The organism is Auritidibacter sp. NML100628, from assembly GCF_003185985.1.
GTDB lineage: Bacteria > Actinomycetota > Actinomycetes > Actinomycetales > Micrococcaceae > Auritidibacter > Auritidibacter ignavus.
The window spans coordinates 1-57,671 of the sequence record NZ_QHLP01000004.1 but is presented as its reverse complement, the minus strand read 5'-3'; the positions used below and the strand labels follow the sequence as shown (position 1 = coordinate 57,671).

General features: G+C 58.4%; 58 protein-coding genes and 2 tRNA genes (1 of these 60 running past the window's edge). 44 read left to right on the top strand and 16 right to left on the bottom strand.

Annotation, left to right across the window (positions count from 1 at the left end):
* The 4 genes from DCC24_RS04565 to DCC24_RS04550 form a co-directional block, all read right to left on the bottom strand.
* On the bottom strand, positions 1-64 hold the 5' portion of the coding sequence (locus DCC24_RS04565) for a cadmium resistance transporter (RefSeq protein WP_110098746.1). Its footprint begins 539 nt before the window's first position; only the first 64 of its 603 coding nucleotides appear in the window; the start codon lies at positions 62-64; its stop codon lies beyond the left edge, outside the window.
* On the bottom strand, positions 61-423 hold the full coding sequence (locus DCC24_RS04560) for a helix-turn-helix transcriptional regulator (RefSeq protein ID WP_043057154.1): 363 nt from the start codon (positions 421-423) through the stop codon (positions 61-63). Before DCC24_RS04560 ends, DCC24_RS04565 begins: the two co-directional genes overlap by 4 nt.
* A 276-nt stretch (positions 424-699) precedes the next feature.
* Positions 700-933, bottom strand: a complete 234-nt coding sequence (locus DCC24_RS04555; protein ID WP_110098745.1) for an antirestriction protein ArdA — start codon at positions 931-933, stop codon at positions 700-702.
* Between the two features lie 110 nt (positions 934-1,043).
* Positions 1,044-1,313, bottom strand: a complete 270-nt coding sequence (locus tag DCC24_RS04550) for an LLM class flavin-dependent oxidoreductase (RefSeq protein WP_110098744.1) — start codon at positions 1,311-1,313, stop codon at positions 1,044-1,046.
* Between the two features lie 128 nt (positions 1,314-1,441).
* Between DCC24_RS04550 and dusB the strand changes: the two genes are divergently transcribed.
* Positions 1,442-2,677, top strand: a complete 1,236-nt coding sequence (dusB, locus tag DCC24_RS04545; protein WP_110098743.1) for a tRNA dihydrouridine synthase DusB — start codon at positions 1,442-1,444, stop codon at positions 2,675-2,677.
* Entirely contained in the window at positions 2,670-3,980 is a 1,311-nt protein-coding gene (locus DCC24_RS04540; RefSeq protein WP_110098742.1) for a deoxyguanosinetriphosphate triphosphohydrolase, read from the top strand. The genes dusB and DCC24_RS04540 overlap by 8 nt, the downstream gene beginning before the upstream one ends.
* A gap of 46 nt (positions 3,981-4,026) precedes the next feature.
* On the opposite strand, the gene DCC24_RS04535 is transcribed toward DCC24_RS04540, so the two are convergent.
* The gene (locus tag DCC24_RS04535) at positions 4,027-4,791 is read right to left on the bottom strand and encodes an NAD-dependent deacylase (protein ID WP_110098741.1); all 765 of its coding nucleotides are present in this window, start codon (positions 4,789-4,791) and stop codon (positions 4,027-4,029) included.
* An 84-nt stretch (positions 4,792-4,875) separates the two neighbouring features.
* Between DCC24_RS04535 and dnaG the strand changes: the two genes are divergently transcribed.
* The 3 genes from dnaG (at position 4,876) to DCC24_RS04520 (ending at position 8,881) form a co-directional block, all read left to right on the top strand.
* Positions 4,876-6,747: a DNA primase gene (gene dnaG, locus DCC24_RS04530; RefSeq protein WP_110098740.1), complete on the top strand. Its 1,872-nt coding sequence runs from the start codon at positions 4,876-4,878 to the stop codon at positions 6,745-6,747.
* A gap of 82 nt (positions 6,748-6,829) precedes the next feature.
* Positions 6,830-6,901 (top strand) — tRNA-Asn (locus DCC24_RS04525).
* A gap of 516 nt (positions 6,902-7,417) precedes the next feature.
* The gene (locus DCC24_RS04520) at positions 7,418-8,881 is read left to right on the top strand and encodes a benzoate/H(+) symporter BenE family transporter (RefSeq protein ID WP_110098739.1); all 1,464 of its coding nucleotides are present in this window, start codon (positions 7,418-7,420) and stop codon (positions 8,879-8,881) included.
* A gap of 191 nt (positions 8,882-9,072) precedes the next feature.
* Here the strand turns inward: DCC24_RS04520 and DCC24_RS04515 are convergent, their stop codons facing one another.
* The 7 genes from DCC24_RS04515 to DCC24_RS04485 all read right to left on the bottom strand — a co-directional run bounded on the left by DCC24_RS04515 (position 9,073) and on the right by DCC24_RS04485 (position 14,842).
* Positions 9,073-9,426: a hypothetical protein gene (locus tag DCC24_RS04515; protein WP_110098738.1), complete on the bottom strand. Its 354-nt coding sequence runs from the start codon at positions 9,424-9,426 to the stop codon at positions 9,073-9,075.
* Between the two features lie 147 nt (positions 9,427-9,573).
* A complete protein-coding gene (locus DCC24_RS04510; RefSeq protein ID WP_110098737.1) occupies positions 9,574-10,506 on the bottom strand; it encodes an NAD-dependent epimerase/dehydratase family protein in 933 nt (310 codons plus the stop codon).
* A gap of 172 nt (positions 10,507-10,678) precedes the next feature.
* Positions 10,679-11,863, bottom strand: a complete 1,185-nt coding sequence (locus tag DCC24_RS04505; RefSeq protein WP_199446206.1) for a ThiF family adenylyltransferase — start codon at positions 11,861-11,863, stop codon at positions 10,679-10,681.
* Positions 11,864-11,867: 4 nt separating this feature from the next.
* Complete coding sequence (locus tag DCC24_RS04500) at positions 11,868-12,692, bottom strand: thiazole synthase (RefSeq protein WP_110098735.1); 825 nt, start codon at positions 12,690-12,692, stop codon at positions 11,868-11,870.
* A gap of 4 nt (positions 12,693-12,696) precedes the next feature.
* The gene (gene thiS, locus DCC24_RS04495; RefSeq protein ID WP_199446204.1) at positions 12,697-12,933 is read right to left on the bottom strand and encodes a sulfur carrier protein ThiS; all 237 of its coding nucleotides are present in this window, start codon (positions 12,931-12,933) and stop codon (positions 12,697-12,699) included.
* Positions 12,934-12,941: 8 nt separating this feature from the next.
* The gene (thiO, locus tag DCC24_RS04490) at positions 12,942-14,135 is read right to left on the bottom strand and encodes a glycine oxidase ThiO (RefSeq protein WP_110098734.1); all 1,194 of its coding nucleotides are present in this window, start codon (positions 14,133-14,135) and stop codon (positions 12,942-12,944) included.
* Positions 14,132-14,842 carry a thiamine phosphate synthase gene (locus DCC24_RS04485; protein ID WP_199446202.1) on the bottom strand — a complete coding sequence of 237 codons (711 nt, stop codon included), beginning with the start codon at positions 14,840-14,842 and terminating at the stop codon, positions 14,132-14,134. The genes thiO and DCC24_RS04485 overlap by 4 nt, the downstream gene beginning before the upstream one ends.
* A 347-nt stretch (positions 14,843-15,189) precedes the next feature.
* Here DCC24_RS04485 and DCC24_RS04480 point away from each other — a divergent pair, with 347 nt between their 5' ends.
* The 3 genes from DCC24_RS04480 (at position 15,190) to bioB (ending at position 17,917) form a co-directional block, all read left to right on the top strand.
* Positions 15,190-15,807 carry a hypothetical protein gene (locus tag DCC24_RS04480; protein WP_146206280.1) on the top strand — a complete coding sequence of 206 codons (618 nt, stop codon included), beginning with the start codon at positions 15,190-15,192 and terminating at the stop codon, positions 15,805-15,807.
* A gap of 80 nt (positions 15,808-15,887) precedes the next feature.
* The gene (locus DCC24_RS04475; RefSeq protein ID WP_110098732.1) at positions 15,888-16,607 is read left to right on the top strand and encodes a GAP family protein; all 720 of its coding nucleotides are present in this window, start codon (positions 15,888-15,890) and stop codon (positions 16,605-16,607) included.
* Between the two features lie 158 nt (positions 16,608-16,765).
* A complete protein-coding gene (bioB, locus tag DCC24_RS04470; RefSeq protein WP_233491987.1) occupies positions 16,766-17,917 on the top strand; it encodes a biotin synthase BioB in 1,152 nt (383 codons plus the stop codon).
* 1 nt (position 17,918) lies between these two features.
* Here bioB and DCC24_RS04465 read toward each other — a convergent pair whose 3' ends face one another.
* The gene (locus tag DCC24_RS04465; RefSeq protein WP_110098730.1) at positions 17,919-18,434 is read right to left on the bottom strand and encodes a GNAT family N-acetyltransferase; all 516 of its coding nucleotides are present in this window, start codon (positions 18,432-18,434) and stop codon (positions 17,919-17,921) included.
* A 146-nt stretch (positions 18,435-18,580) separates the two neighbouring features.
* Here DCC24_RS04465 and DCC24_RS04460 point away from each other — a divergent pair, with 146 nt between their 5' ends.
* The 6 genes from DCC24_RS04460 to DCC24_RS04435 all read left to right on the top strand — a co-directional run bounded on the left by DCC24_RS04460 (position 18,581) and on the right by DCC24_RS04435 (position 23,691).
* Positions 18,581-19,240 (top strand): hypothetical protein, encoded by a 660-nt coding sequence (locus tag DCC24_RS04460; protein WP_110098729.1) that lies wholly within the window; start codon positions 18,581-18,583, stop codon positions 19,238-19,240.
* A gap of 177 nt (positions 19,241-19,417) precedes the next feature.
* Positions 19,418-20,311, top strand: coding sequence for a phage holin family protein (locus DCC24_RS04455; RefSeq protein WP_110098728.1), 894 nt, complete (start codon positions 19,418-19,420; stop codon positions 20,309-20,311).
* A 42-nt stretch (positions 20,312-20,353) separates the two neighbouring features.
* Positions 20,354-21,061 (top strand): CDP-alcohol phosphatidyltransferase family protein, encoded by a 708-nt coding sequence (locus DCC24_RS04450; RefSeq protein ID WP_110098822.1) that lies wholly within the window; start codon positions 20,354-20,356, stop codon positions 21,059-21,061.
* A 117-nt stretch (positions 21,062-21,178) separates the two neighbouring features.
* On the top strand, positions 21,179-22,390 hold the full coding sequence (locus DCC24_RS04445) for a glycosyltransferase (RefSeq protein ID WP_110098727.1): 1,212 nt from the start codon (positions 21,179-21,181) through the stop codon (positions 22,388-22,390).
* 13 nt (positions 22,391-22,403) lie between these two features.
* Positions 22,404-22,480: transfer RNA gene (locus DCC24_RS04440), tRNA-Ile, on the top strand.
* A gap of 86 nt (positions 22,481-22,566) precedes the next feature.
* Complete coding sequence (locus DCC24_RS04435; protein ID WP_233491977.1) at positions 22,567-23,691, top strand: glycosyltransferase family 1 protein; 1,125 nt, start codon at positions 22,567-22,569, stop codon at positions 23,689-23,691.
* A gap of 1 nt (position 23,692) precedes the next feature.
* On the opposite strand, the gene DCC24_RS04430 is transcribed toward DCC24_RS04435, so the two are convergent.
* Entirely contained in the window at positions 23,693-24,361 is a 669-nt protein-coding gene (locus DCC24_RS04430; protein WP_146206279.1) for a M23 family metallopeptidase, read from the bottom strand.
* A 161-nt stretch (positions 24,362-24,522) separates the two neighbouring features.
* Here DCC24_RS04430 and DCC24_RS12160 point away from each other — a divergent pair, with 161 nt between their 5' ends.
* The 9 genes from DCC24_RS12160 to DCC24_RS04390 all read left to right on the top strand — a co-directional run bounded on the left by DCC24_RS12160 (position 24,523) and on the right by DCC24_RS04390 (position 32,693).
* On the top strand, positions 24,523-24,981 hold the full coding sequence (locus DCC24_RS12160) for a hypothetical protein (protein ID WP_199446200.1): 459 nt from the start codon (positions 24,523-24,525) through the stop codon (positions 24,979-24,981).
* Between the two features lie 6 nt (positions 24,982-24,987).
* Positions 24,988-26,511 carry a cell wall metabolism sensor histidine kinase WalK gene (locus DCC24_RS04425; RefSeq protein ID WP_110098725.1) on the top strand — a complete coding sequence of 508 codons (1,524 nt, stop codon included), beginning with the start codon at positions 24,988-24,990 and terminating at the stop codon, positions 26,509-26,511.
* Positions 26,508-27,272, top strand: a complete 765-nt coding sequence (locus DCC24_RS04420; protein WP_110098724.1) for a response regulator transcription factor — start codon at positions 26,508-26,510, stop codon at positions 27,270-27,272. The genes DCC24_RS04425 and DCC24_RS04420 overlap by 4 nt, the downstream gene beginning before the upstream one ends.
* A 276-nt stretch (positions 27,273-27,548) precedes the next feature.
* A complete protein-coding gene (gene rpsB / locus DCC24_RS04415) occupies positions 27,549-28,430 on the top strand; it encodes a 30S ribosomal protein S2 (RefSeq protein ID WP_110098723.1) in 882 nt (293 codons plus the stop codon).
* 60 nt (positions 28,431-28,490) lie between these two features.
* On the top strand, positions 28,491-29,327 hold the full coding sequence (tsf, locus tag DCC24_RS04410) for a translation elongation factor Ts (RefSeq protein ID WP_110098722.1): 837 nt from the start codon (positions 28,491-28,493) through the stop codon (positions 29,325-29,327).
* 122 nt (positions 29,328-29,449) lie between these two features.
* Positions 29,450-30,232 (top strand): UMP kinase, encoded by a 783-nt coding sequence (gene pyrH / locus DCC24_RS04405; RefSeq protein ID WP_110098721.1) that lies wholly within the window; start codon positions 29,450-29,452, stop codon positions 30,230-30,232.
* 156 nt (positions 30,233-30,388) lie between these two features.
* Complete coding sequence (frr, locus tag DCC24_RS04400) at positions 30,389-30,910, top strand: ribosome recycling factor (protein ID WP_369859927.1); 522 nt, start codon at positions 30,389-30,391, stop codon at positions 30,908-30,910.
* A gap of 20 nt (positions 30,911-30,930) precedes the next feature.
* A complete protein-coding gene (locus DCC24_RS04395) occupies positions 30,931-32,064 on the top strand; it encodes a phosphatidate cytidylyltransferase (RefSeq protein ID WP_110098719.1) in 1,134 nt (377 codons plus the stop codon).
* Between the two features lie 50 nt (positions 32,065-32,114).
* The gene (locus tag DCC24_RS04390; RefSeq protein WP_136088822.1) at positions 32,115-32,693 is read left to right on the top strand and encodes a DivIVA domain-containing protein; all 579 of its coding nucleotides are present in this window, start codon (positions 32,115-32,117) and stop codon (positions 32,691-32,693) included.
* 65 nt (positions 32,694-32,758) lie between these two features.
* Here DCC24_RS04390 and DCC24_RS04385 read toward each other — a convergent pair whose 3' ends face one another.
* Positions 32,759-33,229, bottom strand: coding sequence for a GNAT family N-acetyltransferase (locus DCC24_RS04385; protein ID WP_110098717.1), 471 nt, complete (start codon positions 33,227-33,229; stop codon positions 32,759-32,761).
* A 429-nt stretch (positions 33,230-33,658) separates the two neighbouring features.
* Between DCC24_RS04385 and DCC24_RS04380 the strand changes: the two genes are divergently transcribed.
* The 5 genes from DCC24_RS04380 (at position 33,659) to DCC24_RS04360 (ending at position 39,902) form a co-directional block, all read left to right on the top strand.
* On the top strand, positions 33,659-34,999 hold the full coding sequence (locus tag DCC24_RS04380; protein WP_110098716.1) for an RIP metalloprotease: 1,341 nt from the start codon (positions 33,659-33,661) through the stop codon (positions 34,997-34,999).
* 52 nt (positions 35,000-35,051) lie between these two features.
* Positions 35,052-35,972 (top strand): DUF4081 domain-containing GNAT family N-acetyltransferase, encoded by a 921-nt coding sequence (locus DCC24_RS04375; RefSeq protein ID WP_110098715.1) that lies wholly within the window; start codon positions 35,052-35,054, stop codon positions 35,970-35,972.
* Between the two features lie 115 nt (positions 35,973-36,087).
* Positions 36,088-37,101 carry a hypothetical protein gene (locus tag DCC24_RS04370; protein ID WP_146206278.1) on the top strand — a complete coding sequence of 338 codons (1,014 nt, stop codon included), beginning with the start codon at positions 36,088-36,090 and terminating at the stop codon, positions 37,099-37,101.
* Entirely contained in the window at positions 37,091-37,990 is a 900-nt protein-coding gene (locus DCC24_RS04365; RefSeq protein ID WP_110098713.1) for a hypothetical protein, read from the top strand. Before DCC24_RS04370 ends, DCC24_RS04365 begins: the two co-directional genes overlap by 11 nt.
* A 70-nt stretch (positions 37,991-38,060) precedes the next feature.
* Positions 38,061-39,902 carry a proline--tRNA ligase gene (locus DCC24_RS04360; RefSeq protein WP_110098712.1) on the top strand — a complete coding sequence of 614 codons (1,842 nt, stop codon included), beginning with the start codon at positions 38,061-38,063 and terminating at the stop codon, positions 39,900-39,902.
* Between the two features lie 59 nt (positions 39,903-39,961).
* Here DCC24_RS04360 and DCC24_RS04355 read toward each other — a convergent pair whose 3' ends face one another.
* Complete coding sequence (locus DCC24_RS04355; RefSeq protein WP_110098711.1) at positions 39,962-40,666, bottom strand: hypothetical protein; 705 nt, start codon at positions 40,664-40,666, stop codon at positions 39,962-39,964.
* Between the two features lie 142 nt (positions 40,667-40,808).
* On the opposite strand from DCC24_RS04355, the gene rimP reads away from it, so the two are divergent.
* The 16 genes from rimP (at position 40,809) to DCC24_RS04275 (ending at position 57,549) form a co-directional block, all read left to right on the top strand.
* Positions 40,809-41,384 (top strand): ribosome maturation factor RimP, encoded by a 576-nt coding sequence (gene rimP, locus DCC24_RS04350; protein WP_110098710.1) that lies wholly within the window; start codon positions 40,809-40,811, stop codon positions 41,382-41,384.
* A 74-nt stretch (positions 41,385-41,458) separates the two neighbouring features.
* Positions 41,459-42,454 (top strand): transcription termination factor NusA, encoded by a 996-nt coding sequence (nusA, locus tag DCC24_RS04345; RefSeq protein ID WP_110098709.1) that lies wholly within the window; start codon positions 41,459-41,461, stop codon positions 42,452-42,454.
* Between the two features lie 74 nt (positions 42,455-42,528).
* Positions 42,529-42,843 (top strand): YlxR family protein, encoded by a 315-nt coding sequence (locus DCC24_RS04340; protein WP_110098708.1) that lies wholly within the window; start codon positions 42,529-42,531, stop codon positions 42,841-42,843.
* Between the two features lie 181 nt (positions 42,844-43,024).
* Positions 43,025-45,811 (top strand): translation initiation factor IF-2, encoded by a 2,787-nt coding sequence (gene infB / locus DCC24_RS04335; protein WP_110098707.1) that lies wholly within the window; start codon positions 43,025-43,027, stop codon positions 45,809-45,811.
* 105 nt (positions 45,812-45,916) lie between these two features.
* Complete coding sequence (gene rbfA, locus DCC24_RS04330; protein ID WP_110098706.1) at positions 45,917-46,354, top strand: 30S ribosome-binding factor RbfA; 438 nt, start codon at positions 45,917-45,919, stop codon at positions 46,352-46,354.
* A gap of 6 nt (positions 46,355-46,360) precedes the next feature.
* Positions 46,361-47,323, top strand: coding sequence for a tRNA pseudouridine(55) synthase TruB (truB, locus tag DCC24_RS04325; RefSeq protein ID WP_199446198.1), 963 nt, complete (start codon positions 46,361-46,363; stop codon positions 47,321-47,323).
* Positions 47,323-47,688, top strand: a complete 366-nt coding sequence (locus DCC24_RS04320; protein ID WP_110098705.1) for a hypothetical protein — start codon at positions 47,323-47,325, stop codon at positions 47,686-47,688. The genes truB and DCC24_RS04320 overlap by 1 nt, the downstream gene beginning before the upstream one ends.
* Positions 47,689-47,693: 5 nt before the next feature.
* Complete coding sequence (locus DCC24_RS04315) at positions 47,694-48,206, top strand: hypothetical protein (RefSeq protein ID WP_369859887.1); 513 nt, start codon at positions 47,694-47,696, stop codon at positions 48,204-48,206.
* Between the two features lie 17 nt (positions 48,207-48,223).
* Positions 48,224-49,201, top strand: coding sequence for a bifunctional riboflavin kinase/FAD synthetase (locus DCC24_RS04310; RefSeq protein ID WP_110098704.1), 978 nt, complete (start codon positions 48,224-48,226; stop codon positions 49,199-49,201).
* Positions 49,194-50,042, top strand: coding sequence for a class I SAM-dependent methyltransferase (locus DCC24_RS04305; RefSeq protein WP_158524595.1), 849 nt, complete (start codon positions 49,194-49,196; stop codon positions 50,040-50,042). Before DCC24_RS04310 ends, DCC24_RS04305 begins: the two co-directional genes overlap by 8 nt.
* A gap of 58 nt (positions 50,043-50,100) precedes the next feature.
* Positions 50,101-51,393: an AI-2E family transporter gene (locus DCC24_RS04300; RefSeq protein ID WP_110098702.1), complete on the top strand. Its 1,293-nt coding sequence runs from the start codon at positions 50,101-50,103 to the stop codon at positions 51,391-51,393.
* A 114-nt stretch (positions 51,394-51,507) separates the two neighbouring features.
* On the top strand, positions 51,508-52,728 hold the full coding sequence (locus tag DCC24_RS04295; RefSeq protein WP_110098701.1) for an MFS transporter: 1,221 nt from the start codon (positions 51,508-51,510) through the stop codon (positions 52,726-52,728).
* Between the two features lie 119 nt (positions 52,729-52,847).
* Entirely contained in the window at positions 52,848-53,117 is a 270-nt protein-coding gene (gene rpsO / locus DCC24_RS04290) for a 30S ribosomal protein S15 (RefSeq protein WP_110098700.1), read from the top strand.
* A gap of 262 nt (positions 53,118-53,379) precedes the next feature.
* On the top strand, positions 53,380-55,599 hold the full coding sequence (locus tag DCC24_RS04285; RefSeq protein ID WP_110098699.1) for a polyribonucleotide nucleotidyltransferase: 2,220 nt from the start codon (positions 53,380-53,382) through the stop codon (positions 55,597-55,599).
* 383 nt (positions 55,600-55,982) lie between these two features.
* Positions 55,983-56,333, top strand: coding sequence for a hypothetical protein (locus DCC24_RS04280; protein ID WP_110098698.1), 351 nt, complete (start codon positions 55,983-55,985; stop codon positions 56,331-56,333).
* Between the two features lie 10 nt (positions 56,334-56,343).
* Positions 56,344-57,549 carry a pitrilysin family protein gene (locus DCC24_RS04275; protein ID WP_110098697.1) on the top strand — a complete coding sequence of 402 codons (1,206 nt, stop codon included), beginning with the start codon at positions 56,344-56,346 and terminating at the stop codon, positions 57,547-57,549.
* The last annotated feature ends 122 nt before the right edge of the window (positions 57,550-57,671 follow it).

The window sequence follows — 57,671 nt, the reverse complement described above, 5'->3', positions numbered from 1 at the left end:
TGATGTCGTCGATATTGGTGGCGATGAACAGCCCAACTGCTTGCGCAATGGAGGACAGGATCACGCACTCACCTCCGCAACGTCACTACAGTCCCCCACAGTGCAGGCCGGGTCGATGCACGGTGCGGCCTCATCGACGGCCAGGGTCGTGTCCACCAGCGCCGTCAGTGCCCGAGTCAGGTGTGGGTCGGCGATCTCATAGCGCGTCTGGCGTCCCTGGTGGTGCGCCACCACAATCCCACAGTCCCGCAGACAGGCCAGATGGTTTGACACGTTCGACCGCGTCAGCTCAAGGTTCTGGGCGAGTACCGCCGGATACTCTGGCCCACGCAACAGGGTCAACAGGATGCGGGACCGCGTGGGGTCAGCCATGGCTCGACCCAAGCGGTTCATCACATCAATACGTGCATCATTCGTCAGCATGCGCTGAACTATACAGCAGTGACTGAATAGTTCTTCTGGGTTTTACGAGAAGTGGAGTAGATCGATGCTCACCCTAAAGAATTTCCACCACGACAACAGTTGAGTACTGTCAAAGAGGGTATAGACGCGTTTACGTGACAGTGCAGTAAACGCGCCTATAGCTCAGAGGTTGCGGAAGACGAGGACGCCGCCGTCCTCGGCGACGTAGCTGCCGGACCGCACCCAGCCGAAGAGGGCTTCCTGCTGGTGCTCGGGCACCGAGGTGAGGATGCGGCCCTACTGGGCCGCGGTCATGGGGTCCATCTCGCCGGTGACAGGGATGCCCTCGTGGTCCATCACCCAGAGTTCCTCGTGGTCGGTCGCGTGACCGTGCAGCTGGGCAGGGGTGACCTCGTCGCAGTCCTCGGCGTCGTACCACTGCCCGACGAGACCACCTTCGTTATGGCACGCGAGACAGCCAAGCCCTGCGCGGGGCTCGGTGTGGCGGATGATCCGGGCGCTGGTCGTCATGGGGTCCTCCTCGTCCGCGAGCAGGCTGATCGCCTACTCCTCAGGAGGTCTCCCGGCCACGCCTGGCGTGGCGTGTCAGCGGCCGCTGTGCCGCCTCGACGACACAACCGTCATGAAGCTAAGTGCTCGTAGCGCAAGTCGATCACGCCGGTCCCGAGTTCAATGGTCGAGGTCCGCGCCGCCATCGCAGCCAGCGTGGGGAACGGCGCTGAAAACATCGACTGAAAATGATGCGAGCGAATCCAGGCGGCATCCAGCCCAACCTGCTCGCCAGCGACAGTCATCTCAATCTGGTCGTGCAGGGCTTGGCGCGCGCCACCAGTCCCGTTTTGTCCTTGGGACCAGTGTCCAAAGTTCAGAAACCCGAGTTTCTTCTTCATGCTCGGTTCAACAATTGATCATCGGGCTTCATTCCAGGTGATTATTCCAAGTGATGTTGCTTGCTTTACGCACTGTGGACCGCCTGCGGTGGTCCCTGCCGGCCAGGATCTGGGATAATTGAGCAATCATGACAACTACTGTGACTTCTTCTGTGCGAGAACAGCGCATCGCGACTGGTACCGCAGATCACGGCCGTCCGCACCACACCACGGAGAAAACCACCCTGGCGTTGCCCCCATTGCAGATCGGACCGTTGACCATTCCGGTCCCGGTGGTGTTGGCACCGATGGCCGGGATCACCAATACCGCGTTTCGTCGTCTGTGCCGCGAGTACGGTGGCGGGCTCTACGTCAACGAAATGGTGACCGCCCGTGCCTTGGTAGAACGCAAACCGGAGTCGATGCGGATTATCTCCCACGACCCCGATGAGGTACCGCGGTCCGTGCAACTGTACTCCGTGGACCCGGTCACCACTCGCGCTGCTGTGCGCATGCTGGTCGAAGAAGATCACACCGACCATATCGATTTGAACTTTGGCTGCCCCGTCCCGAAGGTCACCCGCAACGGCGGGGGATCGGCGCTACCGTGGAAGATCGATCTGTTCACCTCCATCGTCAAGGGCGCCGTGGACGAAGCCGGCGATATTCCGGTCACGATCAAAATGCGTCGCGGGATCGACGAGGAGCACCTCACCGCCCTGGAAGCGGCCCGTCGGGCTGTGGATCTGGGGGTCTCGGCGATTGCACTCCACGGGCGCACCATGCGCCAGCACTACTCCGGTCAGGCCAACTGGGACTCCATTGCCGAACTGAAAGCAACCGTCAGCGAGGTTCCGGTGCTGGGCAATGGTGATATCTGGTCTGCCGAAGATGCCATCGCGATGGTCGAATACACCGGTGTCGACGGGGTGGTCGTCGGTCGCGGGTGCCAGGGCCGCCCCTGGTTGTTTGGGGATTTGCAGAATGCCTTCACCGGATCTGAAGAGCGGTTCCGGCCCGGACTGGGCACCGTTGCCGATGCGCTCTACCGCCACGGCGAACTACTGGTCGACACCTACGCAGATGAGCTCAAGGCAATGCGCGATATCCGCAAACACGTCTCCTGGTATTTCAAGGGCTACCCGGTCGGCGGAGAAATTCGACGCTCGATGGTTACCGTGGAGACCCTGGACCAGTTGCGTGAGCTCCTGGACACCCTGGACCGGTCGATCCCGTACCCCGGTGCGGACGCTGAGGGGCCCCGCGGTCGAGCCGGTGGCCCGAAGAAACCCCACCTGCCCGACGGTTGGCTGGACTCGCAAGAACTCAATACCGAACAGCAGGCGATGATCCACGCTGCAGAATTGGATATCTCCGGTGGTTAGACAGCAACCCCTCTTCGGCCCCGAAGACCGTCCACCCTATGCCGGCCAAGCGGTACAGACACCCGGGTATACCGATTGGGACCGACAACGCTGGTTAGCTGAACCGCCGAAGTCCTCCTACCGCTCCGACTATGAGCGTGACCGGGCTCGCGTGGTGCACTCGGCGGCACTGCGTCGGCTGTCGGCCAAAACCCAGGTGCTCTCACCCGGAGATGATGATTTCACTCGCACCCGGTTGACGCACTCACTGGAGGTTTCACAAGTGGGACGCGAGCTGGGCCGCTCGTTGGGATGTGACCCTGATGTGGTCGATACCGCCTGCCTGTCACATGATCTCGGACACCCACCGTTCGGACACAACGGCGAAAAAGCCCTGGACACACTGTCTCAGCACATCGGCGGATTCGAGGGCAACGCCCAAACCCTACGGTTGCTGGCCCGATTGGAGCCCAAAAAATCCTTCGCAGACGGTACCTCTGCCGGGCTGAACCTCACCCGGGCCAGCCTGGATGCCGCTTGCAAATACCCCTGGACCCGTCAACCCGGTGTGCGGAAATTTGGGGTCTATGAAGACGATCTGCCAGTGTTCACCTGGTTCCGCCAAGGTCTGACCGGCACCAGGAAATCCATGGAAGCCCAAGTCATGGATCTCGCCGATGATATTTCCTACTCGGTGCACGACATCGAAGACGGGGTGGTCTCCGGGCACTTCCAACTGCATTGGCTCAAAGACCCCGAACAGCGCGCCCGTGCGGTGTCCACAATCCAGGCCTGGTACCTGCCCGACACCGATGAAGCCACCATCGAGGCTGGGCTCGACCGGCTGGAACACGCACCAGAATGGGTCGGTCGGATCGACGGGTCCCGCCAAGCCCGCTCACAGCTCAAGGACATGACCTCCCAACTCATTGGGCGATTCTGCACCTCAGCGTTCAACGCCACCCGTGAGGTCTACGGCAATGACCACCTCACCCGACACAACGCCAACGTGGTGGTTCCCGAAGACACCGAGGTCGAAATCGCGGTCATGAAAGGAATCGCGGCCACCTACGTGATGGAGTCCGAAGAACGGCAACCGTTTTACGCCCGGCAACGCGAGATCCTGAGTGAATTGGTCGAGCTCTTGGCTGAGAACGACGACCGCTATTTGGAGCCGATCTATGCCCGCGACTGGCAGCGGGCCGACGACGCCGGCAAATTCCGAGCTGTCATCGATCAGGTGGCATCACTGAGCGACTACGCGGCGCTACAGTGGCACGGCAATCTGGTGGCGGGTAACGCCGAACCCACTCGCATTAACTAGTGGTTTCTTTAAACTACTCGGCTCCGCAGCATGGTCTAAGCATGGTCTAGTCGCGGGCCGGAACCAGCTGTGGCATGACCTCAGCTGCTGGCGCTCGCAGAATAATATCGGCCATTTCCGACAGCTCGGTTGGGGCCGGGTTGATTTCGATCAGCGTCGCCCGTGAGGCCGCCAACGGCAAAGATGCTGCTGGTTGCACCACCGAGGATGTTCCCACAGAGATGACGGCGTCGGCCTGTTGCATGGCGGTCAGAGCGTCCGTGAAATCTTGCTGGGGGAGCACCTCGCCGAACATCACAACGTCGGGGCGTAAATACCCGGTACAGATCTCACACTCGAGAGGCTGGGCGAGTCGCTCGGGATCAGTTGGTGCCTGGGTGATTTGCTGTTGGGCCAGGATCTGCTCCAAAGAAAACGGCGAGGGACGCTGACAGTCATGGCACCGGAATGTGGCGATTTGGCCGTGTAAGTGCGACAGAACCGTGGCACCCCCGCGTTCGTGGAGGTCATCAACGTTTTGGGTGATGACCCGAACATCGTGGAGCCGGCGTTGCATTTCGGCCACGGCTTCGTGGGCGGGATTCGGAGTAGCCTGGCGCATGGTCACTGCCTGATGCATCATCCACGTCCATACCAGCTCCGGGTTGTAGTACATGGCCTCAACGGTGGCTAATTCTTGGGGGTCCCACTTCTCCCACAGGCCTTCCAATGGCTCACGGTAGGTGGACAGGCCGGATTCCTTGGAGATACCGGCACCGGAGAAAACGACAATGTGCTCGGCATCGGCCAGGACTTCACGTGTTTTTTCCATGACTAATTCTTGCACCTCTCCATGCTATCCACAGATGCTCAGCCGGTGGAGAACGCTGTCGGTCGTTGCTCCTAGACTGGTGCTATGGCAGGACTGATTAAGCGCGACACCATCGATGCGGTACGGCAAGCCACGGACTTGAAAGCCGTGGTGGAAGACTATGTCACGCTCAAGTCCGCCGGTGTGGGATCCTTCAAAGGCTTGTGCCCTTTCCATGACGAGCGGACTCCGTCATTCCACGTGCGGCCATCGGTGGGCACCTACCATTGTTTCGGATGTGAAGCCTCCGGGGATGTCTTTAGTTTCCTCATGGAGTTGGAACACACCTCATTTACCGAAACGGTGGAAGCGTTAGCGGCTAAAGCTGGCATCGAAGTCGCCTATCAGGACGGTCAGGGTCCAGACCGCCGCGAGGTTGGACAGCGCCAGCGTCTGTTGGAAGCCCACAAGATTGCCGACGAGTTCTATCAGAAAACCCTGCAAACATCCCAGGCAACATTGGGACAGCAATTCCTCCAATCCCGGGAATTCACGGCTGAGGATGCCCAACGTTTCGGGGTTGGCTACGCCCCGGCCGGGTGGTCGAATCTGCTCGACCACTTGCACCGCCACGGATTTACCGACCAGGAATTGAAAGCCACCGGGCTGTTCTCAGAAGGACGTCGCGGTCTGTATGACCGGTTCAGAGATCGGCTGACCTGGCCGATCCGGGATCTGACCGGCGCCACCATTGGATTCGGGGCGAGGAAAATGTCAGACGAAGACCCCGGACCGAAATATCTGAATACTCCGGAGACTGCGTTGTATAAGAAGTCCCAAGTTCTCTACGGGCTGGATATCGCCAAACGCCAGATCTCTCAGCACCGTCAGCTCGTAGTGGTGGAGGGCTACACCGATGTGATGGCAGCTCACCTTGCCGGCGTGGACACCGCTGTCGCCACTTGTGGAACCGCATTCGGGTCGGGCCATACCAAAATTGTGCGCCGGCTGATCAGCGATGACCGCAGTGGCGCCGAAGTGATCTTCACGTTTGACGGCGATGAAGCCGGTCAGAAAGCAGCGTTGCGGGCCTTTGAAGAAGACCAACAGTTTCAAGCTCGCACTTTCGTGGCCGTAGAACCCTCGGGTATGGATCCTTGTGACCTGCGTGTTAACAAAGGAGACCACGCTCTGCGGGAGCTCATTGACTCGAAGCGGCCATTATTCGAATTTGCCCTCAACACGACGCTGAAGCGGTTTGATCTTCAGAGCGTGGAGGGCCGTTCCCAAGCATTGCGAGCCACAGCCCCCATTCTGGCTGGCATTAAAGATCCCATCATGAAAAAGGAGTATGCTCGAGATCTTGCCGGAAAACTGGGGCTGGAACTCACCGATGTCGACCAAGCGGTTCGTACCGAAGAACGTCGCCTCCAACAACACCAAAAAGAACACTCGGCCAGAGTATCCCAGTCGGGGCAACAACGGCAGGTAGGTGAGAACCTCCCGGTGGCAAGTCACCCCGATCTTAGGGATCCTGTGGCCAGAATGGAAAAAGGCGCGCTAGAGGTCTTGCTCCAGTACCCGGAGGTGCTCTCCCAAGAGCAGTGGGAAGCGTTCTACTCCTCTGTCTTCAGAGTGCCGGTCTTCGCAGCGATCCAGGCGGCCATCATTACCACAGGTTCAACGACCGAGAGTTTGAACGGGTGGGTTGAAAAAGTCTCTGAGGAAGTGCCCGCTGCCTTGCGTCCCATGGTCGCTGAGCTGGCCGTGACAGCCTTACCTGCAACGAATGAACATGATGTCGTTCTCTACTGTCGCGACATCATGAACAGTCTGTTTGAATTACAGATCACCCGTCGCAAAGCTGACCTGCTAGCCCAGCTAAATCGAGTGGGCGACAACGACGACGAGTTCCTGAAAATCAATCAGGAACTGATGCAACTCGAACAGCGTCGCCGGGCCATCAGAGGCCACTAAGACCCCCAGCCTCACAGATCAGCCGATGTCACCTCGATTTCACACTTCGGATTTCTTCTGCTAAAGTGATTATCCGTCGCTTTCCTCCATAGCTCAACGGCAGAGCATTCGACTGTTAATCGAAGGGTTGCTGGTTCGAATCCAGCTGGGGGAGCTGTGAAGAAACGTCCCCGTTCGGAACTCCCGGGCGGGGACGTTTTGCGTTAAAGGTTCCCTCCCCCAGTAACTGGGCACAACCAATGCCAGAAGCAACTACCAGCATCCTGCAACCGTCTGAGACGGTATCTGGTGGGTTGAGACTGAACAAGGTGGGCTCGTGCGCCATAGCTGTTTTTATCTCGAGTTTTCAGGGGGCGGGCGAGGTATTCGGCCACCCACGATGGCGTGCCTTCTCACGAGGTCGTTATCGGGGTGCGGACGCCTCTGGCCCGAGGCCAAGCCAGGTCGATTTGAGTAGTACCTCACAGTGCTGACAATAACCATCCGTAGCACGGTAGCAGGAACTAGAATCAGACGTCATCGAGGTCCGTGGAATCGTGTGGTTCAGTGCCCCTGATTCTTCAGGACCTCGAAGTCTCTCAGGATACAAATACACCCACTGCGAAACCCGATCTCGCCTCACACCCATTCCGAAGAGCGGCGTTTCGTCATGGCATAGAGGAGTTATATAATGACGCGTCGATATGCGAAACCGTGGAAGGCGGGGCCGTTTGACGTTCGGCTGCCCTTCTTGCACTACCGATTTGAATGGCGAGACTACACGCAGGGTCTCGTAATGTGTGCGGTTGACCTCTCCGCCATTCCGTTGATGACCGAGCTGCTCGAAATGCCGTTTGAGGCTGCGCTTGCGATCGTGATTCTCAACGGCTTGCTCTACCTCACCCATCACATGCTGGGTGACCCGGTCGTCCCTGGCTGGATCACCCCAGCGATTCCACTGTTGGCGCTATATCTTGAATCATTCCCAGTGGAACAGCGGGTCCATGCGCTGGTTTCGTTCCAGCTGGTGTTGGGGGTGCTGTCGCTGACGCTGGGTGTCACGGGGCTCGCCTCAAAGGTGGTGCGATTCGTGCCGAACGCACTGCGCGCCGGCATCGTCGTCGGTGCTGGACTGGCAGCCGTGCAGGGAGTCTTCTCCGCGGGCGGGCAATTTGAGGACTTCCCTTGGACGATCACCATCTGCGTCGGTATCGCATTTTTCTTGTTGTACTCAAAACACTTCCAGATGTGGCAACGTAAATCTGGGGTCCTGGCTTTCATCGGTAGCCTCGGCATTCTGCCCGCCATGCTCCTGGCTGTGGTTATCGCTCCGCTGTTTAACGAAGTACCTTGGCCTGACGTCGAGTGGGGTTTCAGCACCCCTGATTTCCACACGCTAATCACTGAATACACGGTGTTTGGTCTGGGTGTGCCACCGATCGGGATGTTCCTGACCGCAATTCCCACGGTGCTGGCTGCCTACATCGTCGTTTTCGGCGATGTCCTGCAGGCACGCGCTGTGCTGGACGAAGCAAACGTGGTGCGCACCGATGAGAACGTTCGCTATAACCCCAACCGTGGGCACCTGATTTTCGGTGGTCGAAACGTTTTGATGAGTATCTTCGGGCCCGACACCGCGATGTGTGGTCCGCTTTGGGCTGCCATGCACGTGACAACTTCGGAGCGGTACAAGAAGGGCCCGAAGGCGATGCAATCGATTTTCAGCGGGGCGGGTTCGTTCCGGTTGGGAACGAATACGGGTCTTTGGCTCTTGCCGATCGTGACGTTGATGGAGCCGGTGCTCGGGGTCGCACTGGCACTGACCCTGCTGGTGCAGGGCTTTGTGTCAATTCGAGTTGGTATTACCGAGGCACGCTCGAAAACCGACCTTGGTATCGCTGGAGTGACCGCAGCAATTCTTGCCACCATGGGAGCAAGCTGGGGCTTTGTGGCAGGTATCATTCTGTGCCTGCTCATCTACACGAAGGACTTCTTCAAGGGAGAAGATGACGGTCTCTTTGCGGAGCCTTCGCCCCATGATGCCTCGGACGAGTTTGCTGCTGAACAGCAGCAGGCCAGCACTGAGGCAGGGGAACCTGGTCAGACTGAGACTAAGCGGGCATCGGAGGATGGTTCGGGACCAGACGGCCGTTAAATGAACACGGAGAAAGCGCCCGCCCGTGAGTGGTGGGCGCTTTCTCGCGCGTCGAACCTGCGTCTGCTTCAGCCGGAGGCCAATACAACGACAATGAAACGTCCTCGTCCGGAGCACTGGAACGAGGACGTTTCAGGTCGAAATTTTCTGGTGCTTGCTTCGTGGCGATCTCGGACGTGGACTGGGCAGTGTCATCGGTCTCTCATCAGGGCCCCGATAAGTCCGGAACGGCACGCTGTGATCAAGATCCATCCGGCTGAGTAGAGGACAGCATGGCCCCATGCCGGATATTCAGCACCGGTTGAATAGATGATGGTGAATCCTGCCAAGAAAAACAATCCCAGTTGAAGCAGAGTCAACAGCGTCGAGATAGGGCGAGTCCCCAACAGTGCAAAGAGCGTGATGGCCCCCAAAATGACCAACGCGATGAACGGTCCCATGGTGATCACTTCCTTGTGGTAGCGGTCGGTATCGGTAATGAACCGTTGGTCCTTCCATTCGTACGGAAAACCACGGACAACATAAAGTTGTGGGCGACATCTCACCCTGAAATTTTGAGATCGGTGTCGATCATCGCGACATTCGTATCACAATGGGGCCGGTCCGGACGGCATCATGCCTCGGGCCCCTCCTGACTACCGAGGCGAGGCCCGACGAGAACCAGACAGGGCGGGTGCTTCAGGGACGCCGCGTCAGTCTTGTTGCGACTGTCGCTCGTCCACCATATCGCTCAAGGTTTCTTCCAGTGGACGAGGCTCGAACCCCAGCTCACGGCGGGCCTTGGCATTTTTGAAACGGTTTCCTGAGCTCAGGGTATAGAGAGAATACTTAGTAAATAGCGGGGGCCGTCCGAAGAGACGCGCGACACCTTCGACCGGCACCGCTGCTGCCCGAGCCACCCACAACGGCAATGTCAGGGGGTCACGTCGATCGACCAAGTTGGTGACAATCCGTCCGAGTTGACGCAGGCTCACGTAGCCACCGGTTGCCAGATAGGGTCCCGAACCGGTGCGACAGGCTTTGACCACGCAAACGGCCACGTCACGCACGTCGACCATGTCATAGCCACCTTTGACCACCACTCCCAGTTCTCCATCCACCAGGCGCTGCACCAGTGTCGTCAGGTTTGTTGCCCCGGGATCGTTCGGGCCTAACAGCCCTGAAGGATGAATGATGACCCGATCGACGTCATCAGCTTCCATGACAAGGGCCGCTGCCTCAGCCTTGGTTTTGGCATACCCCCCGAAGACGGTGTCGGGGTCGAACGACTCCGGTTCTTCCATCACGACGCCGGTCGGAGCCTCGGTGAGGGCATGAACAGACGACACATACACCAGACGAGCCTGGTGACGACGCGCCGCTTCCAGGATATTGGCGGTGCCTTCGACGTTGACGGCTCGTACCTGCGGTTTCACCTGGTCTTCAATAGTCACCATCGCTGCGCAGTGGACGATGACATCGCAGGGCCCGATGGTTTGCTCCACGTCCTGGGCATCGGTGATATCGCAATCGTTGGCATCCGCTAGCGCGGTGACTTTTTCCCCGGCTGCTTCCAGCTGGGAAACGACGTGGCTACCGAGGAAACCCCCGGCGCCGGTAACAGTAACGTGGAGAGGCTGATTCATAAGTTGAAGCTTACCCGATACTCGCTCTGACTACGATTTTTCCCGTCACATATCGGCATTTATCGTGCCAAACATACCGTCGAGTAGTCAGGTAGTTCGAGATAATGCTTGGGGATAGATAGCTCGTGAGGTGATACCACCGGCGCTGATGTCTCGTGTGCCGGGCGGCGATTCAGCCCGAGACTCCTCCGGGAAGGTTGGTCAGTGTGACCCCGTGTGCTTGTGCGAGTGATGAGTAGGCCTCAACAAACCGCTGACTGCGTTTGCCAGAAGCGCAGTACGCGACGATGTCTGCTTCGCCGTGACGGGAGAATAGATCTCGGACCTGCGGGGCATCTTGTTCAAGTGTGCCGTCTGGCAAAGTTAACTCCGACATTGCCAGGTGGCTGGAGCGACTGTGTGGTCCTAGCGCTGCGAGATTGTCCAGCAAGGTTTCGTGGTATTCGCGCACGTCCAGCGCGACAGCGTCTCCTTGCGAAATGCGGTCCAGCAGTCGCCGGCGTTCAGAGGGGGCCCGGGTGTGGGCATCGCCGTCCGGGCACGCAGTTTTTGATCTGCAGGTGCTTGGGGTTGTACCAAGCTGTGCTGGTGTGACTGGCTTGCGCTGCGGATCTGCCATCACGTTAAAGGTGCTGGTGGTGGCGTTCAATGCGTCATAGGACAGTACGGAGCCGAGCAGTGGGTGACCGATGCCGGTGAGCACCTTAATGACCTCGGTTGCGGCTAAAGAACCCATGACTGCTGTGGTTGCTCCTAAAACACCGGCAGAAGCACAATCCGGTATGGCGTCTCCACTTGGTTGGTTTGGAAAGAGATCCCTCAGACCTACTTTTCCCGTCTGAAAGACGGAAAGCTGTCCGCTGTATCGTAGTACTGTCGCCCAGACAAGCGGGGTGCCGGTGATCTCGGCTGCATCGGCGACCAAGTACTTGGTGGCAAAAGTATCGGAACCATCCAGTACGACATCGACGTGCGCCAAAGCATCGAGAATATTCTCCGCAGTGAGACGCTCACGATGTTCTTCTACTCTGATGTCCGGTTGCAAACGACGGAGCTGTTCGGCAGCGACGGTGACTTTTGGTCGGCCCGTGTCGGCTGTGCTGAACAATATCTGCCGGTGCAAGTTGGTGATATCGACGGTGTCGTCGTCATACAGCACGATGGTGCCGACCCCGACTGCTGCCAGCGATTGCATAGCGGGGCTACCGAGTCCGCCAGCACCTACAACGAGCACCTTAGCGTCATGAAGGCGTTGTTGCTCGGCGGGCCCGAAATCGGGAAGATTCAGGTGGCGAGCGGTGCGTCGTTGCTCCTGAACTGGCAGACTACGAAAAGGCTGGGGACTGTGCTCGGTCATCACACTAGAGCACCTCTTGTGCCCAGTTCTCATCCCACCGGGCAAGGCCTTCGAAGGTCGAACTAGCCAGAGCGCCTTCGGCATGGTTGCGGAGGGGGATCCGGCCGGCCTCCCGGGCCAGGCGGCCGGATTCCACCGCACGTTTCATAGCTTGTGCCATCGTCACCGGATCTTGGGAACGATTGATAGCGCTGGCTAAGAGCACACCGCTACAGCCAAGTTCCATGGCCAGCGTTGCATCTGAGGCGGTGCCTACACCTGCATCCAGAATGATCGGAACCTGGGCCCGGGCACAGATCAGCTCAATATTATGGGGGTTAAGAACTCCCAGCCCTGTTCCAATGGGAGACCCGAGCGGCATTACCGCAGTGGCTCCGGCGTCCTCGAGTCGTTTGGCCGCCACGGGGTCATCACTGGTGTAGGCCAGAACCTCAAACCCATCAGCCACGAGCATCTCGCAGGTGTCGACCAGCTCGACAACATCCGGTAGCAACGTGCGATCATCGGCAATCACTTCGAGCTTTACCCAGTTCGTCCCTAAAGCCTCACGTGCCAGCTGAGCGGTAAGGATTGCGTCTTTAGCCGTGCGACATCCGGCAGTATTGGGCAACACCGCAATACCGAGTCGTTCCAATAACGCAAAGACGCTCTCGCCGCGGTTGCTTGACGGAGTATCGGCGCTGTGTGACGTGCGATAACGACGCATAGCAACTGTGGTCAGCTCTGTGCCACTGGCGACCAAGGATTTTTCTAACAGCTCGTGGCTCGTCGCACCGCCGGTCCCCATGATCAACCGGGAGTTAAAAGACCGTCCTGCAATCTCCAACATGTGCTTAACCACCTTGCACGGCAACGAGTAGGTCGATGTCGTCACCATCGCTGACTTGCTGTGATTCCCATTGGCTCCGCGGGACAACAGTGCGATTAAGTGCGACCGCGATGCCTTGTGCATCCGCTGTAGCTGCGGCAGTTGCCCCGGATGAAGACGTTTCGTGGTGCACAATATCCGCGATGCTCAGCGGAGTAGTGCTGGTGCGTTGTTCCTCGTTGACCGTATACAACACGGGCATACTCTCCTTTACAGGTACCGTTCCAAGGCACAGGCACTGATGTCGATGCCTACCTTATCCGTTGCGTCGTTCCGTCCAAATTGTGAAGTGTCTTGGGTTAACCCTAGGGCCACGTTGGCCTGTCCGGCGAGCGCAGAGAGTAAAACCCCGTGGCGGAAATAGCCGGTCGAAATGACCACGTTGGACCCGATCTTGCCCAGCAGCGGGAGATCGTCCGGGGTGGCCGGTCGAGCCCCAGCGAGGGCCTCGATAAATTCGCACTCCTCCAGCCCCGGTACGATACGAATCGCATCCCGCAACAGCGTATACACCCCATCGACGCCGGCACGGGTGCGCTGATCTTCTCGGCTGGTGGCGCCCACGGCAATGGTGTGATCGGTGCGCGGAATGACGTAAATAGGGCGGTCCTCGACGAAACCGCGAATGACGCGATCAACTGGGGCCGGCTGGTCGTTTGGAACCGCCAAACGCACTAGGTCGCCCCAAACCGGGCGCAACGGCAAGACGGGCACACCGGCGATATGCTGGGCGCCTAGGCCATTGCAGACATAGACGCTCCCACTGACCTCGACGACATCATTGGTGGCCAGGCGCACCGCGGTACAGCGCGCCGAGTCAAAGGTCAGTGCCGTTGCCCGTTGCTTTATCAGTCGCACCCCGGCTTGTTGGAGTACCTGAAGCGATGCCACACAAAACAATCGTGGATTGACCTGGTGATCTCCCGGGATTTCCACTGCCCCCGCCAACTGCGGGGAAAGTCCCGGCTCTAAGGTCCGGGCCTGACGTGTGGTGATGCGGCGGACGTCCATGCCGTGGTGGGTCTGATGCGCGTGGAGCTCAGATACGTGGGTCGCATCGGCCCGATCAGCGGCGACAACTAGCGTGGATTCGGACCGATATCCTGTCGGCAGTGTGGTGCGTTCCCGGATCCAGTCCACCACCTGTGGCCAGAGTTCAGCCGAACGCACCATGAGCGGATACAGCATTTCTTGTCCATATTGGACCTCCGCCACCGGGGCGAGCATGCCTCCAGCCACGCGGGAGGCACCACTGATGGGGTGGGCGTCGACGAGCGCGATGTCTTGAGCGGGAACCCCGTGGCGTAACAACTCGATTGCGGTTGTCAGCCCAATAATGCCGGCACCAATGATCAGGTGCCCAACGGGGGAGACAAGGCGGGTAGCGGAGGCGTTCGTGGTCATCGGGTGATCCCCCGGGTTGCAAAGGCCTGGTTGACTTCCTGAGCAACGGCCGTGGGGTCTTCAGCTTGCATGAAGCCTCGTACAATAGCGACACCGGCGACCCCCGTGGCGGCCAAATCGCCCGCATCCTCGGCGCGCACGCTACCGATGGCTACCACCGGAACTCGGCAGGCCTCGACGAGGGCGGGATACCCCTCTAGTCCTAAGGGCTCGCGTCCGGAGTCCTTGGTAGGTGTTGGGCGAAACGGTCCAGCGCCCACATAGTCAATGACATCGGCATACTCGTTGGCTTGTTCAACCAGTGGCAATGTGCCGGTGGTTAGTCCGATGATGGCTTGAGGCCCCAAGACCCGCCGGGCGAGTCTGGGGTCCAAATCATCTTGGCCTAGGTGTACTCCGTGAACAAGGTGGTCTGGCATCAGCGCGACTGCGACATCGACGCGATCATCGATGACCACCTTGGTCTGCGGGTTGACCTCTTCGACCGCAACTGCAATGTTGACCGAAAGCCGGGTTAGGGCACGGACGCTAATCGGCTTACTCCGAACCTGTACGATGCCCGCGCCACCGGCAACCGCGCGCCGAGCAATATCCACGATCGCTTCTATTTCAGCTTCATCTGGCTCGGGAGTGGGGTGGGGCACGGTTCGTCCGGTCACGAAGTAGCACTCCAGGAAGCTCTCGTTCGGGTGTTTGCTTTGATCCAACCGCTCGTTCCTTCAGATCGATCCGGATGTCGCTGCCCCACACGACTGTGGTCTCAGACACTTTAGCGACTACCGCAACGGATCAGCGCGGAGCAAGGGACGGACTGGCTGATGACGATACGGTGTCACCTCGAGGTAATACTCTACGCTGAGCCCGGCACACGAGAACACTCTGTGATGAATCCGGCTCTAACCGAAGAAGAGATGCGAGGGGTTGACAGCAAACGATCCCTGTGGCGTTATGTCAACCAAGAAGTTATTCGGATATGTCATGTTTTTGAGATGACAGAGAACTCGGAGAGGAAGTGATGATGATGAACCAACCCAGGATCGAACCAGAACCGAGGATGAACCAACCCAGGATCGAACCAGAACTGCTGTGGGAGGAACGGTTCGGGGATCCGCTCGTGATGCAACGCAAACACGATCGGTGGCAGGCCCAGCAGGACGCGTGGGACGAGGATCCCAACGTGTGGCAGAACCCGTTGGAGGAGACCCCGTATCTGCAGTCTCTGGTGGAGATGTACGACGAGGAGACAGTGGACGGGGAGTTTCCGTCGGTGCTGGATCGGGCACTGGAACTTCCGAGGTTTCAGGACGTGACCGAGGAATTCAAGAACTATCTGAAGGCGATCGTGATCAGCCACAAAGTGCAGTTGCGTCGGGAACGAGTGCGACCGTTCAAGCTGGAAGAGATGGAGAGACAGAGCTTGAAGTGGCAGAAGGAGACGATGATGCAGTTGGACGTGTTGATGCGTCGGGCGTTCGACTGGATGAAGTCTCAGGGGATGGACCCGATGCCGGGCCACGAGACGATGCCAGTAGTGATGAACGAGCAGATGTATCAGAGAGCACTACAGCGTCAGAAGGAACACCAACAGGCCTCACCGAGTAACAGAGCAGGCCACACAGAGTCAGAGAGCAGAAGAACACTGCCGAAGAAACCTGGGGCGGATGGTAGCTAATGAAGTCGGTATCGCGTGAGTCCTGTACGCGGAGCTCGTTCTGAACTGTTCCGCTGACCTGATTGGTATATTCGCCCTTGATGTTGCTCCTCGTGATTGGTGGCCTCGCGCTCTTAGACTCCACGGCTTTCGGGACACTGCTCATTCCGGTGTGGTTGACGATGGCACCGGGACAATTCCGCTTTGGTCGTATTGCGACCTACCTAGCTGTCGTGGCGCTGAGTTACTACGCGATTGGTCTGGCCCTCCTATTAGGTGCTGACGCTCTGTTTGCTCGGTACCGGTCAGTATTTGAATCGGAGGGGTTCTCTTGGATTCTGGTGTTCATCGGGGCCCTGGCTGTCATGATTGGGGTGTTTCTGATGTGGCGTGATCGCCGAAGAAACCGCGTCCGGAAGGCGCCGAAGCGAGGCCCAGGCGTCTTGCGGAGAATCAGAGACCACATCATGCAGTCCGAGAGTTCGGGGTTGAAATCGGCGTCCTTAATGACAAGCCTCGCTCTGACAGCAGTGGTGTTGGAGGTGGCCACCATGCTTCCCTATCTGGCGGCGATCGGCATCTTGGTCGCTCAGGAGCTGAGTCTGTGGCAATCGGCTAGTCTGCTGGCCCTGTATTGTGTGGTGATGATTATGCCAGCCTTACTGCTGGCGCTGGGGCGGTGTTTTTTCCCGAAGACAGTCTCCGGGCCCCTGACGACGCTCGACGAGTTACTTTCTGAACAGGCGACATCCTCCAGCGCGGGATTTACCGCAATTTTCGGTGTCGTTATCGCAGGAATTGGTATCTTTGAGCTGCTTTAGCGCCAGATTTCGCCACAGGTGAGCGGTGGAGGCAAGCGTGCCGTTTGTGTGAGGAGGTTGACATTTCCTGAACAGTGTTCAAGGATTGAACAGTGTTCAACTACGGATTACTCGCAGACCGCGTTGAAAACGGTGAAGTCATTTCCGCTGACGACGCGATGGAAATTTTGACCAGTCCAGATACTGACTTGATGGAGCTCGTCAGCGCTACGAGTCGCTTGCGCAGAAAGTACTTTGGCAACCAGGTCAAGGTTAACTACCTAGTGAACCTGAAGTCTGGTCTGTGCCCTGAAGACTGTGGTTATTGCTCACAGCGCTTGGGGTCAGATACCGAGATTCTCAAGTACTCCTGGCTTGATGCTGATGAAGCACGGCGACAAGCTGAATTCGGGCTCGCCGGTGGAGCCTCGCGCGTGTGCTTGGTGGCCTCCGGACGCGGGCCTTCGAATCGGGACATTAATAAGGTCTCTGGGATGGTAGAGGACATCAAATCGGCCAATCCCGGTGTTGAGGTGTGTGCCTGCTTGGGCTTCCTCAAAGACGGGCAGGCGGAACGATTGAAAGAAGCAGGAGTAGATGCCTATAACCACAACCTCAATACCGCTGAGTCACATTACGGCAATATCTGCACCACTCATACCTTTGCTGACCGCGTTGATACTGTCGGTAAGGCCCGAAATGCTGGATTGTCACCGTGCTCGGGTCTGATTGTGGGTATGGGCGAAACCAATGAGCAGATCATTGAAACCATTGAGTCGCTCCGGGACGTCGACTCAGACTCGATTCCGGTCAACTTCCTGATCCCTTTTGAGGGCACCCCTCTTGCGGGGACCAATTATCTCACCCCACAGCAATGCATGCGCATCCTGTGCGCGGTGCGGTTTATGTGTCCTGACCGCGAACTGCGGATCGCGGGTGGTCGAGAAATGCACTTGCGCTCGCTACAGCCACTATCGCTCCATGTGGCTAACTCATTATTCTTGGGAGACTATCTCACCTCAGAGGGGCAACCGGCTGAAGAAGATCTTGACATGATCGTCGATGGCGGATTCTCTATCGTGGGCACTGAAGATGCACAACAATTACGTGACGAGCTCAAAGCACACCGTGCTGCGCATCTGGCTGCTGTATCAACCGATCCCCAGCCGGCTCAGAAGGTCAACGAATCTGTGGCTACGGCGGCGTCGGAGTCCTTGCCTTGCGGTAAACCGCGTCCCACGGTCACAGGCCACGAGACAGACCCCGACGGTGTGTTGATTCCGTCGATCCGGTTGCGGGGAGCTGGGACTGACTACGCGCCGAATGCCTAATTTACGCCTCTGGCCGGTTGGAATCCTGCGAAGTTCCGTACGATTGGAGTGCGGGGCCATCGAGCCGGAAGACGTGCCAGCCATCCATGGGGTAGGCCCCGAGGTGGCGGTAGAAATCAATGGAGGGTTGGTTCCAGTCCAGCACTGACCACTCGACCCGGCGGTAACCGCGCGCTACGGCAATACTGGCCAGATGCTGTAGTAGCGCCTTGCCGTATCCCTGGCCACGGTGTTGTGCACGCACGTAGAGGTCCTCGAGATAGATTCCGTGCGTCCCCTCCCACGTGGAATAGTTCAAAAACCATAATGCGAATCCAGCTAGCCGGCCGTCGCTGGGACCGGGCGCGTCAACGACGTGGGCGAAAATGGCAGGGTGCGGGCCGAAAAGATGGACTTGCAACTGCTCGGCAGTATTGCGGACGGCATCAGGCTCTTTCTCGTACACGGCAAGGGCCTGGATCATCTGAAGGATTTCGGCGGTATCTTGCGGACGCGCGGGGCGAATCGTTGGGCTCATGAGTGTCAGTTTAGGCCTCATACGCATCAATTCTCATAGCCTTCTCACAAACTCTCGATACGTTCAGACTCATCAGCCGGGGGAATAGCATCCTCGGGTCAAAACAGAATCACGACGAGATGTAATCCCGCAAGGAGGAGATTCTGATGATGACAACTACCACTACCCGCCATGTCACCACTGTTCTGGGGCTTAGCGTTCTGGGACTGGCCACGCTGACAGGTTGCTCGACCGAAGAACAAGGTACCGACACTTCAGCAAATGCCCCCGCTGAGCAGAGCGCAGACTCTGGGACCGAGGCGAACAACCAGAATGCTGGTGCCGACGCTGATGGCCAGGTGGAAGAAAACGACCAGTCAGACAGCGATGATCAGGATGATGACGCTAGTAGTGCCAACGACTCAAACGGTACCGCGGAAAGCGAGGACGCGGTCTTCGGCGTGATTGATGCGGCACTGAATGAATATAGTGATGGGGTGGTCATTGCAGTGGATCGCGAGGACTCTGGTGCAAGCTATGAAGTTGACGTAGTTTCTTCGGGTGCTCTTTATGAGTTGGTGATCACTCCAGAAGGTCAGGTCACCGAGACCGAGCAAGACGACGGCGATGACGACGATACGCAGAAAGCCGAACAAGCCACGGTCACCGCGGCTGAAGCAGCTCAGCAAGTCCTTCAGGGACGCGATGATGAAGCGATCGTCGACGAGCTGGAATTGGATGAGGACGATGACCAATTGCGGTGGGACGTTGACCTCGACGACACCAATGGCCAGGATCTTGCTGAAGAGACGGTGCCCGCTAACTAATCTGGTCATTGTGTGAATTCCCCCAGGCATTCAAGCCCAAGGTGTGAAATACTGAGAGAAACACGCTGAGTAGACGTTTGGTGCACCGACGAGGGCCCGATGGTTCTCGTCGGTGCACCGGTCATGATAGTTTGTTGCTGGTACTGAACACCTCCCGTGGAGAGTAGGAATTTTCGAATGGCTCAGAAGAGTGCCCCGACCGTCTCAGATCAGACTCGGTCCAGCTCGCTGATGGATCTGGCCACAACTGGCTCGCGCCTGGTGCCGAAACAGTTAAAGGACAACCTCCAACTACTAAAATCTCATGCCACTTCCAAAGGTGTGACCATCGGGGTAGGGGCCGGATTTGCGGTTGTCGGCCTCTTGTTCCTGTTTATCACCATCGTGGCCTTGATCGTGGCAATGATCGGAGGCTTTGCTACTCAAACCAATATCTGGGTTGCGGCACTCTGGACCGCTCTGGGAGCCTTCGTTCTGACTCTGATCCTGATCGGTATTGGCGCTTGGCGAATCATGGCTGCGATGCCTCTTGTTCCCGCTGACCTGATTCGCGGGGTCAAGCACGACATTGGATACCTCACGGAAGGTAACGCATTCGACCCAGTGGAGTTCGATCGCCTCGAGGCCGAAAAGGCCGAGCAGAAGAAGATCGATAAAGAGCGCGAGAAAGAACTCATCAAGCAGGCGCAGAAGGAACAAAAAGCCGCGATCAAGCGCGGTGAGGCACCGGAGGGCATTCCTGATATCAAGCCCAGCGATGACGAAATCCGCCACCGCATGGACTTGCGTCGCCGTCACCTCGGTGACATTCGCTCCGGCCTGAATGAGAAGACTGACGTCAAAGCCCAGCTGGCGACCTTCACCGACCACGCCCTGGGGCGCGTCGATTCGGCTACCCGTGCAGAACAGTTGCGTCCGGTTTCTTCCTACTCGACCGCGGCAGCAGCAGGCGAGAAAGTCAACGACGCAGGTGAATTCGTCAAAGACCGCTGGGCTCCATTGACTCTGCTGGGTGCTTCGGTGACTACTTTCGCTGTCTTAGTCCGTCGTCTGAACAAAAAGAAGGACTAACCCTGTGGCTCTTACCACCCGATGGAGCTCAGGACCGTCCTGATGCGACTGATTGGTGCAGGTACCCGCGACGATATTGACTATGTTGTCACCGACCGGTGGCTGACCATACCCAATATCATCACCTTTGTCCGGTTTTTGCTGGTGCCGGTCTTTGTCTGGTTGCTGGTCATTGATGAGTATGTCTGGGCATTCATCACTTTGGTGGTGTTGTTCTCCACCGACTGGATTGACGGATATTTAGCACGGCGACTGAACCAAGTTTCCACGGTTGGAAAGTGGCTGGATCCGGTGGCCGACCGCATCGGGATTATCATCGTCGTGGTGTCGGTGGCACTGTCTGGTTTCGCTCCGTGGTGGTTAGCACTCAGCCTGATTGTGCCAGACCTGTTGCTGGCTATCCTGATGGCGTTCTTATTTCTGGGTAGCCCAGAACTTGAGGTCACAGTGCTGGGCAAGGTTCGCACCGCGTTGCTGATGATTGGTATCCCGGCCCTGGTCCTGGCCCAGGGAGTCGCTGAGTCTAACTGGTTGAACCTGATTGCTTACGTCTTTTTGATCCCTGGTAGTGCCGGTCACGTGCTGGCCGCGGTTGACTACGCCTGGCGAGGTATTCAAAAGTACAACTCGTTACGCTCCCAGAACATTAATCCGCGCCACCGTCGAAGCTGGTCCATGGCTTATACTCACGAGCCGAGTGAAGACCTCAGCCACGGACTGCACGAACGAGGTAGCTCGGCATCCGACTAAACAAGGCGATTCGGTTGAGAACCGCCTTGTTGTCTGCTTCCATGACAGTCGTGCAACGAGTTGATATGTTAGCTAGCAAATATTCCCGTTGCCTATCCCGCATACCAAAGGAAGCTTGTGCCCGTACCTGAATCCGGCCCGCTGACCCTCCTGATCGCTGCCGATACCTATCCGCCAGACGTCAACGGGGCCGCAACCGTATGTTTCCGTCTTGCCACTGAACTGCATCGGCGCGGTCATCATGTCCACGTGGTCTCGGCCCGCAACGAGGCGGGGCCTGACACGGTCCAGTACCGCGACGAGGCAACCGTGCACCGTCTGAAGTCGTGTCCGGCGCCGACCCACGAAACCTATCGGCTGGTTTCGCGATCGCATGCGGGACAGGCGATTGGGGCGCTTTTGGATGAGATCAAACCTGATGTTGTACATGCGCAGTGCCACTACATGATCGGTGAGGCAGCGATCTTACAAGCTGAGAAGCGGCGGATTCGTACCGTGTGCACCAATCACTTTATGCCGGAGAATTTGGACCCCTTCCTTCCGTTTCCGCAGTGGTTCCGTAATATTGTGTCGAAGAATTCCTGGCGCGATATGGGACGACTAATGGGTAAAGCCGTCGCCGTGACAACACCGACCCCGCTGTCAGCTCAAACGATGCGCGAGCGAGCGGGCCTAGATTTGGTGCTACCGGTTTCTAACGGCATTAATGCGGCAAAATATCAGCTTGCCGAGGGCGAAGAAATCCCCAAAAACCCATACCCGACGGTGTTGTTTGTCGGCCGGCTGGCCGTGGAGAAGAATATTGATGTGCTCCTGCGTGCGCTGAGCCATACTGGACCGGAGATTCATGCAGAAATCGTCGGTGACGGTGAGCAGCGGTACCGGTTGTGGGATCTGGCTGAGTCCCTGGGGGTCGATGATCGGGTCCGGTTTTTGGGTCATCTTAGTGATGAGGAACTGCGAGTCGCTTATTTGCGGGCCGATGCGTTCTGCCAACCAGGAACAGCTGAATTGCAGTCTTTGGTCTCTCTGGAGGCGATGAGCGCACAGAAGCCGGTGATCCTGGCCAACGCGTTGGCGCTCCCACATTTGGTCAATGAAGGAGAGAATGGGTATCTGTTCACTCCTGGCGACGCTGGAGACTTAGCGGATAAGTTGCAACGGGTTTTACTGGCAGCTCCGGCCGAACGCCAGAAGATGGGCGAGCGCTCGTATCAGATCGCATTGCGGCACTCTGAGTCCGCTAGCGTTGATGTGTTGGAAGCACTGTACCGTGGCGCCACCCTTGAAGAAGCAACTCAGTTGCTCCCCGAAGCTACGCTACGATAGATTCTTGAGCCTTGGGGCGTTAGCTCAGTTGGTCAGAGCAGAGGACTCATAATCCTTTTGTCGTGGGTTCAAGTCCCACACGCCCCACCAATTGCCATCTCACCAGGCAACCAATCTGATCAGGTGTGAGCCAGGTACCTTTTCGTGGGGAGAACGTCATCGAGGGAAGGAAGCCCATGACCACAACGTTGAGGCTGGTGATGGACGCTCGATACACCCGCACCGATTTCCACGACGGGATTTCTCGGTACGGGTCCTCCCTGATCGAAGCGGTGGCCGCCCAGCATCCTGTTTCCATGCTCATCAGCGATACCGCACAGCTCAAGCTCCTGCCCAATAATGTCCCGTGGGAGCTCATGCCCGCACCGACGTCTCCGGCCGAACCATTCATTGCTCGACGGATCAACGCATTAGAACCCGATGTGGTGTTTTCCCCTATGCAGACCATGGGGTCGTGGGGGAGGAACTACGGGCTGATTCTCACCCTGCACGACCTGATTTATTATCAACACCGCACCCCGCCACATGATTTGCCCGCCCCGGTGCGTGGACTGTGGCGACTCTATCACCTGGCCTACTGGCCGCAACGGCTGGTGCTGAACAGAGCGGATGCCGTGGCGACGGTGTCGCGTACCACGCAACGGCTCATGCGCAAACACCGGCTAACCACTCGTCCCATCACCGTGATCTCCAATGCGGCCCATGAGGTTTCCCAGCCCCGTGATCCACACCAGCAACCGGATAAATCATTGGTCTATATGGGCTCGTTCATGGACTACAAAAATGTCAACGAGCTCGTCCGGGCCATGGCAGAACTCCCTGAGTATCAGCTACATCTATTGTCAAAAATTTCACCACAACGGGAAGAAGAATTGGCTACTGTCGCTGCTGAGGCCGGGGTTGGGTCCGAACAGGTGATCCTGCATCACGGTACATCCGAAGAGGAATATCACCGGCTCTTGCGCACTGCCACCGCCCTCGTGACATTGTCTCGTACCGAGGGTTTCGGCTTGCCGCTGGCCGAAGCAATGGAAGAAGGAACCCCGGTGATTGTTTCCGATATCGAGATATTCCGGGATATCGCTAGGGAGGGACCGCACGCCCACTTTATCGATCTGCAGGACTCGGACTGGCTCTCTGACTTTGCACGGGCCGCTATCACGCTCAACCAGCCCGAACACTTCGCGCGGGCCTCGGTTGCAGCGCGAGAGCAATCTCAGTGCTACCGCTGGGAGGATTCGGCCCGTCGACTCATCGATCTGGCTTACCGCGTTCATGACCAGCGTCGCCGCGGTGCGTGACTCAGTGTTCCGGCGCGACCGGCGGATCATGGTCGAGTGGCCATAACACCGACGGCCGTTGCCATCCCAGCAACAATGACGGATCGATATAGCGATCTCGAAGCGTCGAGCCAATGCGCCATCCATCGGGAACTCGCACCCCCCAGTGCACGCACGAAACATCACAGTGGTCCACGCCCGGTTCAATCTCCCCGATGACATCCCCGGTCTGCACCGTTTCTCCGACCTCGAGCTCGGTCACCACCGGTTCGAACGATGACAACAGACCATTGGGGTGCTCAACTGTCACGACATGTCGGTCCACCACTTTCTGAGCCACCGTCACCCTCCCGTGAGCGGGAGCGACCACGGTGCCCGATGGAGCAACGAGATCTATCCCACGGTGGCCAGCGGACCACGGGGCAGTCGGTGGATCAAAACCGGTGACAATGTCCTGCGGACTCGCACCGGGGACCGGTGGGTCCCATTGAGTGTCTGCTGGCACCACAGTCAGAGGCGATCTCGACACAGGGGAGTAGTGGGGAGTGGCGAGCACCGTCGCAGCCGGAAACAACCCCATCAGCCAGATCACCGCGAGTAGCCCAAGGAGTCGTCTGCCGATTTCGCGACGCCCGGGAGCACGTTGGTCTCGCCGTGGAACTTCGGAACAAAAACGTTGTGTCGTCGTCATATCCGTAGCATCGTCCGCCACCAGTACTTGGATCCAGCAAGAAAGGGAACTGTGGATGAGGAAAGTCTTGTTCCCCGGGAGAGCGTAGATATGTCATGATGAGGACACGGTGAGCGCACATTCTCATTGAGGTCTCACGAAAAAACGACAGAATAGGCATCATGTCAACAGGTGGAAGGACAGCCCTGCTATGGGGTGGGTCGGCGGTAGCGCTGGTCGCCGTGATCATCGGTTTGGGCATGCTCTGGGTCAACCTCTCTGGTGGCTCGGATGAGGTGGAACTCAGTCCTCCAATTTCCGTGAATCAGACCCCCACCTCCTCTCAACACCGCCCATCCCAAGCCGTCGCCGACGAATCATCTGGACCCGTGCCCGCGACCTCATCTAAGATCACCGGTTCTTCTCAGAACCCCTCGTCCGAAGCTCAGCCAACAGAAACGCCCGGCAATACCGAAGTAAACGAAGTGAGCCCGAAGAACGTTGGCCCACCGGCACCTTCGCCCTACCAGCCAGACGATGATGATGACGACGATGAAGACGGGGATGATGAGGACGATGATGACGACGATGAGGACGATGATGAAGACGGGGATGATGAGGACGATGATGACGACGACTAGGCCAGCGTGAACAAAGAGCAGCAAGCACCAGCTTGGAAACGGCTCTCGGTCCGCACCCGAGTGGTGCTGTTTTTGATCGCCATGACCCTACTAGCGCTGAGCCTGACGGGGGCATTGTCCTATCTCTTGCAGCGTGGCGCCTATCTTCAGCGCATGGACGACGGGCTGACCCGAACCGTTCACGAAGTGCGTATCTTGGCCGAACAGGGTGTAGACCCTGAAACGGGAGAGCCCTTTAACGAGTCAGACCAGCTGATCTATGTAGCCATGGCTCGGCACATGCCCGAAGCCCATGAAGGCATGCTGGGCCTGAACCGGAACGGGGTGGTCTGGGCCGCTCATGAATCTGTGCCCACCCGCCTGGAACACGACCCAGAACTCGTGTCCTTGCTCGAACGTCGCGTTCAGTCAGCAGAATTCACCGCGGTAACGTTGGAAACCGTGCGGACCGAGCTGACTACGTACCGGGTGGTCTCCATTCCGGTGTCTTTTTCTGAAGACCCCGAGCCGTCAGTATTGGTGGTTGCACAAGACCAGCGAGCAAGCCTGCAGGAAGTCAACCGCACTTTTATGACTTTCGGCATTACCGCTGGCGTGGTGGTCGTATTGATCGCTGTTGCCGGTTGGGTGCTGATTGGCAGACTTCTTGCACCACTCCGGCAACTTCAAGCCACCGCGGCCAAGATCTCGTCCGACGAGGACCTTGACCGCCGAGCGCCGGTGACTGGTGACGATGACGTTGCCCGTCTCTCTCAAGACGTCAATGCCATGCTCGATCGTCTCCAAGACAGTTTCTCGTCCCAACGACAGCTACTCGACGATGTGGGCCACGAAATTCGTACCCCGATGACCATCATTCAGGGAAATTTGGAACTGATGAAAAGTGACAATCCCGACGACGTGGAGAGAGTACGCGACATTTCTCTGCACGAGCTTGAACGAGCCACCCGGCTCACTGAAGACCTGATGACGCTAGCTACCTCAAACCGCCCAGATTTCGTGCAACCGATACCCGTAGACGTAGCCACGCTGACTCATGATGTCGCCCGAAAATCCGAACAGCTGGGCACGCGTACCTGGAGCGTAGCCGAAACCGCCGACGTGATCTATCCCTTAGATGAACACCGCATCACTCAAGCATGGTTACAACTCGCCGAGAATGCCGTCAAACACTCTGAACCCGATAGTGAAATCACGCTGGGCTCGCGCCTGGTCGAGCGCTTAGACAGTGGCGAGGTTCTCGACCGTAGCCTCGATCTCTGGATTACTGACTATGGTGCGGGGATCGCCGTCGACGATCTGAGCACGATCTTCGAACGTTTCGGTCGAGCCCGTAACGCTTCCGGCACCGAAGGGCCCGGGCTCGGACTGACCATTGTTCAAGAGATAGTTCGTGCACACCGTGGCGTGGTCTCTGTCCGGTCTCAGCTCGATGTCGGATCGACTTTTACGATGTCATTGCCCTATCCCTCCGGCTCAGGCAAAACCTTGTTCACCACCAGTTCCTCGCGTCAGGAGAGCACCGAATGACAGTAGCCCGTATTCTCGTGATTGAAGATGAGCCACGTATTTCGGATTTTGTATTCAACGGTCTGTCGGCTGAGGGATTTGACCCGGTAGTCGCCGCCACCGGCGCCAAGGGTCTCGCGTTGGTGCGCACCGAAGAGTGGGATTTGATCATCCTCGATCTGGGACTGCCCGATATGGATGGCTTCGAGGTTCTTGAACAAATTCGACTCAGATTTTCGGATCTTCCTGTCATTATTCTCACAGCACGAACCTCTGGGGCAGCGACCGTCCAGGGACTGACGTCCGGGGCCGACGATTATGTTCCCAAACCGTTCCGTTTCCCCGAACTGGTGGCTCGCATCCGATTGCGACTTCGAGACCGGGAGAATCGTGAGCAAGCAGCGGGCGCCCCGCACGATCAGCCAACCGCCTCGCCCCATGCCGGCAACACCGTCCACGACGCACAAGATCACGACGTGGTCAGTCACGCCGAAGTCGTTATCGATTCCACCCGACATTTGGTCACCGTGGACGGCAAGCCGGTTGATCTCTCACCGCGCGAGTTCGCCCTGGCAGAATTATTCTTCCGCAATCCCGGGCAGGCGCTCACCAGAGATGTGTTACTGAGTAGAGTCTGGGGCGAGGGCTTTACGGGTAGCTCCAACGTGGTCGACGTCTACGTTCGGTACTTACGCAATAAACTCGGTGCGGACCGCTTCGAAACGGTGCGGGGAATCGGCTATCGGCTCGTGGATGAAAAACACTGGCATGGTCGCTCCTGACGCGGTTAGGGCCACGGGAAAATACGGTATGCTGATACAAGCAGTAGTATCCGGGCCGGCAAAGCAGCCTGCGATGGTACTGACTTCGCGCACGATGTGAGTGTCTAGTCAGACAACATAACCCCTTCGGTCCCCATCACGGGGTGCTGGTGTTGTGTCGGGAAACCGCCGTCGTGCCAGGAGCGCCGACCAACCGGTTGTGGTGCTAAGTAACCGATAGACAAGAAAAATGTCAGCCTCGGCGCAGGCCGCGAAGGCTGACGGTAAAGGAGCGACATGCCCGTCGTTACGATGCGTGAAATGCTGGACTCTGGTGTTCACTTTGGACACCAAACTCGCCGTTGGAACCCGAAGATGAAGCGTTTCATCTTCACCGAGCGCAACGGCATCTACATCATTGATCTGCAGCAATCGCTGTCCTACATCGACCGCGCCTACGACTTCGTTAAAGAAACCGTGGCACACGGCGGTTCCATCCTGTTTGTAGGAACCAAGAAGCAGGCCCAGGAGGCCATTGCTGAGCAGGCAACCCGGGTCGGGATGCCCTACGTCAACCACCGCTGGCTTGGCGGTATGCTGACGAACTTCCAGACCGTTTCTAAGCGTGTCAATCGCATGAAGGAACTGGAAGAAATCGACTACGAAGATGTTGCCGGGTCCGGCCACACCAAGAAGGAACTGTTGCTGCTACAGCGCGAAATGCAGAAGTTGCAGGCTAACCTTGGTGGTATCCGCAACATGAGTCGAACCCCGTCTGCGGTCTGGATCGTTGACACTAAGAAAGAACACCTGGCTGTGGACGAGGCCAAGAAACTTGGCATTCCCGTGGTCGCAATCCTCGACACCAACTGCGATCCGGACGAAGTCACCTACCCGATTCCGGGTAACGACGACGCGATCCGCTCAGTGGCATTGCTGACCCGCGTGGTTGCAGACGCTGTGGCCGATGGTCTGCTGGCACGCAATCAGGGCAAGCAGGGAGAGGCCGGCGGTGAAGAGCCGATGGCTGAGTGGGAACGTGACCTGCTCCTCGGTGAACAGACTGAGACCAAACAGAAGGCACAGGCCGAGCAACCCGCCGAGACCGCAACGCAGCCGGCCACGACTGAGGATCAGGCTACCGCGCCAGCACCTCAGTCTCAGACTGACTCCGAGTGAGATTGACCTTTCGACCTACTCACCACCAATAACTCAGAAACCTAAGGATGGGATTACTGAATGGCCAACTACACTGCCGCTGATATCAAGGACCTGCGCGAACGTACCGGTGCAGGCATGATGGATGTCAAGAAGGCCCTGGATGAAGCCGAAGGCGACGCCCAGAAAGCCATGGAAATCATTCGGATCAAGGGTTTGAAGGGCGCGACCAAGCGTGAAGGTCGTTCCGCTGCTGAAGGTCTGATCGTCGCTACTGTCAACGACGGCGACGGCGTGATGGTCGAGATCAACTGCGAGACCGACTTTGTGGCCAAGAACCAGAAGTTCATCGATCTGGCTAACAACGTCCTCGAGGTCGCCGTTTCCAGTGGCGCCGATGACGCTGAGGCATTGCTGGCCGCTGAGTACGATGGTAAGACCCTGGGCGAATACGTCACCGAGGAGGCTGCCACCCTGGGTGAAAAGGTCGCGGTTCGTCGTGTCGCCCGGGTTTCCGGTGCGTACGTTGACGCATACTTGCACAAGACCAGTAAAGACCTGCCAGCCCAGGTCGGTGTGCTCATGGCTGTCTCCACCGATGACGAGAAGGCTCAGGAAGCAGCTCACGACGTTGCAGTTCACATTGCAGCTCTGTCTCCGACTTACCTGACCCGTGACGAAGTTCCGGCCGAAACCGTTGAGAATGAGCGTCGCGTGGCTGAGGACACCGCTCGTGCTGAGAACAAGCCGGAAAAGGCCATGGAGCAGATCGTCAATGGTCGATTGAACGGCTATTACAAGGATGTCGTGCTGGTGGATCAGCCATTCGCTAAGGATTCCAAGACCACTGTGGGTAAGGTACTGGAAGAAGCCGGCACCGAAGCCGTGCAGTTCGCACGCTTCCGCGTCGGCGCCTAAGCATGAACAGCAGAAGGGGTGAACACTTATAACGAAGTGTTCACCCCTTCTGACTGCCCCAAACTTTTTCATTAATATCGCTGACTTCGTTCAGATCCGGTGAACCATTGCAGGAGGAGACCATGACCGAACCCACCCCGGCTATTAATATTCCCGGAGGCCTCCAAGATGGGCCGAGATCTGCAGAGTCTGACCCTTCGACCCGGAGGCGTCGGGTGCTCTTGAAACTCTCCGGTGAAGTCTTCGGCGGTGGCTCCGTGGGGGTTGATCCCACAACGGTTCGGTTCGTGGCCGAACAAATTGCGGCGGCCTCTGACCAGGTCCAGATTGCCATCGTTGTCGGCGGCGGTAATTTCTTCCGTGGAGCCGAACTATCCGAGAACGGCATGGAACGCCGGCGTGCCGACTACATGGGTATGCTCGGCACCGTGATGAATGCCCTGGCCTTACAGGATTTCTTGTTGCAAACTGGCGTGGATTGCCGGGTTCAGTCTGCGATTCACATGTCACAGGTTGCTGAACCGTACATTCCTCAGCGCGCGGTGCGACACATGGAAAAAGGCCGTGTGGTAATTTTCGGCGCCGGTACCGGTCTGCCGTACTTTTCCACCGACACTGTTGCGGCCCAACGGGCCCTAGAAGTCGGTGCTGACGAGGTGCTCATGGCCAAGTCCGGTGTGGATGGTGTCTACACTGCCGATCCCAAGACGAATCCCGATGCTCAGCTCTTTGACCACCTCAGCTACGACGAAGCCATCATGAGAAATATCCGAGTGATGGATCTCACCGCAATGACGATGTGCAAAGATAATAATTTGCCAATGATGGTTTTTGGCATGGAGCAAAAGGGTAACGTCACCAAGGCACTGCTTGGTGAACGCATCGGTACTACGGTGGAGTCATAACCGCCCCGCCGTATCAACACGACGGTGACTGCACCTAAGCTGTCCTAAGATGGTAATCAGGCGATTAAGTTCGCCCAACCGGAGCCGGTTGGGCAAGTTCATAGTGTTGAAGGAGATTCCGTGACCAGCGAAGTACTCAATGACGCCAAGGCCGCGATGGAACGAACCCTGGAGGCCACCTCCGAGGACTTTGCCTCGGTTCGCACTGGTCGAGCCACACCTGGTCTTTTTGCCAAGGTTCTGGTCGACTACTACGGTACTCCCACCCCCTTGCAACAACTTGCCTCCTTCACCGCACAGGATGCCCGTACCCTGCTGATTGCACCTTATGACGTCTCCGCCCTGCGTGAGATCGAAAAAGCCCTGTCTGACTCCGAGGTGGGAGCTAATCCCTCCAATGACGGCAAAGTGATCCGGATTGTCATGCCGGAGTTGACCGCTGAGCGTCGAGCCGAATATGTGAAGCTGGTTAAATCAAAGGCCGAAGATCACAAGGTCTCGATACGTAACTCCCGTCGGAAAGCCAAAGAAACCCTCGAGAAGATGGTTGACGACGGCGAAATCGGCGAAGACGAAGGCAAACGTGGTGAGAAAGAACTTGATGACCTGACCCGTAAGTACGTGGACCAGGTTGAAGAGATGGCCAAGAACAAAGAACAGGACCTCATGGAGGTCTAAGCACCTCTAACGTGCACCACATGAGCCAACAAGACCCCACAGGCAACACCGGATCCTCACCAGGTGAGGACCCGGTTATTACCGAGCTTGAGGGCTTCGAGAATTTGGTCCGGGACCCGGAAACCGGCCGGATCATTCCCCAAACCCGGAAGGAACGCAAGGCTCTGGAAGTCGCCCAAGCCGAAATCGAGCACCAACGGGCTCTTCCCGAGACGGTTGGTGCTGAACGCGGTGAGTCCGATGACACAGACCCCGAGACAGCCGAGCCAGCCTCCGGCGTTGACAACGATCCCATGGTGGCACCTACCACCGTCTCGGAACGTCCAGCCGAGCTAGAAGAACCCAAACAATCGACGGCTGGTCGTAACCTTCCGGCAGCGATTGCCGTCGGTGCGGTTCTGCTCGTCGCAGCCATCATCGGGATCTTCTGGGTTCCCGTGGTGGTGATGGTGCTCATCTCACTCCTGTTGCTGGTGGGTACCTGGGAAATGTCCCGGTTGTATCGCCCCTACAAGATTGAGGTACCTTTGGTACCGCTCTGGGTCGGTGCCCTTGCGATGCCCATTTCGGCGTATTTTGGTGGCATCGATGCTATGGTGTTCGCCTTGTTCGGGACGATGATCCTTGCGGTGTTTTGGACTGTCGTCAGTGATCCCTACCGGCCCCTAGCCGCGGCAATGACCACCGGATTCATCGTGCTTTGGGTCCCCTTTATGCTCTCGTTCGGGGTCGTGTTGATGCAGGAGCCCGAGGGCAACTATATGGTCGCATTGTTCCTATTGGCCGTCGTTGCCAATGACACCTTCGGGTACATCGTCGGAGCCTTGTTTGGCAAACACCCGATGGCGCCACAGATCTCACCGAAAAAATCCTGGGAAGGTTTCGCGGGTTCTTTGGTCGGAGCCGTCCTGGTTTCGATTGGGGCTGGCTGGTTCATGCTTGACTTGGAAGTCTGGCGGTCGGTGATTGTCGGCCTCGTCATGGTCGTGGTAGCCACTACTGGCGATTTTGCGGCCTCGATGGTCAAACGCGACCTCGGTGTCAAAGACATGGGCAACACGTTGCCCGGGCACGGGGGAGTGATGGACCGGTTGGACTCCCTCGTTTTTGGTGCTCCAGTGGCGTTCGCGCTGTTCGTCGTTCTTTTGCCCTAGGCTACGAGTAGATGACCGAGCAACTCACATCCGTCAGGAAGGATACAACCATGGGCCGACGGGCTGCACGAACCGAGCACGAGAGTTCTCCTTTTACTCGGGTGGAGAAAAAAGCCTATGGTTACCAGCCGAACCAGGTTGATGAATTTATCGCGCGGGCGCGTTCTGCTTATGACGGGAATGAATTCATGGCGGCCAACGACGTGCGTGATGTCTCCTTCGCCGCGGTCAAAGGCGGGTATGCCCCCCATCAGGTCGACAAGGTCTTGGACCGTCTCGAGGACGCATTCCGACGGGCCGAACGAGATGAATTTATTGAGAGCCATGGCCTGGAAGCGTGGAACAGCTACCTTGATGACTCCATCCGGGAACTGATGGGTCGCCTTCAGCGCCCAGCCGGGGAACGTTTCCGTCGCCCCAAGAAATCAAAGGCCATCAGCTACCGTGTTGAAGATGTCGACGCGGTATGTGAGACCCTTTTTGCTCACTTTACCGATCGCGATACGGTCACTGCCCAACAGCTTCGAGCCACGACCTTCCGCGCCGCTAAAGGTAAGAAGGGTTACGAAGAGGCCGAGGTTGATGCCTTTGTGCAAGCTGGAATCGAATTGCTGATCAACCTCAGCTAGAAGGTTGATCAAGGCATGACCCAGTCCCAGCTGATCGCCAGGCAACCACCAGGCGCAAGGACTGGTTAGGGTTGGTTGAGCTCTAGCACGTCCTCGGTGATAATCTCAGCGCGAGCATTTGAGAAGGACTGCTCTTCACCAATCTTTTCGAAACCACGTCGGGTGAGTACCTTCTGTGACCCGGCGTTGTCAGCCGGAACCATGGCGCGGATGGGGCGCTGTTGGAAATCCTCCAGGAACTGGTCCACCGCCGCAGTGGTAATGCCCTGGTCCCAGAACTCCCGGGCTGTCCAGAACGACAGCTCCGGAATCTCGTCGATGTTCAAACAGATCAACGCACCGGCCACCTGACCGTTCTCCTCGATGGTGCGAACGATGGTGTTCTCATCGTGAAGCAAGCTATTCCAGTGGAAATCGAAGACACCACGATCCTGGGGATTGCGAGGCGCAAAGGCGGCCATCAGATTGGCCAAGGTATCCTGCTGGTGGACAAAGAACTCATCGAGGTCCTCGGTCCGTACCTCACGAAGAATCATGCAACTGCCTCCTGGTCTCTGGTAGTCCCACCACTCTACATTCTTCCACCGTGGGATGTGCCGATCCTGCAAACCGCACAGCACCCACGTTGGGCGCGAGCTCTTGGGCCAATGCGGTACAACTGTCTTCTGGTAGCACAGCCGGGCACGCATCAGATGGTGTTCGCTTGCCTCGTCTGAGGAACTCAACGTGGTCGGCCCGGCCGGGTGGACGGCGATGTTCCGCTAGGGGGTGTGTGGTCGCGGAGTTGGCGGCTGTGCTAGCTGATGACATTGTGCCTCTAGCACTGCCTCGACGAGGATTCAACCGTTCATCCGAGCCCACTTCACAGGTTTGACCGGCATAATAGGCCGGTGAACTATCCCTTGGATAGCGCGTGCAGACAACCTTGCGAGAAACAACCCAATGAGAAATGAGAGGAGTACCCCGTGGAGATTTTGGCTTTCACCCTCGGTGTTTTGGCCATTGCCGTGGGGATTATCCTCTCTATTGCGTTGCACGAGATCGGGCACCTGGTTCCGGCCAAACTCTTCGGAGTACGTGTCACCCAGTACATGGTGGGTTTTGGAAAGACACTGTTCTCCATCCGCCGTGGCGAGACTGAATATGGGGTCAAAGCCATTCCCCTGGGTGGCTATGTGGCCATGATCGGGATGTACCCGCCCCAAGCCCCGGGCGAGAAGCCGAAAACCTCGTCGACCGGCGTCTTCCAACAAATGTCCCAACAGGCCCGGGAGATCTCTGCGGCTGAGATTCGCCCCGGAGATGAGAACCGGTTGTTCGTCCAGCTACCGGTATGGAAACGGATCATCATCATGTTGGGCGGTCCGGCGATGAATTTGTTGATTGCGGTGGTTCTGACCGGGATTTTAATCACTAGCTTCGGGGTGAACACCGCCACCACCACGGTTTCTGAGGTCTACCGGTGTGTGCAGGCAGTACAAGTCGCGGCCACCCAGGACGAGATCGCCGAATGCGACGACAATGACCCAGATGGGCCGGCCTACGCCGCCGGACTACAACCCGGTGACACGATTACCTCCTTCAACGGGGTCGCGGTGGAATCCTGGGACGAACTCACCGGCTTGATCCGACAACGAGCCGGAGACCCCACGCCCATGACCTACGAGCGCGAGGGACAACAACATGACACCGAGATTACCCCGGTGCTGACCGAACGCCCGGTGGTCGACGACCTGGGACGCACCGAAACCGACGAATCCGGCGACCTTGTCACGCACCAGGTCGGATTCGTGGGAATGGGATCGCAGGTAGAACGAGTGCAACAACCGGTCACCCAGACCTTCCCGGTCATTGGACAGCAATTGGAAGCCACCTTCCGCGTGATCGTAGTCTTGCCGGTTCGGCTATGGGATACCGCCCAAGTGCTGATTACCGACGGGGAACGTGACCCCAACGGTCCGATGTCGGTGGTGGGAGTCGGTCGCATTGCCGGCGAGGCGGCAGCCATGGACGAGATACCCCTGCAGGACCGGGTGGCCATGCTGGTCTCGCTGATCGCCGGGGTCAATATTGCCCTCATGGCCTTCAACCTGATTCCGCTCTTGCCCTTGGACGGTGGCCATGTGGTGGGTGCGCTTTGGGATGGTGGGCGCAAACTCTGGGCCAAGCTCCGGGGTAGACCACGCCCGCCTACCTTCGACATTTCACGACTATTGCCCCTGACTTACGTCGTTGCGGTGGCCCTGTTAGGCATGGGCGTACTGTTGATAGTGGCCGATATCTTCAAACCGGTGACGCTCAACTAGCGCCTGCCTGAACCACCTTGAGCCGTTCGTATCAGTCGAAGGGATACCAGAGATGAGATTTGCCCGGCAGATGCGTTGGCTATTGGACACCGAAGACCAGCTGTCTCGGACCACCGGCGATATGGTTCGGATCCTTTCCGACGACGACACCGAGGCCTTATCCCGACTGGTTGCCAGCGACCCGGTGGCTCACTGCTATGTCCAATCGTTGCTCGACGGCGGCCGTGGTGCTGGGCCTGGACGTGACCTGCATCGCGGGCTATTTCTGGGTATCGATGACGAACGCGATCCGAATGAGCTCCGGTGTGCGGTGTGGGTTGGGTCCAATATCGTCCCGGTCGCGGTCAATGAATTTTATGGAGAAATCCTGGGCATGGCCATCCGGTGCTTGGGCCGACGCTATGGGTCGATCTTCGGGCCGCGGGACGCGGTGCACGGAATCTGGTCTAGCCTGTCGTATGGGCTACAACAACCCCGCGCCATTCGAACGTCACAACCGCTGATGACCACCCGGAGCCTCTCTGCGGTACCGGTCGACCCCGACGTGCGGGTCGCCCAAGCTGGTGACTTCAACACGGTCTTTCCCGCTGCCGTGGAGATGTTCACAGAAGAGCTCGGATACTCACCGATGAAGGACAGCCCCAACTCCTACCGAGCCCGGGTCCGACAGTTGATCGAATCCGGATGGTGCCTGGTGAAGACCCCCGGTCGCCGAATCGGTGGAGAGGTTCTGTTCAAAGCAGACCTGGGGGTGGTCACCAACGACTGCATTCAAATTCAAGGTGTGTGGATCCCCGAGCATTTGCGGGGTCGCGGTGAGGCCAGCAGTCTGATGTCAGCGGTGGTCGCTCACAGCCTGACCCTAGCCCCGGTCGTCTCGCTCTACGTCAACGATTTCAATGTGGCGGCGCTGAAGACCTACCGTAACGTGGGGTTCGAGGTTACCGGAGAGTTCGCCACGGTGTTGTTCTGATCGTTTCGGCGCCCTGCACTGTTCTCCATACCGGACAAACTCGGCTACAGTGAGAGGAGTATGTGCTTCGACCTGAGAACTCCAGAACAGGTCAAAAACAGCGTGCAAACAGCTCGTGACAGAACGTGAAGAGGAAGGCAGTGGTGTGGCCCTAGGCAGAGCGGGACACCTAGCGTTATGGGCGGTGTGTGCGCTAGCGCTGGCCGGTTGCGCCGACGGTGACGACGAGGCTGAACGTGCGCAGGCCACACCGTCTGACACTGCCAGTGCCAGTCAGTCACCGTCTGCTGAATCCGATTCAGACGCGTCGCTGCAGGTCATTCGTCACGCCCTGGGAGATCAGGCGGTGACGCTCGACGGGGACCAGGCTCGGCAGGCGCTGATTGAGGAAGAACGCGCCTTGGAAGAATACGAGATTTCGTCTGCTTCTTGCCAGACCACCTTTGACGAACAGCTGTTGGCCAACACCACCGCTACCTTAGGCGTGGTTACCGAACAAGACGCTGAGACCCTCTCCACGTCGGCGTCCATCATCGAATTTGAATCCGAGGCTGAGGCCGAAGATTATCTGACAGCTCGTCGCCAGGCTGCCAAGGAGTGTCCCACCTATCTCGTGGACCTCGACGAGGACATCGAAGCGGAGGTCACGACCGCGGTCAGCGATTTCTCCAACCCCGAGCTCGCCGGCGAGCAGGTCGAGGACGAACCCACCGAGGACCAAACCGCCACCGGTGGAGACGGAAATGAATCGGTAGCACCGTCGCCCACCGCCGATCCCGCCCAGGTGGGTGAGGAACTTCAACAGCTGGCCACTGAATTCGATGAAACCCTGTTGATCAACAGCACGACCGTGATTGATCTTGACGAAGCCCAAGACCAGGCAGATACTGCCGACGCCGTCGAAACGCCTCCCACACCGGCCGAGGAAATGCCCAGCGCCGCCCCGCAACTACAACCTCGGTTGGAAGCACAAACCACGACCACCACAGCCCTGGGACAAGAAAATCATCACGTACTGGTGGTCACGGTCGATCATCCTGTGGAACAGTCTCGTCTGGTGGAGATCTTGACTAAGATCGTAGATCAGCTGCCCGAAATCGCGACGGAGCAGGAGAACCATGCACCATAGCTCGGAACACAGGCCCCGGTTACAGCGCGCTACCTGGATTCTTGCGCTGACGATGGTTGGCATCTTGACGTTGTCCGGGTGCCGAGACGACTTTCAGCCCGAAGATGGTCCGTCGCCGACAGACACCGCTGAGGTTGCGATCACCGAGGACCAGATCGCCGAAACCCTGAACGAGGTGCTGGGACCCGGCGCCGAGGTGGTCGATGGGGAAGCCGCCATTGATTACGTGAATGTGCTGGGCACCACAGGTGAGTGCGTCAGCGGGGGAAGCGATGAAAGCCCCGTCCCTAAGCCTGACTTGCCCTCAGCCGAGGACGTCGTGGCGGTGACCGGGACACACGTCGATGCCTCCGAGCCCGGTAATTTTGACTTTCGGCAACTCGCGGTCATCGAGTTCGACGATGCCGATGAAGCCAAGCGGTACACCGACCAGGTCCGAGAATTCGCCAGCTCGTGCCAGAGAGCCCTTTTTGAGCCCCAAGGGAGCCCGGCCTTAGAACGCGAGATCACCTTCGAAGAACTCACCCATCACACTGACCAGGCGTTTGCGGTGTATCTGGAAGATTATGGCCAGGGTGAGTCCGCTGCGGGGGAGTCTGTCACCGATGAGGCATCCGAGGACGAGTCTGAATCTGCCACGGACGATGAAAACACCCCGGAACCCGAGCACACACTCAGCCCTGCGGGCCAGAGCTCGGAAGATTCCCCAGCAGCGGGCCCGCTCAGCGGTGACGATCAGGAAGTCCTCGGTCACGTGGGTACCGCTACGGTCTGGGTCCAGGACGGTAGCCGTCTCACCGTTGCTCTCAGCGTGCCACCGCGCGCCTACGCTGAGGAACTGAGTGCTATTGACCAGCTGGCCGAGGAACTCAAGGCCCCCGCTGACTAGACTCCGCTGGGGTAGACTTTCCCCAGATCTCAGAATGTCCTGACGCTCTCACCGTGATTGGAGCCGTGCTGTGCCCTTGCGCATGTCCCACTTGTTCTTGCGTACCTTGCGTGACGACCCGGCTGATGCCGAAGTCGCCAGCCACAAGCTACTCGTCCGGGCCGGTTTTATCCGCCGGGCTGCACCTGGTGGTTACACCTGGTTGCCGTTGGGTGTGCGCGTCAAGACTAAAGTCGAACAGATCATTCGCGACGAAATGAATGCCATTGGCGCTCAGGAAGTCTTCTTCCCAGCTTTGCTACCCAAAGAGCCGTATGAAGCGACCGGTCGCTGGGACGACTACGGCGACAATATCTTCCGGGTCAAAGACCGCAAGGACGCCGACTACCTGTTGGCTCCCACCCACGAAGAGCTGTTCACTCTGCTGGTTAAGGATCACTACGCCTCATATAAGGATCTGCCGGTCTACCTGTACCAGATCCAAACCAAATATCGCGACGAAGCTCGCCCGCGAGCTGGTCTCCTGCGGGTGCGGGAATTCGTGATGAAAGATTCCTACTCCTTCACCATTGATGACGCTGGGCTCGATGAGGCCTATGAAGCCCACCGCGGTGCCTACTTTCGGATCTTCCAGCGACTCGGTCTGCCCGTCGTAGCAGTTCAAGCCACCGCCGGTGCCATGGGCGGTTCTCGGTCTGAGGAATTCCTGCACCCTTCCCCCATCGGTGAGGACACTTTTGTGGAATCCGACGGGGGCTACCGGGCCAACGTGGAAGCGGTAACTACCGTGGCTCCTGAGCCTGAAGACTACTCGGATGTACCGGCAGCTGAGGTGAAAGAGACCCCGGAGTCGACCACCATCGAGGCTCTGGTCGAGGTCGCTAATCATCTGGTGCCACGCGAGTCCGGTGCCTGGGACGCCTCCGATACACTGAAATGTGTGGTATTGGTTGCCATCGATGGTGATCAACGTCTACCCTTCGTCGTCGCTGTTCCTGGCGACCGCGATGTCGACGTCAAGCGTTTGGAATCCACGATTGCCGAGGCTCTTCCGCTCACTGGTGAACCTCAACTGGAACCGGCCACTGCAGATGATTTGGCAAAGAACCCCCATCTGGTGCCCGGATACATCGGCCCCGCCACCGTGGCAGGCGAGACCGTGACCCAGCTGTTGGGTGCAGAGGCACCCTCCGGGGTGCCGTTCTTCGTCGACCCCCGCATTGTCCCCGGGACCCGCTGGATTACTGGCGCTAATCAGACGCAGCACCACGTCTTCGACCTGGTCGCAGGACGCGACTTCACCTGGGACGCGGTCGTGGAAGCCACTGTGGTTCAAGATGGAGACGAGGCCCCGGATGGATCCGGACCATTACACACTCGTCGCGGTATGGAAATGGGCCACATTTTCCAGCTGGGTCGTAAATACACTGAAGCCCTGGACCTGAAAGTGCTGGACGAGAACGGCAAACAAGTTGTGGTCACGATGGGCTCTTATGGCATCGGTGTCACCCGCGCGGTGGCAGCGATCGCCGAAGCACACCACGATGACCGTGGCCTGATCTGGCCACTGAATGTTGCCCCCGCCCACGTCTATGTGGTGGCCACCGGCAAGGACCAAGACATCTTCGATACCGCCGAAAAACTCGTCGCCGACCTCGAAGCCTCAGGCATCGAGGTACTCTACGACGATCGCAAGAAAGTTTCGGCCGGCGTGAAATTCTCCGACTCTGAGTTGGTCGGTGTACCACTCATCCTGGTGGTCGGACGCGGTCTTGCCCAAGGCATGGTTGAGTTCAAAGACCGTCGTGACGACACTCGTCAGGACCTGCCGGTTGATCAAGCGGTTTCTGCTGTCGTCGACATCGTCGCGCAGGGGCTCTTGACGCGGTCGGACAACCAGAACAAGCAGTAAAGAGATCACTCTCTCGCCTTCGAGAGTAACTACCGGTCGGTCCTGTGCCCCTGTGCCCCCTAGGCGGTGAGTTCGGCCAGCTCCGATAGCTTCTGTTCGAACACCATTGATTCCCAGAGCCCGGCCTCAGCAAGTTGTTCCTGAGCCGGGGTGCTGGCCTTCTCCCAGGCGCGCGCCCACTGCGCTTTGAGGCTTTCCGCCGGCTCGTGCAGGACTGTCATCGTCGGCGAGGAGTCTTCCCGTAGCTGTTGGTCAACTACCTCTGGGTGTTCTGGGTAAGCCACGCATTCAGTTGGTAGACCGGCGGTCATCGCCATACTGGAAGATTCGGCAGTTAAATCAAGATCAATCACCGCGTTAGTCCAGTCTTGTTGCTCATCCTCCGTAGAGGCGCTCTCAGGTGCCTCGACGCGGGCGGAGAGAAATTCTGTCAGACGAGCGAGTGCTCGGTGCTCTCGGCCGAGGTCTTGAACTTGCTCGACCCAATCACCGTCGCATTCTTCACCGGTCACGGTGGAAGCGGTGTCCCACAGAGCACGATAGTCCTCCGGTTCTTCGCCTTGCTCGGCGAGACGCTGGTACTTCTCCACGATTTCGGTGGCATCCCGCGGTGGCGCAAACAGCGGGAAAGAGAATGGCCCGGGCGCGAAGAGGCTACGAATGCCCCACCATCCCAGAATCAGGATCACCAAGGTGGCTGCCACGGTGAGGGGGATTACCACGTAACGCCAACGAGACGATTGTGTCGATGCGGAGGATTTCACAGCTCAGATTCTTCCACGTTTACCACTCAACTGTGCGTATTGCTGTCCCAGAGGGCTAAGGTTTAAGATTGCGCACGATATTGAGCACGCCACAGACGACACCACAGATAACAGCCGACAACCTTTCGGAGGTCCATCCCTGATGGCATCACGGTTCTTTGCTCGCACGCATGCTGAGTCCTCGGAAGACGTTTCAGAAAAAACGGTCGAGATGCGAAGCCCACTTGAACAGCTGATCGCCACGGCGCTGACCGATCAACAGGTCTGGGTGGAAGATGTGGAGGTCACCGGGACCCCGGGGTCCAAAGTTCTCACTGTCGTGATTGATGCTCGGACCGGCACCGAGGGTCTTAGCCTGGATGAGATCGCTACCTCCTCGCAAGTAGTCTCAGACGCTTTGGACGCCTATACCGGCCCGTTGCCGGAGATCGGTGACGACGCCTACCAGCTGGAAGTTTCCACTCCCGGGGTGGGGCGACCGCTGGTGCGTCCTCACCACTGGCAGCGCAATCTCGGTCGCACGGTGGAAGCCGAGTTAACAGGCCAGCCGGGTCGGCAACGCGCGCGTATTGATGATGTGGACGACACCGGAGTCGAACTGACTTTGATCATTCCGGGCGCCAAGAAAGGTATGCCGGAGAAGGTGGGGGAGCGTGCTCACTACTCATTCGACGACATTACCGACGCTCAGGTCCAGGTAAAGTTAAAACAGGCCTAGGCATGCTGGTGGTCTGTGGGACGTCGCATCCCAGGCACGAGATAAGTGAATGATCGAGAAGACCGGAGGCAGAGATGGACATCGATATAAGCGCACTGCGGATGTTGGAGAAGGAACGCGATATTCCGCTTGAACAGCTGGTGCCAACCATCGAACAGGCCCTCTATCTGGCCTATCAGAAGTCTCCGGGGGCGATCTCGAAATCCCGTGCTGAAATTGATCTGAAGACCGGCAAGGTGACGATCTGGGCCACCGAGTTCGATGAAAACAACAACGCCATCGGGGAATTCGACGACACCCCCAATGACTTTGGTCGCGTCGCGGCCTCAACTGCCCGCCAGGTCATCCTGCAACGGTTGCGCGATGCAGAAGACACCCAAATTTTAGGTGAGTTCAAAGACAAACAAGACCAGCTGGTATCCGGCGTCATCCAACAGGGTAAAAACCCCCATATGATTCAGGTCGATCTCGGGTCGATTGAAGCAGTGTTGCCGCCAGCAGAACAGGTTCCCGGGGAAGAGTACGTGCACGGCAAACGCCTACGGTGCTATGTTGTTTCGGTCACCCGTGGTACCAAAGGACCGTCGGTGACGGTTTCGCGCTCGCATCCGCAGCTGGTGGCCAAGCTGTTTGAGCTAGAAGTTCCCGAAATCGCTGACGGGTCAGTAGAGATCGTTGCTCTTGCTCGTGAAGCCGGGCACCGCTCCAAGATAGCAGTGCGGGCCAAGCAGGCCGGGTTGAACGCTAAAGGCGCGTGCATTGGTGAACTCGGCTCGCGCGTCAGAGCGGTCATGACCGAACTGAACGACGAAAAAATCGACATCATTGACGCCTCAGAGGAACCAGCCAAGTTCGTTGCGAACGCGCTGAGCCCCGCCAAGGTTTCCTCGGTGCCGATGGTTGATGAAGCCACCCGCTCAGCACGTGTGATCGTTCCGGATTACCAACTGTCTTTAGCTATTGGCAAAGAAGGACAAAATGCTCGTCTGGCGGCCAAATTGACTGGATGGCGCATTGATATTATGGGGGAGTCGGGAACCACTGACCCTTTGGCGGTGACCCCGGACTAGAAACCGGCGACAAAATATTTTCAAAACCGCTAAACTATAGTATGTCTTTTTGTGCTCCATGAGATGGGAGAACCATGGGTTCACGTCTTCCGGTGCGAACGTGCATCGGATGCCGAGCACAACAAGAGACTCCTAACCTGGTGCGTTGCGCCTGCGACATGACCGCGGATACCCGATTCGTGGTGGTGGACTGGCAACGAAAACTCCCGGGACGTGGGGCGTGGATACACCCCAACACACAGTGCGTGCGACGTGCTGTAAAATCCGGTGCTTTTCACCGCGCTTTTCGGACTCGCGTCAATGCCGAGTCACTGCGTGCGGTCGAAGCGGAGTTTTCCAAGGTGCTGGGTGAACTAAACCAAGGACAAGAAAGCGGGTCGAAGATCTGATGGATACCCGGTGAGCACACGATGAGTGCCCAACCATGACCAAAAAGACATGCTCACACAGCATGCTACGACACCAAACTGTCGTGGCGTGCCCAAGATTAGAGCCCCACACAACGATGGTACGAATCCGGACGCGCTGAGCATCCGCCCGCCGCCGCGATTCGTCCAGAACAGGAGAGTCGTGGCGAAACTACGCGTCCACGAAGTTGCCAAGCAACTTGGGATCACCTCGAAAGAGGCCCTTGCCAAATTGGAAGACATGGGGGAGTTCGTCTCCTCCGCATCCTCAACCATTGAACCCCCAGTCGTGAAACGGCTGAAGGCCGAATTCAAAGACGACGCTTCGTCCGAGGACAAGCCTAAGCCTGCCCAGAAGCCCGCGCCCAAAAAGCCGGCCGCCAAGCCATCTGCTCCGGCGAAGAAGCCGGCCACCAAGCCAGGCCAGAAGAAGACCACCACTGCGGGACCGAGCACTGAGCCGACCGCGCAGAAGTCAAAGGAGCAGGCCCCCCAGGCTCCTGAGGCTCCCAAGCCCTCCCAATCCAAACCGAAGCCGGCCGCGCCGACTCCGCGTCCTGGGGCAGCCCCCAAACCCGGAAAGCCGGGGGGTTCCGGGAAGAAGCCGGCACCGCGCCCGGGCAATAATCCGTTTAGCCCGAAGGGTGCCGCCACCCCGCGCCCCGCACCGCGTCCGGCACCTCGGCCCGGAGCGCCGCGTCCGGGCAATAACCCCTTCGCACCTCAGCAGGGAATGCGGTCTTCCGAAGAACGTCCGGGTGGGCCACGTCCCCGTCCTCGTGGCGGAGCTGCCCCCAAGCCCGGTATGCCCCGTGGTAATAAACCGCGGTCTGCACCCAAGCCAAGTCGCCAGGATTCGCCGGCGCCGAAGCCGTCGAATTTGCGTCCCTCACCGGCGATGATGCCCGGACACATTGATCGTCCGGCCCCGCCGAGTCAACACAAGGGCCCGGGACATCCGGGGGGCCGTCGTTCTGGTGGCGGCGGTGGCCGTCGTCCAGGCGGTCACGGCAACGCTCAAGGCGCATTCGGTCGAGGAGGCCGGGCAGGACGTCGTCGGGCGAAGAAGCGTCAAAAGCGTCAAGAAGTAGAGCAACAAGCACCAGTGATCGGTGGTGTCAAAGTCCCCAAAGGCGATGGCAACACCGTCATTCGGCTACGTCGCGGCTCTTCCATTGCCGATTTGGCCGAGAAAATTGGTGCCGATCCGGCAGCACTGGTGACCGTGATGTTCCACCTAGGCGAGATGGCGACCGCCAACCAGTCTCTGGACGAGGACACCTTCGGTGTGCTCGGTGACGAACTGGGGTACAAGGTCCAGATCGTCTCGCCCGAGGACGAAGACAAGGAAATCCTCGAGTCCTTTGACATCAATCTAGAAGCGGAAGAGGCCGCAGAAGATGAGGAGGACCAGGATCCTCGTCCGCCGGTGGTGACCGTGATGGGTCACGTCGACCATGGTAAGACTCGGCTGCTGGATGCCATCCGTTCCTCGAGGGTTCGGGAAGGTGAAGCCGGTGGTATTACTCAGCACATTGGTGCGTACCAGATCGATGTGGAGCTTGAAGGCGACCAGCGTGCCATCACCTTCATCGATACCCCGGGTCACGAGGCGTTTACGGCCATGCGTGCTCGCGGTGCTGAAGTCACCGACATCGCCGTGCTCGTCGTCGCCGCTGACGACGGTGTGATGCCGCAAACCGTTGAAGCGCTCAACCACGCTCAGGCAGCTGATGTGCCCATTGTGGTGGCCATCAACAAGGTGGATAAGCCCGAGGCCAACCCCGACCGGATCCGTGGTGAGCTGTCGGAGTACGGGCTGGTGCCCGAGGAATACGGTGGCGAAACCATGTTCGTTGAGGTTTCGGCGTTGCAGAAGATGGGTATCGACCAGCTACTCGAAGCTGTGTTGCTGACCGCAGATGCGACTCTGGAGCTCAAGGCAAACCCGGATAAGGACGCCCGCGGTGTGGCTATTGAAGCCAACCTGGATAAGGGCCGTGGTGCGGTGGCCACCGTCCTGGTTGAGTCCGGTACCTTGCGGGTGGGAGACAACATGGTTTGCGGTGACGCCTACGGGCGTGTGCGTGCGATGTTTGGTGATGACGGTCAGAACGTCTCCGAAGCCAAGCCGTCGACTCCGGTCCAGGTGTTGGGCTTGTCGAACGTGCCACGGGCCGGTGACAACTTCTTGGTTACCGACGAAGAGCGCACCGCCCGTCAAATCGCTGAGAAGCGCGAAGCTGCCAAGCGTAACGCCCAGTTGGCACGTCGTCGCAAGCGGATCACCTTGGAAGAATTCGACCAGGCGGTCGCCGAGGGCAAGTTGGATACCTTGAACCTGATCATCAAGTCCGACGCCTCCGGTCCAGTGGAAGCGCTGGAAGATTCGTTGATGAAGATCGACGTGGGTGGCGAAGACGAGGTCCAGTTGCGAGTGATCCACCGCGGCGTGGGTGCGATTACCCAGAACGACGTCAACCTGGCCACCGTCGACAACGCGATCATCATTGGTTTCAACGTTCGCCCTGCCGAGCGGGTGACCGAACTGGCCGATGCCGAAGGCGTGGATATGCGCTTTTACACGGTCATTTACGACGCGATTGATGATATTGAAAATGCTTTGCGCGGTATGCTCAAGCCCGAGTACGAAGAAGTCGTGCTGGGTCGTGCCGAGGTTCGCGAGATCTTCCGTTCCTCCAAGGCCGGTACCATTGCCGGTTCTCTGGTGCAGTCCGGTGTGATTAAGCGCAACGCATCGGCACGTTTGGTCCGCGACGGCGCGGTGGTCACCGACAATATCAGTATCGAGTCGTTGCGCCGGTTCACCGATGACGTGACCGAGGTTCGTGACGGCTACGAATGCGGTATCGGCCTGGGCAAATTCAACGACATCAAGGTCGATGACGTGATTGAAAACTACGAAATGCAGGAAAAGCCACGGAGCTAGTCCTGCCGATCTCCTCCCCGACCCGGAGACTGTGAGCGCACAATGGCAGTGGCCGGGTCGGAGGGGGGATCCCTAGACAACACAGCATGAGAGAGGTTGTCGCCGATGGCAAATAACAACCGTCCGGCACGTTTGGCTCAGCGGATCAAAGTCATTTTGGCTGAAGCCCTGCAAAAAACTGTGAAAGATGATCGCGTGGAAAACGTGACCATTACTGACGCCAGAGTCACCAATGACCTGCAACAAGCCACTGTCTACTACACCGTTTACGGCGACGAGGACACGGTCGCTGCCGGTCACGCGGCGATGACCGAACACCGGGGCATGCTACGCCGAGAAATGGGTCGCGGACTCAACATCCGTTTGGTCCCGACCCTGGAATTGGTACCGGATACGGTGCCGGAGGCCGCAGCACACCTGGAAGATATCCTGCGTGCTGCGCGCGCTCGTGATGAAGAACTGGCCGCTAACCGAGACGAGTCGCAGTACGCTGGCGAGGCGAATCCGTACCGCACGTCGGACCACCACCGGTCAGGAGACTGACGGGTGGTGAGCTTCTCCACCTCCGCTTCCAACACCTCCCAGGCCCCGGGACGAAGCGTCTCGGGTCTGGTGCTGGTGGACAAACCGACCGGCTGGACCTCTCATGATGTGGTGGCCAAGCTACGCAAACTCGCTGGGACGCGGAAAGTCGGTCACGCAGGAACCTTGGACCCGATGGCTACAGGCTTACTGGTCGTGGGGTTCAATAAAGCCACCCGCCTTTTGACCCACATCACCGGTACGAACAAGACCTATGCCGCAACCATCCGGCTCGGTGTCAATACCACGACCGATGATGCTGACGGTGAGGTCATTCATCGCAGATACGCCAACGCGGTCACTCGAGACCGTCTTGAGGTCGCCATCGCAGAACTGACGGGGGAAATCGATCAGATCCCTTCGGCAGTGTCTGCCATCAAGGTTGGTGGCAAACGAGCCTATCAGCGCGTGCGTGACGGTGAAAAGATCGAGCTACCGGCACGTCGGGTCACCGTATCTCGGTTCAAGGTCACCGGAGTTCATCGTCTCGACAAGGGAAAGATTCTTGATATCGAGGTCGCTATAGATTGCTCTTCGGGTACCTATATCCGGGCTCTCGCCAGGGACTTGGGCGAGTCTTTGAACACTGGCGGGCACCTGATCGCGCTGCGCCGCACCCGGGTGGGACCCTTTACTATCGATAAGGCCCACACCATAGAACAGCTGGGAAGTCGGTTTGACTACTGTGAGCTATCACAGGCCTGTTCCGAGCTGTTCCCGGTCCGTGAAGTCTGCGACCACGAGGCGGAAGCGCTGAGTTTCGGGCGACTGGTTAGCCCCAATGACGACGACCGATGCTACGCAGCTCGCCATGGTGGCGACACCGTGATCGCGCTGATCGAAAACGCTCGTACCAAAACCGGTTACGGGGCCAAGCCTCAGGTAGTGTTCGTCACCGATTACCGTACCCACACAGAAGGTGAGGCCTGATGGTCCTAGACGCTTGGTTCTGGGTAGCGACAGCGATCTGTCTGGGCTCCCTAGCGATCTGTGTTGTGATGACAATAATCCGCACGTTCCCGGATGATTTGTCGATCCTCTCGGCCGGCGCCGTCGAAATTTTCTTGGTCATTTACGGCATTTATGCGGCGATCTCACCGGTGGAGATCCAAGGTCCACTCTGGGAATTCTGGGGCTATCTCGTGGTCGCCCTTATACTGCCAGTGGTGGCCTTTTTCTGGGCCATTACCGATAAGTCACGATGGTCTAACCTGGTGCTGGGAGCCATGGGCCCCACCGTTTTGGTGATGATTCATCGCATGCAGGTCATCTGGCACGCATGGTATGGAGATTGATGCACGTGGATTCAATTGCAAACACAGTCGGGAACCGTTCAACGGCCCCCAAGTCGCCCCGATGGGACCGCCGTCATAAAGGGATCGGTCGTTTGATCGTCGCTGTCTACGGTGTATTTGCCTTCTCTGCCATGGCCCGTGCCAGCTACCAGATCATCACCAAGTTCGACGAAGCCCCGATCTCTTATGCGTTGTCAGGTTTTTCCGCACTGGTCTATGTCGTGGCGACCATTGCTCTGGCGATTCCCGGCAAAAAAGCCTGGATCGTGGCTATGGTGGCAGTAACCGTGGAACTGGTGGGCGTGATCGGCGTGGGGATTTGGTCCTACGCACAGCCGGAACTATTTCAACATGCTTCGATCTGGAGCCACTTCGGTGAGGGTTACGGCTATATTCCGTTGATCCTGCCTTTCGTGGGGCTGTTCTGGCTGGTCAAGCACGCACCGAAAAACGCAGACTCGCACCAGGCTGACACCGTCCAGACCACTGAGGCGGTAGTCTCAGCACAACGGCGATAGGGGGGGGCGCTCAAATAGTGGAGGCTTGGCAAGGACTGGCAGCGGTGCCGGCCGAACAACCGCCCTCGGCGGTGACCATGGGCAATTTCGACGGGGTACACCGGGGTCACCAAGAGGTGCTCACAGCAACCGTTGACACCGCCCGTGACCGCGGACTCCAAGCGGTGGTGCTGACCTTTGATCCGCACCCCAGACTGGTGCACCATCCCGAAGAACCCCTGGTGCCTATTGTTTCGTTGCCACAACGGCTGAACCTGATTCAACGGGCCGGTGCCGACGCCACGTGCGTGGTGCACTACACGCTGAACTTCGCGAGCCAATCGCCAGAGGAATACGTGCGCACCACCCTGGTCGAAACCTTTAACGCCCAGGTTATCGTGGTGGGATCCGATTGTCGCTTCGGCAAGGCTAACGCCGGTGATATCACGACGTTGCGAGAGCTCGGGGCGATGTACGGATTTGAGGTGGTAGAAGTCCCCGAAGTCGGCACTGACTCGCGGTGGTCCTCCACCAGTGTCCGCCAGGCCCTGTCCGAAGGCAGAGTTGCCGACGCCGCCACCATCCTGGGGCGACCGCATGAAGTCTGTGGCGAAGTTGTTCACGGCGAAGCACGCGGCCGCGAACTGGGTTTTCCCACCGCCAACCTCAGCGATGAGGCACAGGGTATGATTCCAGCCGATGGCGTCTACGCGGGATGGTTTATTGATCAAGATCACCACCGCTGGCCCACCGCGATCTCCGTAGGTTCGAACCCGACTTTTGAAGGGGTCCAACGAACCGTGGAAGCCCACATCATGAACCGGCCCGAGGAAGAGCGCGTAGAAGACTTCGACCTGTACGGACAAATCGTCACCGTGGAATTCGTCGCCCGGCTTCGGGGCATGGTCGCCTTCGAAGGTGTGGAGAAGCTCATCGCCCAAATGGGTCAGGACGTGGCTCAAGCCCAAGCTGTTTTGGAAGGCCGGTCCCTAGCCGTTGATGCCGTCGATGGCTGATACACCGTCTCGCCCGCAGTCAGCGCCACGCATCGACACCAACAGCAGACACGCCTTCGGTACCTCCTACCATTCCACCAGCGCCCAGACCTACCACTCGGTGCGACCCGGATATTTCCCAGAGATCATTGATTTTCTCCTGGAGGAGCAGGACCAGCCCTTACAGGTTTCTGCCTCAGCTCTTGACCTCGGTGCCGGAACCGGGCTGTTCACCCAGGTGCTGGTCGACTATGGTTTCACCGTCACCGCTGTGGAACCGGCCGAGTCGATGGCAGCGTTTCTCTCCCAACGACTACCCCAGGCGCAGGTGTTGCAACTCAGCGTCGAAGACCTGGACCACCGGGTCCGTCATGACCCGGACCTCGCTCGACGGCTCGGCGATCAAACACTGATCGTGGCCGCCCAGTCATGGCACTGGTTCGACCCGGACCAACTCTGCACAATGGTAGCGTCCCTGTTGAAACCCACTGGCGTACTGGGTATCGTCCACCACCAGCTGGATACCTCCATTCCCTGGGTCCACCGCTTGACCCGGATCATGCACGCCGGAGATGTTCACCCGGTTGAGCTCAGCCCTGCACTGGTCCCGCCGTTTCGTCCCGCTGAAGGGCGATGGTGGCACTGGAACGACGTCTTAGGACCACAAGAACTTCACCAGCTGATGCAGACCCGATCCTTTTATATGCGCACCACCGACACACAGCGCCAACGTATGCACCACAACCTCGACTGGTATCTGCATCAGCATCTGGGCTACCGGCCTGAGGAGTCTATCGCCGTCCCGTATGTGACCAGCGCTTGGCGCACCCAAGTACACCGGAGATCGCCTGCTAGCGACTGATCACAGGACGTATTATAGTCGTGATGTCGATCAACCCGGATACCAGCAGGATCAGTGCATGACACACACCAGTAACTCCTCGGAACACGCCTCGGAGACTGCTCAACCAGCCGCGGAGACCTCAACGCGAATCCCCAGATTCTCCCTGAAACAGCTTTGGACCGACGTCTGTGGACGCACCAGTATCCGGGCAGCCCAAATCCTGCTGATCGGTATCGTCGCCATCGCGGTGATCTTCGCGATGCTCCAGCTGACCCTGATCGTCATTCCGACCTTGCTAGCCCTGATCATCGCCTGCGCGCTATGGCCACTGGTGCGACTCTGTCGCACGGTGATGAATAGCATGCTGGCCGCCTGGTCCGTGTTCTTAGGCTCGTTGCTAGTGCTCGGCGGTGTCGGAACCGCTTTGGTGTTCTCGGTGATGAGCGAGTGGGAAACCCTGGTCAATCAGGCCATCAACGGTTTCAATCAGTTGCGTGCCTGGGCTGATGAGCTGCTTGGCGATGCCGATCTTCAACTCCAACAGGAACAGGTCGATAGCCTGCTGAACTCCATTCAGAGCTTCTTAACCTCCCCACAATTCGGCACCGGTGCCGTCAACACGATCAGTGCGGCCGGAAGTTTTGTCACCGGGCTGGTGCTCTTCCTGGTGATCCTGTTCTTCTTCCTGAAAGACGGCGACCGGATTTGGGCCTTCTTCGTCTCCTGGACGCCCGAGCACTTCCGCGATAAGTGGATCGCCTCCGGTGACCGCGCCCAGCGGACATTCGGCGGATACATTCGTGGCACCGCGATCGTGGCGGCCGTGGACGCCGTTGGTATTACTATCGCGCTGTTGATCTTGCAGGTTCCACTGGCCATCCCGCTGGGGGTGGTGGTCTTCCTGGGCTCGTTCATCCCCATGGTTGGTGCTACGCTGGCGGGCATTTTGGCCACCCTGATTGCCCTAGTCGCCAACGGCCCGGTGGTGGCGATCATCGTGTTGGCCGCGGTTATTTTGGTCAACCAGCTCGAAGGCAACTTCCTGCAACCGGTAGTGATGTCGCAGACTCTGAAACTGCACGCATTGATTATCTTGATGGCCCTGACCGGTGGCACCGTGCTGGCCGGTATTATCGGCGCAATTCTAGCGGTTCCTCTGGTGGCGGTGATTTGGGCAGTCATCAAGGTCTGGACCGGACGTGATGGGGAAAATGACAAAGTCGACCAGGCCCAGCATCAGATCCGCCGCGTCGCCGAAGAAAATAAGGAACGCGAGCGACAGGCGAAAAAAGAGCGCAAGAAAGAGCATGACAAGCGCAAGGCCGCCAAAGACGCTGAAGCGGTGAACAAAGAGGATTCACTCATTTAATAAGTAGCCACGGCAACGGGGTGGCTCCGCTGGACACCGCAGCCCGCCCTCAGATCCAGTCTGGCCCGTCAGCTTCTGGCGTCAATAGCCAAGAGTAGACCCACGCGCGGTTGTGTGGTTATTCAGGGGGCACACACCATCGAACCATCACCACGGCTGTTTACTCCCGCCTATTTGCTGACCATTGGCGTTCAGCTGTTCGTCTCTTTGGTTTTCATCTCGTTGATGACCTTCATGGCGGTCTATGCGATTCGCATGTTCGCCGTCGAGGAGACCGCTGCCGGCTTCGCAGCGGGCGCCTACGTCCTGGGAGCAGCGCTGGCCCGGCTGGCCTTCGGGAAATACATTGACGTGATCGGTAGACAGCGCGTGCTGATAGTGGGACTGATCGTCTTTGGAGCCTGCTCCGGGCTCTACTTGCTGGCGATAAACTACCCCCTACTGATTACGGTGCGACTGATCCACGGGCTGGCCTTCGGCCTGATTAATACCGCCATTACAGCCGTGGCGATTTCGTTGATTCCCGCCCACCGTCTCGCGGAAGGAATCGGCTACTTTGGGATTTCGGGGACCATCGCCAATGGGATTGGTCCGTTGCTCGCGGTGCCGATGAGCCTGTCGGTTGACCCGGTGTGGATGTTTACTTATACCGGGGCGTTGTCGGTCTTGTCGTTGATTGCGGTCTTGATCCTGAAGGTCCCCGAACCGCAGATCTCAGCCACCGAGCGAGAGACGTTGCGCGGTGTCCGGTTCGATACCATCGTCGACCTGGACGCGTTACCTGTTGCCGGGGTGGTGTTGTTGTGCGGACTTGGATACTCGGCGGTGATGACCTATCTGACACCGTTTATGATCTCCACCGGTGAACCGGCCAGCGCCTCGATCTTCTTCGCAGTGTTCTCCGTGGCGATGCTGCTGGTCCGGCTCTTTGCTGGGCGCTTACAAGACCGGCGTGGTGAAAACGCGGTCGTTCCCGGTCTCTTGCTGTGTTTTGCGGCAGGGCTAGGACTCCTTGCCCTCACCCAAGACCTCTGGGCCGTAGTGCTCGCCGGGATTCTGGTCGGATGCGGATTTGGCGGTGCTGTGCCTTGTTTGCAAGTGGTCGGAGTCCAACGGGCCACACCAGAACGCGTCTCGATGGCCACCTCAACCCACTTTCTCGCGCTGGACTCCGGGGTGGCGCTCGCTCCAGTGTTGCTGGGATCGTTGATTATCTACTCGGGGTATCGTCTGCTGTATGCAACCGGCGTCGGTCTGATGCTGGCCAGCCTGGGGATCTATTGGTTCGTGCACGGCCGGTACCACCGTGGCAGGATACCGCGTGGGGGAATGTAACACAAACCTGTTAGACTGATTCCGGTGCTTGCTGCGGTCCGCGGTGGCGGGCACTGGCTGGCAACCCACGGGTTGGCAGTGTTGTCCTTGAACGCGGCACACTCCAAGGAGTTTTTATCATGGCATTAGCCCCTGAAGTTAAACAGCAGATCATCCAAGAATACGCGACTCACGAAGGTGACACCGGTTCTCCTGAAGTTCAGGTTGCCGTGCTGACCCGTCGTATCTCGGATCTGACTGAGCACTTGAAAGAGCACAAGCACGACCACCACACTCGCCGTGGCCTGATGGCTCTGGTGGGTCGGCGTCGTCGCATGTTGCAGTACCTGCAGAAAGTCGACATTGAGCGCTACCGCTCCTTGATCGAGCGACTGGGACTGCGTAAGTGATCTATCTGACCGAAGGCGGCGAACTTGGGATCAAGTCGCCGCTTTCGTTGTGTCAGGCCACAGTAGGCCGATGCTGATAAGTCAATAACCCTGAAACTCCACTGATAGGTCAGCCACGTTCGTGTGCGGTCCTCGACAGTGGCTTTCGGAACCGCGGTGTCCTACCGGTATCGTACCGGTGGGTTATCCCACAGCATCCGAGGGCTTCGATCGAAGACCGACTGGGGTAGGCCTTGAGGTGGAAAACCACGAAAGGAGACCCATGGAGGGTCCTGAAATTAAGTTTTCCGAAGCCGTGATTGACAACGGCGCCTACGGCAAGCGCACGGTGCGCTTTGAAACCGGCCGGTTGGCCCAGCAGGCTGCTGGGTCGGCCATGGTCTACATCGATGATGAGACGTCGATGCTCTCGGCCACCGCGGTGGGCAATAGCCCGCGCGAAGGTTTCGACTTCTTCCCGCTGACCGTCGACGTCGAGGAGCGTCAGTACGCCAAGGGCGAGATCCCCGGCTCGTTTTTCCGTCGTGAGGGTCGTCCCTCCACCGATGCGATTCTGACCTGCCGTCTAATTGACCGCCCGTTACGACCGGCCTTTAAGAAGGGCATCCGCAACGAGGTCCAGGTCGTGGTCACCGTGACCTCCATCGCCCCCGATGAGCTCTACGACACCGTGGCCATCAACGCCGCCTCGATGTCCACCAGCCTGTCCGGCATGCCCTTCTCCGGCCCGATCGGTGGCGTGCGTATGGCGCTGATGGACAACGGCTCCGGAGAGCGCCAGTGGATTGCCTTCCCGAAGCACTCCCAACTGGACGACGCCGTGTTCAACATGGCGGTCGCCGGTCGTCTGGTCGATGACGACATTGCGATCATGATGGTCGAAGCCGAAGCCACCGACCACGTGTGGAAATTGGTCAAAGAACAGGGCGCTCAGGCGCCCACCGAAGAGGTCGTCGCTGACGGTCTGGAAGCTGCCAAACCCTTCATCCGCGCCCTGTGTGAGGCGCAGGCCGACCTGCGCGAACGGGCTCAGAAGGATCCCGTTGATGTGCCACTGTTCATTGACTACCAAGAAGACGCCTACCAGGCTGTGGAGAAACTGGCCTCCACGCGATTGGGTGAGATCTACACCATTGCCGATAAGCACGAGCGTGAGTCGGCCGACAACGCTTACCGCGAGGAAGTCGTGGAAGAACTGACCGGTGAAGGCCGGGAGTTCGAAGAGCGTGCCGATGAAATCGCTAAGGCCTACGGTGCAGTCACCAAACAGGTAGTACGCCAGCGCATCCTGAAGGACCAGGTCCGGATCGACGGTCGTGGTCTGACCGACATCCGCAAGCTGACTGCCGAGGTGGAGGTCCTGCCACGCGTGCACGGCTCGGCCATTTTCGAACGTGGCGAAACCCAGATCATGGGCGTGACGACCCTGAATATGCTCAAGATGGAGCAACAGATTGATTCGCTGAACCCGGTCACCAATAAGCGCTACATCCACCACTACAACTTCCCGCCCTACTCCACCGGTGAAACCGGCCGTGTGGGTTCGCCCAAGCGTCGCGAGATTGGGCACGGCGCCCTGGCCGAACGCGCTCTGGTGCCGGTCATCCCCTCCCGCGAAGAGTTCCCCTATGCGATCCGTCAGGTCTCCGAGGCACTGGGCTCCAACGGCTCGACCTCTATGGGCTCGGTGTGTGCCTCGACCCTGGCGTTGTACAACGCCGGCGTGCCACTGAAAGCTCCTGTGGCCGGTATCGCCATGGGTCTGGTCTCCGACACCGTCGACGGTGAAACGCGCTATGCTGCCCTGACCGACATCCTCGGCGCTGAAGATGCGTTCGGTGACATGGACTTCAAGGTTGCCGGTACCTCCGAGTTCGTTACCGCCATCCAGCTGGACACCAAGCTGGACGGTATTCCCGCCTCGGTGCTGGCTGCCGCCCTGACCCAGGCTCGCGAGGCGCGGTTGCACATCCTGTCGGTGATCGCCTCGGCCATCGACGGCCCCGACGAGATGAGTCCCTACGCTCCGCGGATCCTCACCGTACAGATCCCGGTCGATAAAATCGGTGAGGTCATCGGGCCGAAGGGCAAGATGATCAACACCATTCAGGAAGACACCGGTGCTGAAATCAGTATCGAAGATGACGGTACGGTGCTGATCGGTGCCACCGAGGGTGCTGCCGCAGAAGCGGCCCGGGGTGCGATCAACAGCATCGCTAACCCGCAGGTTCCCGAGGTCGGGGAGCGCTACCTGGGTACGGTCGTGAAGACCACCAGCTTCGGCGCGTTCATCTCGCTGACCCCCGGTAAGGACGGTCTGCTACACATCTCCGAGTTGCGCAAGCTCAACGACGGCAAGCGTGTCGCAGATGTTGAAGACGTCGTAGGTGTTGGCCAAAAGATTCAGGTCGAAATCACCAAAGTCGATGACCGTGGCAAGCTGTCACTGATCCCGGTTACCGAAGAGTCCGATGAGGACTAATTCCCGGCTTTGACTGACACGATGACGGCCCCGCACTCGATATGGGTGGGGGCCGTTGTCGCGCACGGACTAGATGAGGACGAATCCCCGATGATCGTAGTCGGCGAGCAACTTGGCCACCGGTTCCAGGTGGTGAACTGGGATAACGCACACGTCGACTGGTGTACTTCGACGTGGTGGTGTTGGGTTCAACCTGGGACTACAGTGACCGACGAGAGGACTTCCTCGCCTGGCCGGATCACGTTAGCCAGGCCAGCACCCTGGCCAATCCGACCGAGATGATCCGGTGGACGACGGGGTGGCTATAATCCCCATCACGGTGATCGAGCCTGGGGAAACACTCGGTGGCCATCCGCAGTCTGTCGTGGTGATTAAACCTGCCATTGGCGCGGGGAGTCGGTACGTCTCACGGTTCCACCACACCAGCCCTTGAGTCGGTAGCCACCGAGGGAGAATGGCTGCTGGTATTCATCATTGGAGAATTTAGCCACGTTGCCAATAAGCGGGTCAGCATTCCCGAAACGGGAGCGATCATCGGCACGCTCTTTGCCGAGGAAACCAACACGCCGTGGCAGGCTACCGCAGATCAGGTGCGCTTGGCGCAGGATGCTATCGCGAGCGTCACTGATCGGTGGGGCACCATCCCGACCTATGCCCGGGTGGATGCAGTCATCGATGACGCCGGATTCTACCGGGTGCTCGAACTTGAACTGCCGGCTGGAGTCAGGCACTAAACTACCCAGCATGGCCACCATCGATATTGACCCGCAGTACTCCGGTGTGATCTATAACGGTGGGGGAGGTAACCTCGTTGAACGCACCGTCCTGGAGAACGGTGTGCGTATCCTGACCGAAGTGATGCCCGGACAAAAAGCCGTTTCCATCGGATTTTGGATCGGGGTGGGCTCGCGGGATGAACAGCCATCAGGATACGGGTCAACCCACTTTCTTGAGCACCTGCTGTTCAAGGGCAGTGCGAATTACACCGGGTGGGATATTTCCGAAGCTTTCGACCGGGTCGGTGGAGATGTCAATGCTGCGACCGCGAAAGAGTCCACCTGTTACCACGCCCGGGTGATCAACACCAACCTCGCGATGGCGGTAGACATTCTCACAGATATGGTGACCGCACCACTGCTCGAGTCAGAGCAGATGGATACCGAGCGCGGAGTCATCCTCGAAGAACTCGCCGTCGACAGCGACGACCCGGCTTATGTGGTCCACGAATCCCTGGCCGAACAGGTCTTGCTCGGACACCCGCTCGGCCGGTCCATCGGTGGCACCCCCGAGGTGATCAACTCCATCAGTCGCGAGGACATGGTAAGCCACTACAACCGGTGGTACCGCCCCGAGCAACTCGTGATTACCGCAGCCGGAGGGCTTGACCACAAAGAACTGGTGCAAACGGTTTCTGCCGCACTGAGCCGTAGTGGATGGATGAGTCCGGAAAGCAACCTGATCCAGACCCCGGCACCGCGTCGCGACCACCACGCTGAATTCCCGGTCATGAACACCGAACGCCTCACGCTTACCCGTCCAGTAGAACAAACCGCGGTGATGGTCGGTGGCCGGGGCCTGAATACCGTGGATCCACGCCGGTTCGCGATGACGGTGATGAACGTCATTCTCGGTGGCGGGATGACCTCTCGGTTGTTCCAAGAAATCCGAGAACGGCGTGGCCTGGCCTACTCGACCTATTCTTTTGCTGCCAGCTACTCTGATCTGGGCTACTTCGGAATGTATGCCGGATGCCATCCAGCTAAAGCCGACGAGGTCATTGAGGTCATGAGCACAGAACTCGACACGCTCGCGCAGAAAGGCGTCACCGCCGATGAGCTCGAACGAGCCCACGGTCAAATCGCAGGAAACGTGGTGTTGGGACTAGAAAACACCGAAGCACGGATGTCACGACTCGGACGCGCCGAACTCGTCACGGGTCAATACACGTAGTGCCTCATGTCAAACTGAGCGCGAAGGGTAAGTCGTGCCTCACAGATCGTGAGCGCGAGAGGTCGCGTGGCTGCAGTGTCGTGCCTCAGCTAGTTTGAGCGCGAAAACTTGGGTTAGCTGGC

Coding starts and splice junctions, on each gene's coding strand:
- DCC24_RS04560 (WP_043057154.1), bottom strand. CDS start 423: ATGCTGACGAATGATGCACGTATTGATGTGATGAACCGCTTGGGTCGA.
- DCC24_RS04555 (WP_110098745.1), bottom strand. CDS start 933: ATGACGACCAGCGCCCGGATCATCCGCCACACCGAGCCCCGCGCAGGG.
- DCC24_RS04550 (WP_110098744.1), bottom strand. CDS start 1,313: ATGAAGAAGAAACTCGGGTTTCTGAACTTTGGACACTGGTCCCAAGGA.
- dusB (WP_110098743.1), top strand. CDS start 1,442: ATGACAACTACTGTGACTTCTTCTGTGCGAGAACAGCGCATCGCGACT.
- DCC24_RS04535 (WP_110098741.1), bottom strand. CDS start 4,791: ATGGAAAAAACACGTGAAGTCCTGGCCGATGCCGAGCACATTGTCGTT.
- dnaG (WP_110098740.1), top strand. CDS start 4,876: ATGGCAGGACTGATTAAGCGCGACACCATCGATGCGGTACGGCAAGCC.
- DCC24_RS04520 (WP_110098739.1), top strand. CDS start 7,418: ATGACGCGTCGATATGCGAAACCGTGGAAGGCGGGGCCGTTTGACGTT.
- DCC24_RS04510 (WP_110098737.1), bottom strand. CDS start 10,506: ATGAATCAGCCTCTCCACGTTACTGTTACCGGCGCCGGGGGTTTCCTC.
- DCC24_RS04505 (WP_199446206.1), bottom strand. CDS start 11,863: ATGACCGAGCACAGTCCCCAGCCTTTTCGTAGTCTGCCAGTTCAGGAG.
- DCC24_RS04500 (WP_110098735.1), bottom strand. CDS start 12,692: ATGTTGGAGATTGCAGGACGGTCTTTTAACTCCCGGTTGATCATGGGG.
- thiS (WP_199446204.1), bottom strand. CDS start 12,933: ATGCCCGTGTTGTATACGGTCAACGAGGAACAACGCACCAGCACTACT.
- thiO (WP_110098734.1), bottom strand. CDS start 14,135: ATGACCACGAACGCCTCCGCTACCCGCCTTGTCTCCCCCGTTGGGCAC.
- DCC24_RS04480 (WP_146206280.1), top strand. CDS start 15,190: ATGAACCAACCCAGGATCGAACCAGAACTGCTGTGGGAGGAACGGTTC.
- DCC24_RS04475 (WP_110098732.1), top strand. CDS start 15,888: ATGTTGCTCCTCGTGATTGGTGGCCTCGCGCTCTTAGACTCCACGGCT.
- bioB (WP_233491987.1), top strand. CDS start 16,766: ATGGAAATTTTGACCAGTCCAGATACTGACTTGATGGAGCTCGTCAGC.
- DCC24_RS04465 (WP_110098730.1), bottom strand. CDS start 18,434: ATGAGCCCAACGATTCGCCCCGCGCGTCCGCAAGATACCGCCGAAATC.
- DCC24_RS04460 (WP_110098729.1), top strand. CDS start 18,581: ATGATGACAACTACCACTACCCGCCATGTCACCACTGTTCTGGGGCTT.
- DCC24_RS04455 (WP_110098728.1), top strand. CDS start 19,418: ATGGCTCAGAAGAGTGCCCCGACCGTCTCAGATCAGACTCGGTCCAGC.
- DCC24_RS04450 (WP_110098822.1), top strand. CDS start 20,354: ATGCGACTGATTGGTGCAGGTACCCGCGACGATATTGACTATGTTGTC.
- DCC24_RS04435 (WP_233491977.1), top strand. CDS start 22,567: ATGACCACAACGTTGAGGCTGGTGATGGACGCTCGATACACCCGCACC.
- DCC24_RS04430 (WP_146206279.1), bottom strand. CDS start 24,361: ATGACGACGACACAACGTTTTTGTTCCGAAGTTCCACGGCGAGACCAA.
- DCC24_RS12160 (WP_199446200.1), top strand. CDS start 24,523: ATGTCAACAGGTGGAAGGACAGCCCTGCTATGGGGTGGGTCGGCGGTA.
- DCC24_RS04420 (WP_110098724.1), top strand. CDS start 26,508: ATGACAGTAGCCCGTATTCTCGTGATTGAAGATGAGCCACGTATTTCG.
- rpsB (WP_110098723.1), top strand. CDS start 27,549: ATGCCCGTCGTTACGATGCGTGAAATGCTGGACTCTGGTGTTCACTTT.
- tsf (WP_110098722.1), top strand. CDS start 28,491: ATGGCCAACTACACTGCCGCTGATATCAAGGACCTGCGCGAACGTACC.
- pyrH (WP_110098721.1), top strand. CDS start 29,450: ATGACCGAACCCACCCCGGCTATTAATATTCCCGGAGGCCTCCAAGAT.
- frr (WP_369859927.1), top strand. CDS start 30,389: ATGGAACGAACCCTGGAGGCCACCTCCGAGGACTTTGCCTCGGTTCGC.
- DCC24_RS04395 (WP_110098719.1), top strand. CDS start 30,931: ATGAGCCAACAAGACCCCACAGGCAACACCGGATCCTCACCAGGTGAG.
- DCC24_RS04390 (WP_136088822.1), top strand. CDS start 32,115: ATGGGCCGACGGGCTGCACGAACCGAGCACGAGAGTTCTCCTTTTACT.
- DCC24_RS04385 (WP_110098717.1), bottom strand. CDS start 33,229: ATGATTCTTCGTGAGGTACGGACCGAGGACCTCGATGAGTTCTTTGTC.
- DCC24_RS04375 (WP_110098715.1), top strand. CDS start 35,052: ATGAGATTTGCCCGGCAGATGCGTTGGCTATTGGACACCGAAGACCAG.
- DCC24_RS04365 (WP_110098713.1), top strand. CDS start 37,091: ATGCACCATAGCTCGGAACACAGGCCCCGGTTACAGCGCGCTACCTGG.
- rimP (WP_110098710.1), top strand. CDS start 40,809: ATGGCATCACGGTTCTTTGCTCGCACGCATGCTGAGTCCTCGGAAGAC.
- nusA (WP_110098709.1), top strand. CDS start 41,459: ATGGACATCGATATAAGCGCACTGCGGATGTTGGAGAAGGAACGCGAT.
- DCC24_RS04340 (WP_110098708.1), top strand. CDS start 42,529: ATGGGTTCACGTCTTCCGGTGCGAACGTGCATCGGATGCCGAGCACAA.
- rbfA (WP_110098706.1), top strand. CDS start 45,917: ATGGCAAATAACAACCGTCCGGCACGTTTGGCTCAGCGGATCAAAGTC.
- DCC24_RS04320 (WP_110098705.1), top strand. CDS start 47,323: ATGGTCCTAGACGCTTGGTTCTGGGTAGCGACAGCGATCTGTCTGGGC.
- DCC24_RS04305 (WP_158524595.1), top strand. CDS start 49,194: ATGGCTGATACACCGTCTCGCCCGCAGTCAGCGCCACGCATCGACACC.
- DCC24_RS04300 (WP_110098702.1), top strand. CDS start 50,101: ATGACACACACCAGTAACTCCTCGGAACACGCCTCGGAGACTGCTCAA.
- rpsO (WP_110098700.1), top strand. CDS start 52,848: ATGGCATTAGCCCCTGAAGTTAAACAGCAGATCATCCAAGAATACGCG.
- DCC24_RS04285 (WP_110098699.1), top strand. CDS start 53,380: ATGGAGGGTCCTGAAATTAAGTTTTCCGAAGCCGTGATTGACAACGGC.
- DCC24_RS04275 (WP_110098697.1), top strand. CDS start 56,344: ATGGCCACCATCGATATTGACCCGCAGTACTCCGGTGTGATCTATAAC.